The sequence below is a fragment of the Spirosoma daeguense genome (assembly GCF_054776875.1).
The window spans coordinates 346,029-403,699 of sequence record NZ_BAAHBF010000009.1 but is presented as its reverse complement, the minus strand read 5'-3'; the positions used below and the strand labels follow the sequence as shown (position 1 = coordinate 403,699).

The following is a 57,671-nucleotide window of genomic DNA, read 5'->3' as shown; positions in this document are numbered from 1 at the left end:
GTAACGTTACGTATGGCATTGGTCGAGTTATTATTCCAGCGGTACGTTCCTCCACCTGTGGCCGTTAAGTTCAGGGCGGTGGTCGTACAGGTCAACGTAGCACTGGCCGGAACAAGAATATTGGCCGTGGGCGGTGTATTATTAATAGAAATAACCTGCGAATCAACCGCCGTACACCCGTTGGCATTGGTAACGGTTACCGAATACGTACCTGAGGTGGTCACAGTCCGTATGGCATTGGTGGAGTTATTGTTCCAGCGATACGTACCGCCCCCAGTAGCCGTCAGGCTTATACTCGGGGTGCTACAGGTCAGCGTAGTGCTGGCCGGGATGAGAATGTTGGCCGTAGGCAGTGCGTTCACTGTTACGTTAACACTGTTCGTTGCCAGACAACCAATAGCGTCACTGGCCAGAACGCTAAAACTGGCTACACCTGCTGTTGTTACTGTGGCTGAAGTAGAATTGAGGTTGGGATTACTCAGAGAAGCGCCAGTTGGTGCAGTCCAGGTGTAATTGTAGGGAAGATTTAGGGAATTACTGGCAGTTGCCTGCAAACGAGTTGGGCTACTGGCGCAAACCGGATTGGGTGTAGCTAGCGCGGTAACTGCTACAGTATAGGGAGTACCATCAAACTCAGCCGCCCCAATATCAATGGTACGTGCTTTACGAGGTTTGCCCAATACGTCGGTTGTGGTTGAATTAGCGGCATTGTCACCTGCACCAATGGCCGTGGCGCAGGGGAGTAATTGAGGCCCCGAGGTATTAATAAAAGGTGTGCGGCTAATGGTCTGATTATTACCACCAGCGGTATAATTTGCCATCCCCGCCTGCAAAACCGAGTAACGGACGTTGATTATGGATGTTGGAGTGATTCTAATAAGAGCCCCTGCTCCCGCATTATCCCACAGAATACAGTTTACTAAATTGGACGTAGCACTATTATTAATTACTGCCCCTCCCGGGTTACTACGAAAAGTACAATTAGTCAGGTTGATTGTATTGCCAGATGAACCTACAGAAAACCCCGAACCACCCGTAAAATAGCAGTTAACTATATCTACATCAGCCAAAGCTGAATAAATATCCTTGCCAAAGGAAGAGCTGTTATTGATAAACTGACAGTTAATCAGCTTGGTTGGTTGTGTCTGGCCTTGCTGAAAGATGGCCCCGCCACCGTTGTTGTATTCGCTAGTCGAGTTCTGGATAAATATGCAGTTTAAAAAACTAGGAGAGGCCTGCCAATTAAATACGCCACCACCAAGGACATCATAGGCAGTTGTTCCATTATAACCATTCGCATTCCCTCCTGTTATTACGACCCCATCCAAAATGGCAGTATTATCAAGGTTATTAAGAAAATGGTTGAAAACGTGATAACAATTGTCGCTTGGATCGTTGGGAGTTCCAATATCACCAGACAATGTCGTTGAGGAGGGCATGGCTGTGCGGGCGTTTGTATTTCCCTCCGTACCATTCACGCCGGTAAAGCCGCCCAGTACGCTCACGCCATTCTTAAGCGAAAAAGAAGATGATCGCGACGTACCAGGCTTATAGGTACCGCCAGCAATCCAGACCTGATCACCGGAAGCAGACGCGTTGATCATAGCCTGCAAATTGCCCGATGCCTGACTCCAGGAAGAGCCATTGCCCGTTGCCCCTGCCTTTACGTAGCGAATGGTGGCCGCCAGCGCTCTGGCTGAGCCTGTGCTAATCTGATGTTGTTTACTAGTAATTCCGGAGGGGGTTGGGAGCAGAGACGGAAAAGTTAAAGTGCTGGCTTGATTGGACTGGGCCTGACTTGATACACTGGCCCATAGGCTCCATAAAAGAATGGTAAAACATTTTTGCATAACCTGGCGGCTGGCCAGGAGTAGTAGAAAAGGTTTCATAAAAAAGCGGTTTTGTTGAGAGAAAGAGGATAAACTGGAAAAGCAGAAGCGCCAACCCCTGAATTGTTGCTGCCAAAAGTCAGCGCTAGTCGGGAGGATGGCTGGCAGCCATGAGCAAAGTAGAATAGAGGAGAAATGCCTGGCTACAAAAAATAAGAGCTGAGCGAGATATCTGTGCGTAGGAAACGTGTTTCATACTATGAGTAATTAGTTGATTAAACAAATTCTTAATCGAACGAATTAGAATCCCCCACTGGCATGCTCCTTGCTAGTGATGGTGGTGATATAAGTGGCGGTATTAGGTAGCATCGTACATCGTATATTACTTTGAATTTGGTAACCATTGATCTGAATTTTCGACAAAATGAATTACAATAGTTTCTCTATTGAAAAAATAGAAAACATAGTATATTCAACTCATCAAAGATCTAAACTTGATATAAGAGAGACTGTCAATTCTGTCTCAAATGCTGTTAATTCTGTCTCAACAAATCCATTTTGATAAAAAAAACGTAGTATTTTTCTAACGCACCTTTTCATCAGCAACACTTTACGTAGTGAATGGCTTAATCGGCTTTGTTGGCTTTCAAAGGCTACGTAAAGAGCTAAAGCCTGTTACTTTTCCCTTTAGTTACTCAACATAATCAGACCTGCTATGGGCCTGTATACCCTGATCCGGCATTCTTTTCTCTTACTAGTAAGTTGGTCTATAAACCTGATTGGTAATTTTTCGCTGGCGCAGTCTACGGCTTTACCTGTACCAAGAGTAATTAATGATCGACAAGGGTTACCTCAGGCGTATATCACTGGCATTGTTCAGGATCGGCAAGGGTTTATGTGGATCGCTTCACGCGACGGACTTTGCCGCTATGATGGCCGCACTTTCCGAATTTTCAGGCCGTCATCTACCGGCAAACCATCGCTTTCCTACCCCGGATTAATCAGGCTTTTACTGGATCATCATGGCATGATCTGGATCGTGAGCGAACGAGGGGATCTGGATCGGTTTGACCCACGTACCGAAACGTTTACAAACGTCTCACAACTGCCTGCGTATAAGAAAGTATTTCAGCAGCCCGGAAGTATCTTACTGGACCGACGTGATCGACTCTGGCTTGGTTTCGTTGATCAGGGAATAGGCTTGTACGATACACGTACTGGGCAATGTAAGCTGTATCGTCATCAGAAAGGCCAACCCAATTCCTTGTCCGATAATGCAGGCGTCGGATTTGCCGAAGACAATCAGGGACGTTGCTGGGCCGCCACCCAAACAGGGCTTACGTATTTCGATGAAGCGAGTCGGCGCTTTACGACACCTGCTTTTCCCGTACCTAAGGACACCTTAATCGGACTCTACCGAACTCCGGATGGTCAGTTCCTGATTGGCACCAGCCAGCATTTGATCAAGCTCAATCCGCTCACTGGCCAAACGCAACGATATCCCCTTCCCCGCTTTAAGTTCCTGTGGAACCAAATGCAGTTTACAACCGATAGCAAAGGCGTAATCTATTTTCTGCGAGAAGGTCAATTGTACCAATATACCACGGAAGGCCCTCGATTGCTTAGTTCTTCTACCATAACCTCGCATGTTGAGGAAGGACGAAGTTTGTGGGTAGATCGATCTGATGTTCTTTGGGTTGGGACGAATGGAGGAGGTATTCGAACGTATGATCTGAGAGCAACTCCTTTTCAAACGGCACCTTATCAGACTTCCTTCCACGTCGATTTGTTTCGGCGCTGGTTAGGTGTTCAGCAACCGTTGCCGGCCTTATCGAACATGAATCGCAACGGCTACGACTTTCGGTATACCATAGATCAACAGCATAGGATTTGGTTTAACATAGCTAGTAAACCGTTTCAACGGCTGGATTTAGTGAGTGGTCAGGTAACGACCATTCCAGCACCTGTGCTCCCGAAATGGTCTAGCCCCTTCCCTATGGCTACCGATCCAGCCGGGCAGGTATGGGTAGGTCATGATTCGTTAGCCTGGCAGTACCAGCCAGAGACCAATAAGTGGATTCCGTTTCCGCATAAAATACGGATTCCGGGTGCGGGCGTTCAATTACAACTGGTTGTCGATCAGCGGGCACTCTGGGTAGCTAGTTTAGGCAGGGGTTTAATTCGGGTTGATCGCCGAACAGGAGCGCATCGGCCGTTTCCGCACGTTGCTGCCGACACAGCATCAATTGGTAGTAATACGTTATTTTGCCTGTCAGCCGACCCCGCCGACCCGAATCGGTTATGGATCGGTACGTTCGGGGCTGGGTTGTGCGCCTTTGACAAACGTACCGGTAAAAGTCGACGTATCACCGAAGCCGATGGGCTCCCCAATAACGTGATTTACTCAGCCATTCCCGATGAGCAAGGGTATCTCTGGATAGGCACCAACAAAGGCATCTGCCGCATGAACCGCAAAACATTTCAGATGCGAACCTATACGCATGAAGACGGATTGCTGGCCGATGAATTTAACCGGTTTCATTTTCTGTATCTACCCAGTCATGGTTCTGCTGAAGAGAAAATTTACATGGGAGGGCTGGAAGGCATCACCACTTTTTCGCCACGTCAGGTTCAGGACGATCGGTTTTCTCCGACGGTCGAAATCACTCAGGTTCAGATCAATAACAAACCTTTTTCGCTGAGTAGCCCTGCTGATTCAGCCACTGTACCCTTTCTGCCCGTTCAGGTCTTACGCGAGTTGGAGCTGCCTCATGACCAAAATTTTTTAACGGTTCAATTTGCAGTAGCACAGTATAACAAACCTGAAAAGAACCGATTCCGGTATCAGCTAGAAGGACTTACCGACCAATGGGTTGAGACCAATCAGCCACAAGCTATTTATACAAATCTAAGTCCCGGTCATTACGTTCTTAAGCTGAATGCCTCCAATACGTCAGGCCAATGGAGCACGCATATCCGCACCTTGTCAATACGTATACATCCGCCTTACTGGGCAACCTGGTGGGCTTATACACTTTATGGGCTCGTCGTTTTTGGCATGGCCTATGTATTGCTACGTTCATATACCAACCGATTACGATTACAGCAGGAACTCACTCTTCAACAACAAAATCTGGCTTTTCAGGAACGGGAAACGGAGCAATTGCGACGGGTTGATGAGATAAAAACCCGTTTTTTCTCGAACGTAACGCATGAATTCAGAACGCCGTTGACCCTGATTTTGACCCCCGCCCAGCAATTAAAACAAAAATACGCGGACGCCAACGACCAGCGACGGCTAGGCATTATTGAGCGTAACGCCTATCAGCTTCTGGAACTCATTAACCAACTGCTCGATCTATCGAAACTGGAAGCGAACGCCATGCCGGTCCAGAAGTCGGTAGGTAATTTGAGCGAGTTTATCGATGAGACAGTACGTTCGTTTCGAGAGGAAGCCGAACAGTTGCGCATTACATTAAATTATCAATCGCAGCTCACCGGCGATTTTTTATTCGACCGGGCCAAGCTGGAACGTATCATCTACAATCTGGTATCCAATGCCATCAAGTTTAGTCGGGCAGATGGTCAGGTGGTCGTTACGTTACAGCAGGCAAACAATGGGTTTGTAGAAATCGTCGTGACAGATAACGGGATAGGAATTGCTCCAGAACAGGTGCCTTTTATTTTCAATCGCTTCTATCAGGCTGACGACTCGTCAACTCGTTCGCAGGAAGGAACCGGCATTGGTCTGGCCTTAGTTAAAGAATTCGTTGAGGTACAGGGGGGTACTGTTTCGGTCAATAGTCAGTCTGGAGTTGGCACAATCTTTACCGTTCGGCTTCCTTATCAACCCGCCTTCAAGGAACAAGCAGTTCAGAAAGCAGCTATTGAGGACAATCACCGCAACCAACAACTTGCTACGTCTCCACCAACGGCCGAATCTCCCCTTATTTTACTGGTAGAAGATAACAACGATTTGGCTGAGCTTATTAGCCAAAGTTTACCAGCCGAATATCGGGTTAAGCGGGCGAGCGACGGTGCTCAAGGTCTCCAATTAGCTATTGAGTACCTGCCCGATTTAGTCCTAAGCGACGTACTGATGCCGGTCATGGATGGCTATACATTCTGTGAAAAGCTGAAGACAGATCCATACACCAGTCACATTCCCGTGATTTTACTGACGGCCAAGAGTACGTTAGAAAGCCGGGTGAAAGGATTAGGGTTTGGAGCCGATGATTACATTTCGAAGCCATTCCATTTTATTGAACTTCAGCTTCGAATTCAGAATCTGCTCGATGGTAGGCAACGGCTGCGCAACTGGATACGGGAAAGTCTGTCTGAGCCAGAAAAGATTTTATCCAATTTCGAGCTGGCCCAATCAGATCCTTTCCTGAGTCAATTTTATACTATCCTGAATGAAAATCTGGATAATTCGAACTTTGGTATCAATGAGTTATCTCGCAAAATCGGTATGAGCCGGGCTAGCCTGTACCGAAAACTCGAAGCAATATCAGATTTACCAGTTAACGAGTTGATTCAAAACTACCGGCTGAAGCGATCAATCGACTACTTACGAGATGGTCAAACCATAACAACCACCGCCTATCTGGTTGGCTTTTCCACTCCTTCGTATTTCTCCCAATGCTTCCGAAAGCTTTACCAGCTCACCCCTTCTGAATTCATTAACCAATATCCCCAACCGAATTAGTACGTTCCTTATAGATTGTCTGCAATACCTTTTTGGCGTAACCTTTATTGTTACGTTCATAAAACCGGTATTACCGTCTTTTCCTTAGGAATGGCAGCCTTTTCGTTACTTCTACAAAATTCTCGTTACTTACCCGCTAAATTTGCCGAAGATTTATCATAGATTGCCAGATATAAATAAAGTTTTGTACGATAATACGTCTCTATATGCGGTTGGGCTACCCTTTGCTTCGTTTAACTGGGGTTTGGGCCTTGTTCGCAGGCCTGCTTTGTTGGCTGTCGGGATGTGACGAAGCAGTTACGTCGGGCGTTACGTCGATCATAACAATGCCGACATCGTCAACGGTTACCAAGCCTCCATCAGTATCAGTAACTGAGCCGTTTGTCTACGTAGCCAGTTTTGATAATAATCTCTACGCTCTCGATACCGCTACGGGAACACAACGCTGGGCATTTCGGGCCGACACATCGATACAGTCAAGCCCCGTTATTGCTTATGGGATGGTTTATGTTGGTTGCAACGACAACAATCTCTACGCAGTCGATGCCACGACGGGCAAAATACGCTGGAGGTTTAAAACAGGAGGCATGGTATATTCCAGCCCGGTTGTGGCCAACGGTATCGTTTATGTGGGGAGTCAGGATGGTAGGCTATATGCTGTCGACGCTACTATCGGCGGATTAATCTGGGTATTCAAGGCTCCGTTAAGCCTTTATTCTAGCCCTGCTATAGGGAACGGAATGATTTACGTTGGTAGCCAGGACAATAAGCTATATGCTGTTGACGCAACTACTGGTGCGCTACGTTGGGTATTTAACACGCAGGCTTTCCTGCTATCCAGCCCGGTTGTGGCAAATGGTATCGTTTATATAGGTAGTCAGGATAAGCGCTTCTATGCGATTGATGCCACAACTGGTAAAACGCGCTGGGCATTTACAACTGGTGGAGGAATTGATGCCAGCCCGATGATTGCTAACGGAATTGTGTATGTAGGGAGTCAGGATGGTAAATTGTATGCATTGGATGCCACAACGGGAAGTCAACGGTGGGCCTTTAAGACGAATGGTGTACTGTATGCCAGCCCTGTTTTGGCCAACGGAATTATTTATCAGGCTAGTCGAGACCATAATCTTTATGCAATTGATGCCGCTACGGGTCAGGAGCGTTGGCGGTTTACTACCGACTATGACATTTATTCAACCCCGGTCATAACCAATGGATCGGTTTACGTAGGTAGTAATGACTTTAATTTATACGCGCTAAACGTAGCAACAGGGCGCCAACGGTGGAAATTTCGAACGGGAAACGTTGTCGTATCGAGTCCAGTCGTTGCCCAAAAAAACGCTGTAGTTGGTACGTATCCAACGATTAGTGGCGGAGGTAAATAATTCAGGTAATGCGATAACGTAGTGCCCGTGCAACATTGACTGGAAGTATCGTGTATGATTAAGAACTGGCTAGAGTTGGGCTATCATATTTTCCATAAGAAGCTCACTCAAAGCTTCTTGTACATTCTTTTGGGCATAATTTCCGTCTTGCAGGGATGCATCGAAGCTTATGATCCGTCTACGTCCTTAAATGCGAATCTGATTGTGGTGAGCGGCATTGTCACTGATCTTACCGAACCGCAAACGATCAGCTTAAGTCGTTCCCGTTCGTCGGCTGATAGTGCCAGTATAAGTACACCGATTCAGGGAGCAACCGTTGTTGTGCTTATAAATGGCACAGAGCAGATCAGACTTCTTGAAAAACAGCCCGGCCTATACAGTTTTCCGGATGGTTTTCAGGGCAAAGTAGGTAATACGTATCAGTTACGCTTCCAGACACCCGACGGTACTAATTATGAATCGTCTGTAGAAACGATGGTTTCTGTACCATCCATCACCAAAACCTACGATCAATTTAATCCAGAAGGGCCAAAGAAAACAGCCAATGGTTTAGCCGTACCGGCGAATGATATATATGTTGATTTGCAGGACCCTGCTGGTGAACGGAACTTCTATTTATGGCGATGGCGGCTTTATGAACAACAAGTCTGGTGCGCCAGTTGCCAGCAGGGTCGTTACGTAGCGGTTGATATTGGCCCTGTCGGAAGTGGGCCAATCAATGTACTAGGCTGTATTCGGGATACTACGTTAAGCACATTCAACATGTTCGACTACCCCTGCCGGGGCCTTTGCTGGGACATTTTTTACAGTACCAGCATTGATGTCTTTTCTGATATATACAGCAATGGGCAAATGCAAATTGGGCATAAAGTTGCCAGTATACCCATTTACCAGCGTGATCCGGCATTGATTGTCGTTGAGCTGTTGTCGTTATCACCAAATGCATATCGGTACTACAAACTGTTTGCCGACCAGACGCAGAATACCGGAACATTGGCCGATTCGCCACCCGCCCCGATTGTTGGAAACATCAGAAATCTGGCGAATTCATCCGAGAATGTAGTTGGCTATTTTTCTGCAGCTTCGGTATCGGTAAACCGACATAAGGTTAAGCGGCAGGATGTGACTTCTGGCATTTTTCAAGGCTTATTTTATGCTATAAACAACCGATATCCAAATCTGGAATCGTCGCTACCGGGTAATCCCAGCCCGTTTGGCGTAGCGTCGTCATCCTCCCTTTGTATACCAAGTCGTAACCGAACGGATCTGTTGCCGCCCGGTTGGAATGATTAACATCGATTAAGAAACCTGAAACTTGCCTGTGGGCCAGCTATAAATGGGAAAAAACTTTTTTTTGCTTTGGTTAAGCTTGCTTATCGGTACATCTGCTTTTTCGCAGAACACCATTCGATTGTATGAAGGTAAAGCTCCGGGCTCTGAGAATTGGCCGTTGGAAGAAACGATACGTATCGATAGCTTATCAAAAACGAAGCTGGTTTATAACGTAACCAGCCCTACGCTGACGGCCTTTCTGCCCGATGCCAGTAAAGCCACCGGAACCGCTGTTTTGATTTTTCCGGGTGGAGATTTAAAAAGTCTGGTGATTGATAGCGAGGGGATTGACATCGCAAAAAAACTCGCGGAGAAAGGTATTGCTACGTTCGTTGTGAAGCATCGACTTTTTCAACAACGTTTTCCAAATGCGTTAGAGGCCCTTTTTAGTAAGGCTGATTCTGTGAATGTGGCATCATTAGCTCTTGACGATGGTCGAAAAGCTATTGAATACCTTCGTCAGCATACCGCCGAATTGAAGATACAACCCAATCGGATTGGCTTACTCGGTTTCTCATCGGGAGGAGCACTAGCCCTACACCTGGCAAGTCAATACGTAGTTGCCCGGCGACCAGATTTTATCGCTTCCGTAAATGCTAATCCACAATCATTATCTACGGTGACCGTACTGCCCGACGCACCAGCTTTATTTGTGATTCTGGCAACGGGAGACACTCAACAATCCGCCATCCAGCATTCACAACTCTATCAGAATTGGATCAAAGCAGGTCGCTCGGCAGAATTGCACATTTACGCAGCAGAAAATGATAAAACCGCTGATCAACAAGCGGAATCTTGGGAAGTTTGGCTCGATCAGTTGACAAACTGGTTGCGTGCACAAGGGTATATGAGCAAGGCCTTGCCTTCTATTGAAAAAAGCCAGCTCAGCACCGTACCATCCGAAAAGCCAGCAACAGCAAATGAACTGGTGTCAACCGTAAAAACGTCCAGCGCCAAAGCACAAACCACGAAATCAGAGTCAGTTGTATTCCAAAAAAGCCAGTCTTCATCTAATCAGGGAAGCGGCTTTCGGGTCAGTGGTGTGGTTCGGGATTCAGCTACGGGGCAGCCGTTGGCGGGGGTCGCCATTGTGATTGATTTTCGTAAAAATATAACAGGAACCAATACCGATAGTAAAGGCTATTACTCCATCGATTTGGCGCCGGGAGAGCATTTACTAGTGGCAAGATTACTTGGCTATACGCCTGCACGAGTGGTTTTTAGAGTGAGAACCGAACCCGTAACGGTCAACGTAGCGATGGTTTCCGTAGCAAGCCAACTCGAAGAGGTCGTTGTAACCACCAAGGGATTCGACCAAACGGTTCGGCAGCCAATTCTGGGTGTCAATCAACTCAATGTTAACGCCTTAAAGAAGCTACCAGCGGTATTGGGAGAAGTTGATCTGCTACGTGGTTTACAAATGTTGCCGGGCGTATCGAGTGTTGGCGAAGCGTCGAACGGTGTCAATATTCGGGGTGGCACTACTGACCAGAATCTAATACTACTAGACGAAACACCCATCTTCAACCCAACGCATATGTTCGGGCTTTTTTCGGTGTTCCCTTCCGATGTGCTCAGCACCGTCGATTTGTACAAAGGAAACGTACCATCCCGTTTCGGTGGTCGGGCCGCTTCGGTACTGGATGTTTCGTTACGTAACCCAAATCTGGACCAATTCAGCTTATCCGGTGGTGTTAGCGTCGTGTCTACTAAGTTGACTGCTGATATTCCGATTGTGAAGGGAAAGTTAGGCGTTCTGGTGTCCGGGCGGGGGGCTTTCAATGATTTTCTCTTACCACTAATCAGTGATAAACTGGCCAATATCAAGGCTAAATTCGGCGATGTTGTCATGAAAGCGTTCTGGCGTATCGATGATCGAAATACGTTGACGGCGATGGCCTATACCAGTAAGGACGCTTTCCAAACCGATCTGTTAGCCAACCTTCCGAACGTAAACGGAACTGCCACCCGCTACGATCATCAGACACTTAACCTGATGGCTCGCTGGTTTCGCACTATTTCGCCACGACTTAATTTGCAGACAACCGGTACGTATGTTCACTACGTTCCACGAATTCTGTCGCCCGAATTAAGTGGCAACGTAGTAACGTTACATTCCTCCGTTCTGCAACGACAATTAAAATCAAGTCTCAATTATCAACTGGATAGCCAGAAACTTGAATTGGGTACCGTTGGAACCCATTATCGATTGGAGCCCGGAACGCTGTTACCTGGCCAGAGCGAAAGCGTCAACTACGTAACGACACCAACCGAAAACGCACTCGAACTGGCTCTATATGCCGATTATGAGCGGAGTCTGGGCAGTAAGCTTGCCGTTTCGGCCGGATTACGGTACTCTCATTTTCTGTCATTAGGCCCATTGTTGATCAGACGGTACAGACCCGGTGAAAGCCGCGACGAATTTTCAGTAATCGACTCGACCCGCTATGGTGCAGGGCAGGTTACGCAGCAATATGGCGGGTTCGAACCTCGATTAGGGCTTCGGTATGCATTAGGTCCTAACTCATCACTGAAATTCGGCTATAATTTAATGCGTCAGTATCTTCAGGTGGTTACCAATACAACCACCCCCCTACCCACGTCGCGCTGGAAAACTTCTGATCCGAACATAAAACCACAGGTTAGCCAGTTGCTGACTGCCGGATACTTCCTGACCTTCAAAGACAACATTTACGAACTGACGCTGGAAGGTTACTGGCGTTCTACCCAGAATATTATTGATTATCGACCCGGAGCCGATTTTTTACTACAGCCATACCCAGAAACGCAACTGCTCCAAGGCAAAAGCAAAGCGTATGGCCTTGAAACCATGATTTCGAAGAAAAAAGGCGAGCTGACTGGCTGGCTAAATTACACCTATGCCCGAACCTTTAATCAGGTATATGAAGGGGCAACTGTGGAACAAAATGTGAACAACGGTAATTGGTACCGCGCCATGTACGACCGACCGCACACCGTCAATGCCAATATGACGATTGATGTAGACCGCCATAATAGTTTCGGTTTTACATTTTCCTACAGCACCGGGCGACCTTACTCCGCCCCCACCGGTTACGTAACAATCGAAGGAACACAGTACCCTTACTACGGCATACGTAATAACGAACGTTTACCTGCCTATCACCGGCTCGATTTTACGTGGAATATATATAATCCGAGTATGCGTCATCGTCGTTGGGAAGGGCGTTGGGCATTCACCGTTTATAATTTGTACGGACGCAAAAACGTGTATTCGATTTTCTTTAAAGCGGAAAGCGGTAAAACCAATGCGTATGCGTTGCAAATCTTTGGGGCTCCCATTGCATCGTTAGCCTATAATTTCGTTTTCAAATAAGCACGCCCTCAACAATACGAGTCGAGGCTAATCACTTTTTCGGCAGATAGACATTCACTGCCGGATGCATGGTGTACAACCGATACGTAGCACCATCGGGAACGAGGATACAACTTGACGTATTATTGCCTACAATTGGATTGCCCGCGTATTTCTTCCAGTGAATCAAATCATCCGAAACCGCTACGTTGTTCGACCATTCACGCCAGTCTTTATAAGCCGATGCGTGATAATAAGCGTAGTACTTGCCTTTGTATTTGACGATCTGGTTCATGGCTACGGCGTGACTGTCATAGGCATCAGGGCCTTTTTCCAGAACAGGTTCATCTTGCACATTTGTCCAGATTTTGAGGTCTTTCGACGTAGCAAGCCAGACAGCCGCATCGTTACGTTCGTAGAACAGATACCAAACGTTGTTTTCTTTCCAGATGGCGGGAGTTCCGTACGGGCCTTTGCTCAGTGGCTTTCCGTCGACGTAGCGAATGTTTATTGGTCCCTGTTCCTGCCAGTGAATCCGATCTTTCGAGGTCATCAGATGCGCTACGTCGTCTTTCCCTTCGGCAAACATATAATATGTTTTATCTGATTTAATCACAGACATATCTTCGACCCAGGTTGTGGTATGAATCGGATTACCGGCGTAACGTGTCCAGTTCAATCCATCGGGCGACGTAGCGTAGCCTAAAAATTTCGATGTACCTTTTCCGCTTTTATAGCCCGTATACCAGAGATGATACGTATCGCCTTCGTGCAGAATATACCCCCGTTCCCGAATGTTTTCATCCCAGGCTCCAGCACCCGCTCCTTTAAAAATAGGGTTGTTTTGATAGGGCGTAAAGTTGACAAGTTCCGTAGGAAATTCAGGATCAGCAATAAAAGTTGGCGAGCTGTAATTGAATAGAAAAGCCAAAAAAGGAAACATAAATAAACTCTTCATCGGTATAAAATTTAACAATTACAGGCTAGACGATTCGCACAGAAATAGCATTTTACATAACCGGGGTGATACGTAACGTTGCTGGGTTCTTCTCGTCAAACAGACAAAGCTATACCAAAAATGCAACGCGATGATTCATTATGGAAAGCGATTCTGGAAGATGTCTTCGATGATTTTCTACGCTTTTCCTTTCCCAACGCCGACGAGCTGTTTTACCTTGATAAAGGGTTTGAATACCTCGACAAAGAACTCGAACAACCGCTCGGGCGGCCCCGTATTCCCACCCGAACAGGATAATTTCCAACCGCGCTACGTCGATAAACTGGTGAAAGTTTTTGTTCGGCAGGCGGAAAAACCTGTGGAGCAGTGGATTCTGGTTCATATTGAAGTTCAGGGTTACAAAGACCCTCATTTTGCAGAACGGATGTTTCAGTATTATTACCGCATTTTCGATAAGTACCGTCAGCCTATCACCGCGTTTGCCATTTTCACGGATAAACATAAAGGATTTACACCACGTCGGTATGTGCAGTCTTATTTGGGAACGGAGTTGAGCTATCAATATAACACGTTCAAAATTGACGAACAGAATGATGCTGCTTTGCTGGCAAATAGCAATCCGTTTGCATTGGTCGTACTGACAACTAAAGCAGCGTTGAAGGCAGGTAAATTATCGGACGAGGAATTATTATCATTGAAACTATGCATAGCTAAACAGTTGTTAATCAGCTCAATATCGAAACAAAAAGCAAGGAGTCTGCTAAATTTCTTGCGGTACTACGTCCGTTTGGAAAACCCATTGGTGAATAGTAAGTTTGAGAAAGAGATTGATTCGTTAACGCAACACAACAAGACAATGGGCATTGAAGAATTTTTGTTAGACAGAGCCAAAAAGGAAGGTATTAAAGAAGGCCTTGAGAAAGTATTAGAACAGGGTATTGAACTGGAGAAACGAATATTAATAACCCGCCTTTTATTAAAGACAAGCTTTTCCAGCGAACAGATTGCCGATCTTGCTGGTGTATCGGTCGTTTTTGTGGAACAAATCAGGAACGAATTGCCATCAGAAGAGATTTAGAAACACTCATTTACCCGCCAGATAGCGATTTCGATATTCGAGTGGCGTACAGCCTTTTACCTGCTTAAACTGACGAGCAATATTTTTGGTATCGTTCAGGCCTAAATCCATAGCGATCTCAAAAACAGCCTGATCAGTTTCGAGGAGTTTCTTCGAAAATTTTTCGATACGTAGGTTCTGAATGTATTTGTAGATCGGATAACCAACCACCTGCTGAAACCGCATTTCGAGCGACCGGCGCGATAACGGAACCTGCTTCACTACGTCCTCTACCTGTAAGTTTTTCTCAATATTCTGGTGAATGTATTTCAGCGACTGCGCAATGTATTCGTCATGCGTGGCGTAAATATCGGTCGATTGGCGGGTGATAATTTGCGTAGGTTCAACGATGATGTCGTAAAATTCGGTTATCTCCTTTCGGATGAGTTTATCGAGCAGCCGGGCGGCATCATAACCGCCTTTTTCAGCGTCCTGCACAATGCTCGACAACGGCGGATCGGAAAGTTCGCACAGCATTTCGTCATTATCGACACCCAAAACGGCCACTTCTTCAGGAATCCGAATACCAGAATGCCGACAGGTTTCCGTGATTTGCTGGCCCATCCGGTCGTCGCAGGTCAGAATAGCAATGGGTTTGGGCAGCGACAATAGCCACTTACTCAGCGAACTGGGTTTGTAATGCCACAAATCGCTCGAGCTGTACTCTTCGTGCTCAAAATAGTGCACCTGACAGCCCGACCGCGACACTCGCTCGTCGAATCCTTCGGCCCGCTCCCGCGACCAGACGATGTGTTTGAAGCCGTAAAAGGCAAAATGACGGAATCCTTTCCTGAGAAAATAATCGGCGGCCATAGCCCCTGAAGCCCGATGTGCCCCGGTGATATTCGGAATTTCGGTAAATCGTTCTTTAAAATCCTGCGCAATAACCGGAATCCCCGCCTGAACGATTTTTTCAACACTACTATCGTTATACAACTGGCCTATAATACCATCGGCTTCCCAATCGCGTGCCCAGTTCAGAATACCATCGACTCCCAGCGTTTCGCGGTGAAAAAGCGGCATCTGACAAAACACCCAGGGGCCATGTTCACGGGCATATTTCGAAATCCCTTTCAACAGGCTCCGGCTGTAATCTTCCGCAAAATCGATGAGAAGGATGATTTTGTGCATGAGAGATAATTTTGAATGATTGAGTTGTTGAATGATTGAGTTGTTGAATGATTGAATAGGAGCTCGCAGTTTTTAGTCAATCATTCAACAACTCAATCATTCAATAACTTAATCGTTGCATTATTTACCAGCGGTTTGGCCCAGACGCCGATGCTAAAAATATAGCCCAGCGTAAGCAGCATAAAGAGCATGGCCCAGCGTAAACCTACCCATTCGGCAAATCCGCCAATAATGAGTGGTACGAGTGCTCCGCCCACAATTCCGGTACACAAGATACCCGAAAAAGTGCCATGATGTTGCGGTACTGAATTGAGCGCCAGTGAAAAAATAATCGACCACATGACCGAAGCGAAAAAACCCGTGCCCGGCAATGCCAAAAGTGCCCATTCTTTTGTTCCAAATAGTCCCATCAACAATGAAATAATAGCGCCCAGCGTAAACACAATCAGCACTTTACGACTGTCAGCCACTTTCAATAAAACCAGTCCCAGTACACAGCCAACCGTCATTAATCCCCAGAAATAAGCAACGGCGGTTGCTCCTTCCGTAGCCGGATCAACGCCGTGGTAGAGTTGCAGAAACTTGGAAATCCAGTTGGCAATGCCCTGTTCGGTGCCGACATAGGCGAAGATTCCGGCAAAATATAGCAGCACCGTTTTGTTACGTAGCAAATCGGTAAAAGCACCGCCCACTTCGATACGTTCATCGTCTTTGAGCGTTACGTTCGGAAATTTGATTACGGCCACTATCACAATCATCAGCAACGTAGTGAGGGCAAAAACCCAATAAAGTGACACCCACTCGAACTGATCGGGCACCACCTGATTCAGCCATTGAATCCAGAACGACGTATTATTGGTATGGATATTCTGCACGAAATAACTGTAAAGCAGTGGACTAAAAAACGAAGCTGCGCCCGAAAAAAGCTGCGCCATTACCGAATTAAAGGCAAAATGCGCTTCGCCACCAGCCACACGTAGCAACGGATTGATAGCAACCTGCAACATAGCCATACCAACGCCGATGGAAAATAATGAACCCAATCCAATCGAAAATGTAGGCATCAGGGCAAAGGTCAGCGAACCCAGTAGAGCCAGCAAAAACGCACCGATCAGCACCGGTTTTTCACGGTATTTTTCGACCAGAATCCCCGCCGGAATCGACACGCCATACGCGACAAAAAACGCAAACGGCAGAAATCCCGCCAGCCCGATGCTCAGGTCAAAACTTTCGACCAGATCCGGAATGATTGGCCCCAGAATGTTGGTCAGAAACGAAATGACGAAGAAAATCAGCAGAATCAGGATAACAATCAGGGTGTTGCGGTTCATAGCTGCGAGTAGAGCGTGGGGCAAAAGGTCGCGTTTTATTTGATGGCTTCCTGCACGGCGTTACCGACCGTACCGCTTGGCGGCAGGATATGGAGCAACGTAGCAATAGTGGGTGCTATATCGGCAATGGTCGTATAACGTAGCGTTTCGCCTTTGGTAACCCCCCAGCCAAACAGCACAAACGGTACGTGCGTATCGTAATGGTAGGGCGAACCATGATTGGTGCCAGTGCCGCTGTTGTCGATCCAGCTTGGTTCGGTAATCAACTGAATATCACCGCTACGTTTGGCGTGCGTCATGTTTTTGTAGAGTTCCAGCAAATGACTGTTCAGGCCAGACGTACCTAAACTGCGCAGATTCACTACGTCGGCAATACCGGGTATTGGCAGTAACGCTTCACGAACGACGGCACAAACGGCATCGACAGTAATCTTTTTCTGGGCAAGTAACGGGCGGTTGAGATAAAGCTGTGCATTTTCGACCGCCACTACGTAGTCGCCACTGCCAAAGGAATCGTTCAGCGCTTTCTTCACCGTTTCCTGCGCCTTGCGGCCATTCAGCAGGCCAGCGGGTAGATTGTGTTGTTTCCAGAAACCGGGTACGTCCATAACGCCATGATCGGCCGTCAGAAACACGGTATAATTTCCTTTGCCCGTCCAGCTATCGAGAAACGAAAAAAGTTCGGCAAATTCAAGATCGAGACGCAGGTAAATATCTTCTTCTTCGACTGAATTCGGGCCAAACGCATGGCCAACCCGGTCGGGCGTAGAAAAACTGATCGCCAGAAAATCTGTTACGTCGCCTTTGCCCATGTTCTCCCCTTTCACAGCCGCAATTGCCATGTCTTTGGTCATCGTATTTCCCCACGGACTCGACAGAACCGTGCCAAATGCATCACCGGCTCGCCCAGCCAATTCATACGGAAAAACTGGTTTCTCGGCTCCCGGCAGTTTGGCTTCGTAAGGTTCATCGTCGGGTGTGCTTTCAACGTACTGGCTGATCGGCAGTAAGGTTTGCCAGCCACGTTTGATGTATTCGGAAGGGAGTTTCTTCGCGTTAAATTCGGTTAACCATTGGGGTAATTCAGGTCGGTAGAACGTACTGGTAACCCAGTTGCCAGTTTTCGAATCGTACCAATATGCGCCTGACGCAGTATGACCGGCGGGCAAGATAGAGCCCCGATCTTTAACCGCAATACCAATCGTTTTCGACCGAAACTGGGTGGCAATCCGAAGCTGATCGGTAACGGTGCTGGTCAGCAAATTTCGGGGCGACATTTTACCCACACTGACGTTTGAACTTCCCACCGTTTTCACCGTACTATCTTCGACGCAATAGACGCCTTTCTGCGCAAATGGATCATACCATTCGTTGCCAATCATACCATTGATGGCCGGTATCGATCCGGTATACACAGCCGCATGACCAGCCGCCGTTACGGTATGGGCGTAGTGATAATGGTTATTCCGGCAATTGAAGCCTTCTCTCAACATACGCTTGAAACCGCCTTCGCTGTATTTGTTATAAAAGCGATAGAGGTAATCGTAGCGCATCTGATCGACCACGATACCAACGACTAATTTGGGTTGTGGTAAAGTTGTTTTACGGGCTGTCTGCGCGCTAAGCACCAAGGGAAACGCGAGGCAGGTAATTGAAAAGAAAAGTTTTTTCATAACATTAGACGATTTCCAACCTACTTTCTCGTCATATCTTTTATACTACATATCGAATGATTGAAGCAACCTAAACCAACTGACGAACGAGCGCAGCGGCTCCTAACAACGCGATATTCTCGTTTTCGGATTGAAAAATCTTCAACCGACGTAGCGTTACGGGAAAGGCAAAATCGGCCATACTTTCAAACATGGTTGCCTTAAAAAATGGGTATGCTTTGGCAATGGAACCGCCCAGAATAATTACTTCGGGATCGTACATATACAGCACCACCTTTACTGCATTGCCAAAGTGTTTACCGAACTCCTTCCATAAATCCAGCGCGTTTTCGTCGCCCGAAAGAGCCGCCAGATTAGCTTCTCTAGCCGATGTGCCGTGTATATATTTAAAGAAATCACCAGCGGCATACGACTCAATATTTTTGTCGAGATACGGTAGTAATCCGATTTCACCGGCACCACAATTACTACCCGTATACAACTGATTATCAACAACAATACCAGAACCTAAGCCCGTACCAATCGCCATACCCACCGCCGACCGATAGCCTTGTGCCATGCCAAACTGATGCTCGCCCAGAATAAAGCAATTAACATCATTATTAACGAAAACCGGCACGTCGAACTCTTTCTCCAGAATATCACGTAGGGCCACTTCTTCCCACGACGGAATATTTGCTACGTTATAAACAATGCCCTGTTCAATATCGACCACCGACGGCACGCCGATACCAATGCTACTAACCGATGGTTCAACAAACGGCCGTATCAAGTCAATCAATTGGGTCAACGTAGCAGACAGGGAATCTTTTTGCTGAAGCACCCTGCTTTTCTGGCGGAGAATCATTCCATTCTCGACCAATCCTACCCGCACATTTGTTCCTCCTAAGTCAACCCCGATAGTCATGTTGGAAAGCGATTTTAATACGTAATTATTCATGAATAGATGCGGATTTCCGCAATCACTTATTCATGACCACCGCCGACCGGCTAGACCGACCCGCAGCATCAAAACTCTTGAGTTTCACCGTTCCCGAAACCTTTACCGGACTGGTAAATATAGTCGATTGGGCAGTTGGTTCGGAGCCGTTGGTCGTATAGCGAATCGTAAGACCCGGCAATTCGACGTTCGCTTTCAACGTACCATTTTCAATAATAGCACCGGGTAGCGGCAACCGATAGTTGTATCCGTTGTTGATACGTGCCAATCTAGGCAACTCTTTTTGCGCTAACGTATTGGCAAATACGTTCCAGCCGGTGTTCATCGATTTTTCACGAGCGTCCCGGTTTTCGATGGTTTCCCACGGACGTTCGGGTGCCCAGGCACTTTCGGCAAATCCGAGCAGTTTCGGCAAAATGTCGTATTCGGCCATCTCGCGACCTTTTACGGTTTCGCTCCATAACTGAGCTTCAACACCCCGAATATTTTTACGCGCTTCGGGCTTCATGCGTTCCAGCCCAGCAAACGAAAGCGGTTTTCCCATCGACGTTTTGTAGGTCGTTTTAAACATATCGTAGGGTGCAAACGCCCAGTTGTTGCGCGTATCGACGTAGCCTGCCCAATATAAACCCGGTTCCTGTGGGTCGTTGTTATACGCCATATCGAAATAAAAATTCGATACGTTGCACAGCACAACCGGATAGCCCGCATTGACCAGCCGATTTCCCAGATCGAGATCGAACAGGTTATTCCAGACGTAAGGCACTACGCCTTTGCCCACAAATTCAGGATTTGCTACGTATTTGCCGTCAGCCGTTTTGTTCAGAACGGCTTCTTCCCAGGCATGCACTTCCAGACCGCGTTTGGCCAGCCGCTCCCGTAATTTTCCGAAGAAATACGCCTGCAAATTCTTGGGGTCTTTGATGGCCGGATTCTCTTTCAAAACTTTCGCAGCCTCCGGCGATTTAGTCCACGCACCTTCTGCTACTTCGTCACCACCGGCATGCATAACGTCCATCGGTAAGCCAGCTTCCTTGTACATTTTCGTGATTTCATCGACCACTTTTTCGTAGAAACGATACGTCGATTCGCCCCCCACGCTCACTACGTTATCTTTATAACCCTGCGCCGACTGATAAACCGATTTATCGTCCGGGTCGATGAGCCGATATTCGCTGGCCTCCTGCTCCTTGCCTTCCTTCATCAGTCGCAGATAACGAGCTTCCATTGCTTTAATGGCCGCTCGTGCGTGACCGGGCAAATTCAATTCGGGAATCACCTTAATGTGGCGTTCTTTGGCATATTTCAGGATTTCGACAAAGTCAGCTTTCGTATAAAAACCGCTGCCATGTTTACCTTCTGCGTAGGCTTTTGGCCCAGACCCATAAGCTGGGTGCAATATCGGCGTGTCTTTCCCTGATGTATGCTCGCGCTGGGCACCCACCTGCGTCAGTTCGGGCAAACCGTCGATTTCAAGCCGCCAGCCTTCATCTTCAGTGGTGTAAAACAGGAACTGATTGATTTTGTATTGAGCCAGCAAATCCAGAATACGTAGTATGGTTTCCTTGGTCTGAAAATTTCGGCTAACATCCAGATGCAGTCCCCGAAACCCAAACCGGGGTGCGTCCTCAATCTGGGCATAACCCAACGTAGCAGGAGCCGACGCGTTCAGATACGTTTCGGTTGGCAACAGCGCCAGCAGACTCTGGACGCCATAAAAAACGCCAGCGGCATCGCTTCCCGTAATCGAAACGCCTTTCCCATCAATAGTAAGTTGATACGCTTCTTTAGCTAAGCCATTCACGCGAACAGCACCGGTTTTCAGAAAAATACCTTTCGCTGACGCCGTTCCGCTACTGACAGAAAACTCTTTCCCGGTTAACGCTTTCAACTTTTGGCTCAGAAATTTTGCTTCACTTTCAAGACCTTTATCGGCACAAATCGGCAGCGATGCATCGAGTGTCAACGTACCGGGCAGCGTGGTCATCTTGACAGGCGATGGAATGATTTTCTGCAACTGACTGGCCGGGAGCAACGTAGCATTCAGGTTGTTCTGATACGTATTTTCGGGACTCGCCAGCGCGTACAAATCGCCGGGGCCACGTAGCATTTGCTCTTTACGGGTAAACGGTTTGATGGTATAACTGGCGATTTCTGCAATCGATTCCTCTTTCCCGTCTTTGTCGTACATCACTACGTAGAGCCCCAACGGTGCGTCAGTCACTTTGGTAACGGCTTCAGTGCCTTCGTAACGGATCTCGGTCGATGCGCCCGGTTTCAGGCTAAAACCTTTAGTCGGAACCAGTTTATACCAGTCGCCATTGATGTGCTGAACGGTGGCAGGCTGGGATGTTTTTGTCGGCAGAATTGGCCGGGGCGACATATTAAAAAACAGCGCCCAATTGCTATCCGTCAGTTCTTTATCGCTCTTGTTCGTAAGCGTAAAACGGGCTTCGAAACCATCTTTGACAGCCGTAAAGTTGTTCACCAGTTCCCACGAAACGTCGAGTTGACTCGTACTTTCCGTGCTCTTGTCAGTACGTTGACAACTGTTGATACCGGCAAAAACGACCAGCCAGAGGAAAGCGTAAAAACCAGGGCGCATAAATAGTCAGGTTAAGTAGCCTTAATAGTACGGAATTCAGTACTAAAGATACTATTGCCGGAACCCCGCTTTTTTCACTTTTTTAATGGCACCACCAATCAACCGACTTATTTCGTTAGACGCACTCCGAGGCTTCACCATTGCGGCCATGATTGTGGCAAACTTTCCGGGAAGTGAGGAATATGTCTATTTCACACTACGTCACACCAGATGGAACGGATTATCGTTCACGGATTTAATTGCCCCAACGTTTCTGTTTATCGTAGGCGTTTCGATTGCCCTTGCATATAACAAAAAACGGATCGATAGTAGCCCGAAAGACGAACTTTACAAGAAGATTGTGATTCGGTCGCTGAAGATTTTTGCCGTGGGGATGTTTCTGAATCTGATGCCCGATTTCAATTTCTCAGACATCCGCTGGACCGGTACGTTGCACCGAATCGCTATCGTATTTCTGGTTTGCGGCATTCTGTTTCTGAACACAACTTGGCGGCAACAACTCTGGATTGGCCTTGCTACGTTGTTGGCCTACTGGCTGGCGATGACGCTCATTCCAACCCCCGATTTCGGCTACGTCATACTCGAACCCGGTCAGAATCTGGCGGCCTGGATTGACCAGAAATTCCTGCCGGGGCGGATGTGGCAGGGCAACTGGGACCCCGAAGGCATTCTCAGTACGTTTCCTTCCATCGTAACAACCATAACAGGTATGCTGGCCGGTCGCTTCATGCTAAGTACATTGACACCAACTGAAAAAGTATCTTATCTGATGACAGCCGGATTGTTTACAGCGGCTGCCGGTTATTTCTGGGGCCTTACTTTCCCGGTCAACGAAAATCTCTGGACGAGTTCGTTTGTGCTCGTTACGTCGGGGTTTGCCGCTATGTTGCTCGGTGCTACGTATTTTCTGGTCGATGTGCTGGGCAAAACTAATGGCACAAAACCGGGCATCATTTTCGGAGCTAACGCCATCACCGTCTACGTATTGGCCGACGTCTTCGCCTTGTTTTTTTATCGTTTAAAATTCGGTGGTCAGCAATTGAATGAACACGTAGTAAATGGCTTGATTTCGATTGGCATACAGCCCGAACTGGCGAGTCTGCTGTATGCGTTGTTTTTTATCGGCGTCAATTTCATTCCGGCCTATTTTCTGTATCAGCGTAAGATTTTTATCAAACTGTAGAGACAGGGCATGCCCTGTCTCTACGTAATTCATATGCGTTTACAACTAGTTGTCTCTGTCTGCCTCTGTTTGCTGATAACAACAGCTTTGGCATCGCCAATCGATCTATCGAAGGCACGTATCGTCAATACCGTTACCGATAAAAAAGCGCTTGGTCGAACGGTTGAAATTCTTCAGCAGGAAGTCCAGAAACGTACCGGAATCCTGTTGCCCATTACAGCCAAATTTCCGGCAGAAAAGCAGCCTGTTATTGTCTTGGCATTAGAGAACAACGTAGCGCAATGGCCGCAAGCGTTTCAGAAGGCCGTTCGTGAGTTGCCAACTACGAAAAGTGAAGGATTTAAACTCGTTACGTTATCGGCAACTAACGTAGTGCTGGTGGTTGGGCACGATGCCCGTGGATTGCTGTTTGGCGTTGGGAAACTTCTTCGCAAACTAGAGATGCGATCGGGGAAAATCGACGTAGCAGAAAATCTCTCGATAGCCAGCAGTCCTCGTTACTCCATTCGTGGCCATCAGTTGGGTTACCGGCCAAAAACCAACGCCTATGACGCATTTTCCGTAGCGCAGTTTGATCAGTACATCCGAGAACTGGCGTTGTTTGGAGCCAACAGCATCGAGATAATGCCGCCCCGCACCGACGATGATTTCACCAGTCGGCACATGAAATTACCGGCCATTAAAATGATTGGTGAGCAATCGCGGATTTGTGCCGAATACGGGCTGGATGTCTGGATGTGGTACCCGAACATGGGCGAAAATTACACCCATCCTGACTCGATTCAGAAAGAACTGGCTGAGCGGCACCAGATTTTTGCCGCCGTTCAGAAACTGGACGCCGTTTTTGTGCCCGGTGGTGATCCCGGCGAACTGGAACCCGACGTATTGTTTAGCTGGCTCGAAAAAGAAGCGCAGGTACTACGTAAGTATCATCCGAAAGCCAAAATCTGGGTTTCTCCGCAGGTTTTCCGCCCGGCGCAGGTCTGGTTCGATGCCTTTTATAAACATGTGAACAGCGGCTATGACTGGTTCGGTGGGGTTGTTTTTGGTCCGTGGGTCAAAGTACCCGTTGACGAACTTCGACGCCGTATCAATCCAAACATCCCGATTCGGCACTATCCCGATATTACGCACAATTACGCTTCTCAATATCCGGTGCCGCACTGGGATTTGGCGTGGGCCATGACATTGGGTCATGAAAGCATCAATCCGCGTCCGCACGACGAAAAAGCAATTCACAATGCCCTCGATGAATACGGTGCAGGCAGCATCAGCTACTCGGAAGGCACAAATGATGATGTTAATAAATTTGTCTGGAGCGATCAGGACTGGAACCCGGAAACGCCGGTTATTGAAACGCTACGTGAGTATGCACGGTTGTTTGTCGGCCCCGATTACACCGAATCCGTAGCGCAGGGACTGCTGGCACTTGAGCAAAACTGGCGAGGGAGTTTGCTCACAAATGATGCCGTTGACCGAACATTAGTACAATGGCAGGCAATGGAAAAAGCGGCCCCACGTAGCGTATTGCAAAATCCACGGTTTCAGATGGGACAGATTCGGGCGTATTACGACGCATTTACCCGCCATCGGCTTCAATACGAAAGCGATCTGGAACGGCAGGCGCGTGAACGACTGACGACTATCGGTGCAAATGGTTCGTTGATAGCCATTCGCGAAGCCACTACGTTGCTGGAAAAAGCCTGGAAAGCACCCACTCTGCCAACGTATCGACAAACCTGTTTTGCGCTGGCCGATTCGCTGTTCAAAAGTATTGGTGCTCAGCTAACTATCGAACGGCATGGTGCCATGTCAGGCCGGGGTAATTTTATTGATAACATCGACATTCCGCTTAACGATTCCCCCTGGCTTCTGTCGCAGTTGGAGAAAATCGGAAAACTGAACATCGAAATAGAGCGATTGGCGAAAATTCAGGAGATGCTACACCGAACCGACCCCGGCCTCGGTGGATTTTACGACCATTTTGGCGATCCGGCGAGTTGGCACCGCGTTGTTCCGGGCGATAGCTGGGAAAAAGACCCCGGCAGTTTACGTTCTCCCCGAACGGGTTTCGGTGTGGGATTGGTGGGCGTTGAATGGGTCGACGAAATCAAAGCGACTGGATTTAAAGGCCAGATTACCCCGCGTGTCTGGATGAAACAGGCCAAAACGTTGTATGACCAGCCCTTAAAAATCGCGTATTCCGAGCTTAACCCAACGGCTAGGTATCGCCTGCGGATTGCTTACACTGGCCGCTTCCGGTCACGAATGAAACTCACCACCGACGATGGTTCGGTAATACATGAATTTATCCAGACCGGCGAACAACCTATTTACGAATTCGACGTTCCGAAAGCCGCTACGTCCGACGGCAGCACTACGTTCATCTGGACCTGTGGCGAAGGTGAGCGCGGCTCGCAGGTAACCGAAATCTGGCTCATGCCAAAACCGTAAATCAAGGGATTGAGTAACACGCTACGTTAGTAAGAAAGTTACGATCACTACGTATCGTCAACAATAATTAGTAGATGGGTCTTCGGCAATTACAGTTTCTGCAAACTACTGATTGATAGACGCTCTACGCCAGCAGAAATCAACTCTTCCAATTGTTGCACTGTAGCGCCAGTGGCCGATATTTTTACGCCAACCGACTTTGGAACCTGTTTTCTGAAAGCAAGTGCCGATTCGTGTTGATACGTATCGATCATAAATCCAGTTGTATTCTTGATAAAATCGGCACCAGCATCGGCGGCTAGTTTTATGAGTTGCTGCTGTTGCTCGGTAGTGAATAGCGACGATTCCAGAACAACGGTGAAGAACTTTTCCTGCGCATGAACCGGCGTAACCAGTTTGGCCAATTCAATTTTTAACCAAACCGAAGCCGGCGAAAATAGCGCCGACGTATTCACAACTACTTCTATTTCAGTGGCGCCATCGGCCAATGCCCACTCGATTTCGGTTTGCTTGGCTTCAGTACGTTGATACCCAAATGGAAAACCGATAACGGTTGCCAACGTAGCGGGATGCATTTCGCCCATTTCCCGCCTGAATTTCTTTACCCAAAACGGCGCCACTGTTAAGCCCGCCATCCCGAGCTGCGTTACTTCATCGAGCATTTCGTACTGCTCGTTGATGGTAACACCCGGATGCAGCAACGTCCTCTCGATGTAAGGGAACAGGTGGTTCATGGATATAAAATGCTGAATGAGTGAATGATAGAATGAGTGAATATAAAGGCTTGCGTCAGCTATTCACTCATTCTATCATTCACTCATTCAGCATTAAATCAATTAAAGTATTTCAACTTAATCACTTCCTTCGGTTCGAGGAAGCGCCATTTGCCGCGCGGAAGCTCTTTCTTGGTCAGACCTGCATACGTAGTACGGTCGAGCTTGGAAACTTCATAACCTAAATGTTCGAAGATTCGACGGACAATCCGGTTCCGGCCCGAGTGAATTTCAATACCCACTACGTAGGCATCGGGCGTTACGATACTCAACGCGTCGGGTTTGATGGTGCCATCTTCCAGCTCTATACCTTGCTGAATCGCTTCAAAATGCTCGTTTGTGATCGGCTTATCCAGTTCAACCTGATAAATCTTACGAACGTTGTAAGATGGATGCGTCAATTTATCAGCCAGTTCACCATCATTGGTCAATAACAACAGACCAGTGGTGTTACGGTCGAGACGGCCAACCGGATACATCCGGTAATTACCAGCATCGGCCACCAGTTCCATTACGGTTTTACGCTCTTCCGGATCTTCGGTGGTGGTGATGTAATCCTTCGGTTTGTTCAGCAATACGTAAACGAACCGTTCAGGGCTCAGGGCTTTGGTGCCGTATTTAACGTTATCGCCTTCCTTCACTTTAAAACCCATTTCGGTAACGACTTTGCCATTTACCGAGATGTCGCCACGGGCGATGAGTTCATCCGCTTCCCGACGAGAGCACACGCCAGAGTTAGCAATGTATCGGTTCAGGCGCATTAAGCCCGCTTCCTCGGCTGATTTCCGCTTTGGTTTATCAAACTCGCGAGCTTCGGTATTACGTTTTGGTTTAAATGCGGGTTTTTCATCGGATGAAGACTGGCGATAACTGGGCGCTTTATCGAATTTACCCGCCCGGCGCTCACCAGATGCTTTACGTTGCTCGGGCGAAAAACGTGAATTTTCCGAGTCAGATGATTCGTCGTTACGGCGTCTGTTGCCACGTCGGTCATCATCACTAAAACGGCTTTTTGGACGGTTATCATCCCGTTTGAAGCTATCCGAACGCTTGAATGCCGGGCGCTCTTCGCGAGAAAAACGATCGTTACGACCTAGTGAATCGCCATCGCGCCGGAAGCTGGGACGTTCATCGTTACGTTCACGTCGAAAATCTGGACGGCTATCAGGACGTTCCCGCCGAGAATCAGGGCGGCTATCAGGACGGTCGTTGTTGCGCGGGCCCGAAAAACGGTTTGGACGATCCTGGTTCGTATTATCAGGACGGTTGCTACGTTGGCTCCAGTCCGGACGACCTTCCGACCGTTTGTCGCTACGTGGGCGCTCATCGCGGTTGAATCGTGGCTTGTCGTCACGGTCGTTCGAATTTCGTCCATCGCTTGGCCGATTGAAACGCGGACGTTCATTATCCCGGTCGTCGCGATTGAAGCGAGGTTTTTCGTCACGTTGATCATTAAATCGGCGTTCGCTGCCAAAGCGATCGGTGTTACGTTCGAAACGGGGCGATTTGCTCCGGTCGTCGTTGCGATTGCCGCCCGAAAAACGGTCATTACGTTCCCGGTTGAACTGAGGTTTTTCACTACGTTGTCCAAAATCACTACGTTCCGAACGAGGTGGACGGCCTTCAGAATCATCCCGACGGCCACGCCCTTCTGAGCGATTTTCACCGCGTGGGAAACGGTCGTTGCTACGTGGCGCTGGCCGGTCGCTACGTTCCCGGTTGAACCGTGGCTTATCGTCGCGGTCGTTTGAATTTCGTGTATCACCCGACCGATTAAATCGTGGTCGGTCAGTATCGTTATTGCGGTTAAAACGTGGGGCGTCATCCCGACGGCCAAATGAACGATCTTCCCGCCGTTGCGGGCCACCATCACGGTTGGAGCCTTTGCTCCGGTCGTTCTGTTCTGAGTCCTGATTCATGGAAAAATACAGTAAATCGTATTGTTAAAGAAGAAAATATAGCTGATTGTCAGCTTTGTTATAGAGGTAGATCTAAAATGGGGTGCAAAGTTAGCTGTTTTTCAGCAACTCAACTAGCGATGGTTTCTGGCTAACACATTTCCGGCAAAAAACAATCCACAGAACCAATGATAATACGCGATGGTGGTCAATCGTTAGTCGTACATTATGCTTTATTCCAGTTTGGTGGAAAATTCCTGCCAAACGGCCATTCTCGACTCTTGACTCTTTTCATATGCCCCGCCCAACGCTGACATCGCTCTACACCCCGTCGAGGTCTGTTATCGAACAGTCGATGATGAAACGATACATGGACTGGTTGTTTGTAAAAAAAGGATTGTATTTCCGCGATTACGACGATTTATGGGACTGGTCGGTTACTGATCTGGAAGATTTTTGGGAAAGCCTCTGGCAATTTTTCGATCTGTTGTCGCATTCACCGTATCAGCAGGTCGTGTTTCGGGCTTCGCAGCGCGATATGATTGGTACCGAATGGTTTGCGGGTGCTACGTTGAATTATGCGGAACATATTTTTCGGCACAAACCCACACAACGGCATACCGACCGACCGGCGATCCTGTTTGCTACTGAAAATCGGTCTATAACCAGCATTTCCTGGGATAAACTGGAGGAGCAGGTGGCCGCTGTTGCTACGTATCTGCGTGAACAGGGCGTTGGCGTTGGCGACCGCGTAGTGGCGGTGCTACCAAACATTCCCGAAGCGGTGATCGCATTTCTGGCAACCAACGCCATTGGAGCCGTTTGGTCGAGTTGTTCGCCCGATTTTGGTACGTCGAGCGTGGTTGAGCGATTCCGGCAAATTGAGCCTAAAGTGCTGATTGCGTCTGAAAGTTATGCCTACAACGGAAAGGTTATCGACAAAACGGAATCGATTCATGAGTTAGTTAAACGATTGCCAAGTCTAAAGCATATGGTCTGGGTTTCCCATCTGGAATCTACACAACCTGACGTATCGGAGGAGTTGGAAAACTCGACAGATGGAATCGTTGGCAAATCGAAGCGTTTTTTTAGCCGTTGGAACGATGTTTTGCAAACGCCCGCGCCCGACGGTTTAACGTTTGAACCCGTTCCGTTCGACCATCCGATCTGGGTACTGTATTCGTCGGGCACAACAGGAAAACCGAAAGCTATTACGCACAGCGTGGGCGGCTGTCTGCTCGAACATCTGAAAGCATTGGGATTACATCAGGACGTGCGGGTTGGCGAACGATATTTCTGGTATTCGACAACGGGCTGGATGATGTGGAATTATGCCGTTGGGTCAATGTTGCTTGGTGCTACGTTGGTGCTATATGACGGCTCTCCAGCTTACCCGGATTTAAATGTGCTTTGGAAACTGACCGATGAGACACGTATCAATCATTTTGGCGGAGGAGCCGCTTACTTTCTAAGTTGTGCGCGAGCCGACCTGAAACCCGGAAATACGTTCCGATTCAACCACCTACGTAGCATCGGATCAACCGGTTCGCCGTTGCCTCCCGAAGGGTTTCGGTGGATTTATGAATCCGTAAAATCGAACGTATGGCTTATTTCGCTGAGTGGTGGTACCGACGTATGCAGTGCGTTTGTGGGCGGAAATCCGCTGTTGCCCGTTTACGAAGGCGAAATCCAGTGCCGGATGCTAGGCTGCAAAGTTGAAGCCTTCGATGAAAACGCAAGTCCCGTTCGGGGTGAATTGGGTGAAATGGTTATTCTGGAGCCAATGCCGTCGATGCCAATTTATTTCTGGAACGACCCTGACAACGAACGATACCGGAAAAGTTACTTCGACGAATATCCCGGCATCTGGCGGCATGGCGATTACATACGTATCACCGAACGTAACGGGATTATTATTTATGGACGTTCCGACGCCACACTCAATCGGGATGGGATACGTATCGGCACCAGCGAAATTTACAGTGCGGTAGAAAGTCTGCCCGAAATTGCCGACAGTCTTATTGTTGGGCTTGAGCAACCCGGTGGCCGTTATTTTATGCCGTTGTTTGTGGTGCTACGTAAAGATGCTACGTTAACCGACGAGCTGATTGACCGTATTCGGCAAACGCTACGTTCGCAATTCAGTCCGCGCCACGTACCAGATGCCGTATTTGCCATTACAGACATACCGTATACGATTAGCGGGAAAAAGCTCGAAACACCAGTTAAAAAGATTCTGTCGGGAGTTGACCCATCGTTGGCAACCAGTAAAGATACGCTACGTAATCCGGCTTCGCTGGAGCAGTTTGTCAATTTTACAGGCGTGCATTAACACGTGAAGTAACCCCACCCTAAATCCCTCCCCCGTAGGGAGGGACTTTACCTTCTGACTTTTTGAAGTCCCTCCCTACGGGGGAGGGATTTAGGGTGGGGTTTAATAGTACACATAATAATATGGATCACAAAAGTACTAACAATCAGAACGTTAAATTAATACCTAGCTACGTTATTAAAACTCACTAAAAATCAACTGCCCTCTAACTGCCTGTCTTTACAGAAAGGAAGTAGAGGGCAGTTGATTTATGTACCGCTATTTTGTGTTAGTTGATGTCTCCCCGACCGAGTAATTTCTCGGCAAAATGCTCATCAGCCATCAGCTTCCGAATAAGATCCATATCGCTTTCGGTTAGCAAATCGCCCAGGGTGAGCTGATATATGTTAGCCAGATCTTCAAGCTTGTTAATAGGTGGTTGTGTTTGTCCGCTTTCCCATTTGCAATAGGCAGGCTGGGTCATACCAATATTAAAAGCAATGTATTCCTGTGAATATCCAAATAACTGACGTAATCGACGAAGCTTATCTGATAGTACTGGCATAGTTCACTAATTTAAGAAGTAAGGTTTACTACAAAGAGTAAAAGCATGTTGGCATAGGCGATATTACTATGGTAACTAGATAGGCAAACTTACGAAAGTCGGTTACGGTTTGGATTTATTTTTTTTACAATTTCTTCAATACTTACAGAACGGCCAGGTTATGAACTTATAACTGAAAGCTATTTTTTTATAAAAGCCAGTTATCAGAACGTGCCGCTCAATCCCCCAACTTTGTCCTATCCAAACGGCACTACCGCTTGTACGTTTAAACGAACAGACGAATTTGCCTTTGTGAAGCGGACGCCGAAAAGCTTAATAGAGTAGGCACAATTAATTTTATATCGTTATGAAAACGTTCGATTTTGCAAACCTGGGAGTAGAAGAATTAACCAATCAGGAACTGATCAATAACCACGGTGGTGGCGACAGCACCAGCCTGTTAAACATCGGCTCAATTACAATTGGTGATCTGATTGACGTAAGTAACAACAGCCTGTTCAACGGAAATTACGCCCTGTTCAGTGGTAACTCAACCGATGTTAGCCCAAGCACAGGTATTGGCTTCAGCTTCAATGCGAGCCGATAAAATGCGGTTGTCTCGTTGACGAAAGCAATCGTGCAGGCGTAAATCTGCTTATTTCTGATAAATAACTTGTTGATTTTTAAGCCGAATAGGCTATCTGCCTTGAGGATTAAAGTTGTTCGATTGTGACAAGTCGACCGTCTAAATAAAGAAGTTAGTGTTTTTCATCTAAATTTTTCTTGTTATGAAAACGTTCGATTTTGCAAACCTAGGAGTAGAAGAATTAACCAATCAGGAACTGGTTAACAATCACGGTGGTGGTGATAGTACCAGCATCGGCAACATCGGTGGAATCGCTTTGGTCGATTTACTTGATGTAAGTGGCAATAGCCTATTTAATGGTAGTAGCTTCCTGTTCAGTGGCAACAATACGGGTATCAGCCCTGTCACAGACCTGACGGCCATCACCAATTTTAGCCGATAATAGATTATTATCAATTAGTTAATAAAGCCGACTATTTAGTATTCGGGTCGGTATTTTTCACCTAAATTTTATATCGTTATGAAAACGTTCGATTTTGCAAACCTGGGAGTAGAAGAATTAACCAATCAGGAACTGATCAATAACCACGGTGGTGGCGATAGCACCAGCATCGGTAACATCGGCGGAATTGCCATAGGTGATTTATTCGATGTAAGTGGTAACAGTCTGTTCAACGGTGATAGTGCTTTGTTTAGCGGGAACACAACCAGTGTAAATCCTGTAACAAATCTTCTCTTTGGATTTAGCTCGAATAGCTAGGAGTTGATTGAATGGGGCTTATAAGAAGCCTTTGAGTTATATCAGTAAGCAGGGATTTGGTCCAGAGAATAGGAAACTCATTTAATGTTTCCTGCTCAGGGGTCAAATCCCTGTTTTTTAGTTATACGTATATAGCCACAACTTACTCAACGAAATCATGAACGAAACCAACAATTCTTATGGGCTGGTTACCTACCTGCCTCGTGTGAGTGTTCGGAGTCAACTAATTTACACCACCGTTTTGGGCGTTGTACTCCTAACCTTACTGGCTTTGCCCTTTATATATGTCGACGTTTCCGTGCAGGCTAACGGCCTGATTAGGCCCGTTTCAGAACGTAGCGAAGTAAAAGCAACGGCTGGTGCTGTGATTCAGAAAGTAATGGTACGTGAGTGGCAGTCAGTGAAGCAAGGCGAGCCACTTTTTCAACTTCGGTCCGATGCGCTGGAAACCCGTAAACAATCGGTCGAGAAGCAAATCGTTGAAAAAAAATCATTTGTTCGCGATTTAAATCAGCTTACCCGCAAATCGTGGAAAGAAGTGGGCGGCCTGGCGGCTCCGCTGTATCGGCAGGAATACAATCAGTTTCGGGCCGTAGTTGAAGAAAGCTGGAATTTGCAGGAAAAGAAGAAACGAGAATTCGAAACGGCTCAGTTGCTCTTCAATCAGAAAGTAATTGCCCGACTCGAATACGAAGACGCGCTCTATGCCCACAAGGCTTCATTGGCGCGTTACAATACGTTAGTTGAACAGCAACGTAGCGACTGGCAAACTGACCTTACGCAAAGCCAGCGCGATCTGGCTAATCTGGAAACCGACGCCCGGCAACTTCGCGAAGAGCAGGAACTCTACGTATTGAAAGCGCCCGTTGGCGGAACGGCTTCTCAATTGTCGGGTCGTTACGCAGGCAGCTACGTGCAACCGGGCGACGTACTAGCCGTTGTTTCGCCCGATTCTACCCTGATTGCCGAAACCTACGTATCATCGAAAGATATTGGTTTGCTAAAACCGGGGCAGTCTGTTCGTTTGCAGGTTGATGCGTTTAATTATAATCAGTGGGGCCTTTTGACCGGTAAAGTCATCGACATCGCCAATGATTTTACGTCTTCTAATGGCGAACCTGTTTTTAAAGTTCGGTGCCAGTTAGATCGCCCTTATCTGACATTACAGAATGGGTATCAGGGACGACTCAAAAAAGGCATGACCGTACAAACGCGGTTTCAGGTGGCCCGTCGCTCTATTTTTCAGTTGCTATATGATAAAACCGACGATTGGTTAAATCCGGCCATCAATACGCAGAAAACCGTTACGGCAAGCACGCAGAAGGAGGGCGGTAAAACCCTATGAGCACAACGCAGGACGGTTTAAAAGGAAAAGCTATTGACGGGCTGAAGCGAATTCGGGAATGGGTTGATGAACATAGTATTAGCAGTCGCGTAAAAATTAAACAGCGTGATATTACCGACTGTGGAGCGGCCTGTCTGGTATCGGTAGCCGCTCATTACCGTCTGTTGTTACCCGTTGCCCGTATTCGGCAACTGGCCGCTACCGACCAGAAAGGTACTACGGTGTTGGGAATGGTTGAAGCAGCCGAAAAGCTGGGTTTTCAGGCGAAAGGTGTAAAAGCTCCGTTCGAAAGCCTGTCGAAAATTCCCCAACCGACGATTGCCCACGTAACGATTCCGAACAGCCAGCTACAGCACTACGTAGTAATCTATCGTATTACGCCTGAGCATATTACGGTGATGGACCCGGCTGATGGCAAACTGCATCAGTTATCTCACGACAAATTCAAAGAAGTCTGGACAGGCCTGTTGGTATTGCTGGTGCCCGACGAAACATTTAAAGTTGGCGATGAAAAAGTATCTGTTCTACAGCGTTTCTGGCAATTGCTGCAACCACACCGCGCCGTTATGTTTCAGGCGTTATTTGGTGCGCTGATTTATACAATTCTAGGCTTATCGTCTGCCATTTATATTCAGAAAATCGTCGATAACGTACTGGTCAACGGCAATCGTAATCTGCTGAACCTGCTCAGCGTGGTGATGATCGGGTTATTGATTTTGCAGATTTTTATCGGCTCTACCAAAAGCTTTTTCAATATCAAAACCGGCCAACGTATCGATGCGGCACTAATTCTGGGGTATTACAAACACCTGATGACATTACCGCAATCGTTTTTCGATACGATGCGCGTGGGTGAGATTATCTCGCGGGTTAACGACGCGGTTAAAATCCGAACCTTCGTCAACGACATTGCGCTGAGTGTAGTCGTCAACGTACTGATCGTCATTTTCTCGTTTGCGCTCATGTTTACCTATTACTGGAAACTGGCCATAATTCTGATTTTGATTGTGCCGTTTTACGCGGGCATTTACTGGGCCATGAACCAGTTTAACCAACGCTATCAGCGGAAACTGATGGAAAACTCGGCCGACCTCGAAGCGCAACTGGTTGAGTCACTAAATGCCATGCCCACCATCAAACGGTTTGGACTGGAACAGTTTGCCAGCCAGAAAACCGAAAATCGGTTTGTGGCGTTGCTGCAAACGATTTTTCAAACCGGAAGTGCGGGAATTTACGCCGGAAATGCCTCTGAATTCATCACCCGATTATTCACAATTATTTTACTTTGGGTGGGTGCCAGCTACGTATTGCAGAACGATTTGACACCCGGCGAGCTGCTTTCGTTTTACGCACTGATTGGTTATTTCACCGGCCCGGCTGCCAGTCTGATTGGCGCGAACCGCAGCGTTCAGGAAGCCCTGATTGCCGCCGACCGCCTGTTCGAAATCATGGATCTCGACCGTGAATCGACAGAGAATAAGGTCGAGTTGAAGCCCGAAATGGTCGGTGCAATCCGTTTCCAGAACGTAACATTTCGATATGGTACACGCGCTACCATTTTCGATGATCTGGTGCTAAACATGCCAAAGGGAAAAATTACGGCGGTTGTAGGCGAAAGTGGATCGGGCAAATCAACACTAATGTCGCTTGTGCAGGGATTGTATCCGTTGCAAAGTGGCAGCATCCACATTGGCGACTACGACATCAAACATTTGCACCCCGATAGCCTCCGTCAGGTAGTGAGCGTAGTGCCACAAAAGATTGATCTGTTTGCCGGAAACGTTATTGAGAACGTAGCGATTGGCGAAGATGAGCCTGATATGCAGCGACTTCTGTCTATCTGCGATCAATTGGGTATTACCGAATTTATCGAACGAATGCCGAATGGATTTAAAACGTATCTGGGCGAAAACGGTGCTACGTTATCAGGTGGGCAACGCCAGCGACTGGCTATTGCCCGTGCATTGTATCGCCAGCCGGAAGTCTTGATTCTGGATGAAGCTACGTCGGCACTCGATACGGTTTCGGAGCAGTTCGTGCAACGTACCGTACAACAGCTACGTAAGGACGGGAAAACGATTATCATTATTGCGCACCGACTCAGCACCGTTCGCAAGGCCGATAAGATTGTGGTGCTGGAACAGGGCAAGGTTATTGAAGAAGGAAAACATGTGGATTTATTGAAAAATGGGAAGGCATATTCGCAGTTTTGGCAGCAACAAACCGAGGTAGTCTGAGCATTTAGGAAATTTTAACAGTATGTTAAGTTTCTGGCAAACATTTCGCTATATTCCATACGTTAAACAGGCATAGAGACTACTCAGCTCACAACATCCAGATGGATATAGAAAATAAAGTTAATAATGACCCCATGCGTGAAGGCGCAGGTGGGTCTCCTAATCAGATTCGGAACGATAAAGCAACGGTTCGGCTACCGATGCTGATGGGAATTACGCTGGCCGGAGGAATGCTCATCGGTGCTACGTTCTTTGGCGGCACCAAAAGTATCAACAGCATTGGCAAAGGCTACACGAAATACCGGGAAATTCTGCAACTGATTGAAAATAACTACGTTGATACGGTTAACACCGACGAATTGGTTGATTTTTCAATTCAGAAAATGCTCGAAAAACTCGACCCGCATACGGCTTACATGAATCCGCAGGACGCCGTTGCCGCTCGCTCACAACTCGAAGGTGGGTTCGATGGCATTGGCGTTGAATTCAACATCTACAAAGACACCGTATACGTAGTAACGCCACTAGCAGGTGGTCCATCGGAAGCCGCAGGAATTCTGAGTGGTGATAAAATCATCAAAGTCGATGATAAAACGATGGTGGGGCCGAAAGTTGAAAACGGGTCTGTTTTCAAGGCGCTACGTGGTAAAAAAGGGTCGGAAGTGAAACTGACCATCCTACGCAAAGGCGATAAAGCTCCCAAAGAGTACGCTATCACCCGCGACCGGATTCCGACGTATTCGGTAGATGCGGCTTATATGATCGATGCGAAAACGGGTTACCTCAAAATCAATCGCTTCTCCGAAACGACCTACGACGAGTTCAAAACGGCGCTGACTTCGCTGAAATCGCAAGGCATGACGCAGCTTATGCTCGACCTACGTAACAATCCCGGCGGCTACATGGATCGGGCCACCAGCATTGCCGACGAATTTATTTCGGGAAATAAACTACTGGTTTACACCGACGGAAAAGACAACCGATACGACCGAAAAACCCATGCTCGTTTCACCGGCCAGTTTGAAGAAGGCGCTCTTGTAGTATTAGTCGATGAAGGTAGCGCGTCAGCATCTGAAATTGTAGCAGGTGCCCTGCAGGATCATGACCGAGCGTTAATTGCGGGTCGTCGGTCGTTCGGGAAAGGACTGGTGCAAATGCCTGTTACGTTGACAGATGGTTCTGAACTTCGCCTGACCATCTCTCGCTATTACACGCCGAGCGGACGTAGCATCCAGAAACCTTATGTTCCCGGTCACGAAGGTGATTACGAGAAAGACCTCGAACTACGTTCGAAACGGGGCGAATATTACATTGCCGATTCGATCAAAAATGATCCTAAGCTTAAGTTCAAAACCGATGGCGGACGGGTTGTGTATGGAGGTGGTGGTATTACTCCCGATTACTTCATTCCACGCGATTCGAGCTGGCAAACGCCGTATCTGATTCAGCTTTACAGCAAAAATCTCATCCGTGAGTTTGCGATGGAGTATACGAGCGATAACAAAAAGAAGCTTGAAAAACTGTCGTTTGCCGAGTTCGACAAAGCCGTTACGATCAACGACGAGCAGATGAATCGACTGACGAAAATGGCTACCGCTGAAGGTGTTAAGTTCAACGAGAAAGAATACAATCGCTCGAAAACCTATATCCGTAACCAGATTAAAGCGTTGGTAGCGCGGTCGGTTTATCAGAAGAATAACAAAGGCGGACAGAACAATGAATTCTTTCGCGTGATTACGCAAACCGACGATACGTATCAGAAAGCTCTCAAGCTGTTCGATCAGGCCGACAAACTCGAACACGGCATGTTTACGTATAATCAGAAGGAAAAGAAAGAGTAAAGGCTTAGTATTCAGGTAATAAAAAATGGACAGGTGATCGAATTCACCTGTCCATTTTTTATTACTTCTTGTTCGTTGTGGCCTCGACAGGCTCCGGCTGTCGATTATATGACAACTATTCCGTTAATCGACAGCCAGAGCCTGTCTGAGACAATTAATCTCGTTTTTTGAACTGATAAGCAAATCCCAGAAAGGATTGAAGGTTGCCGGTTTTGAAATCTTTACGGGCGTAAGGCGCTATTTCGAAGGCGATACGTAGATTCGGCATAAACGTGAGTGGCTTAATCCGAACGCCTACGTGCAGCGAATACCCTTCCATTACGTCGCGATTGTCGATACCGTTGAGTGCGTTGAACCGAACGCCCAGTCCCGTATAATAATTTACCTGCGCCTTCCTTGATACGTTGATCATTGGGCAAATAGTGGTGCTGAGCGACCCAAATAACGTATTGGTTTGCATACGGGCATCGAGCCAAAAAGCCCTATCGGCGTTTGTACTGACCGACACTACGTTGTTAAATGGATAGTAGGCTACAGAAGCCTGACCAAAGGCCGAGACAGCTCCTGCCAGTAGTAAAGCGGTTAGTATATGTTTCATAGCCGCAAAACAACAACTTTCTACCTGTTTTCTTCGTACCTTTATGGCTCTTTTTTCGATAATCACCTACTGGAAATGTCTTGGTTCGTCCGAAAAGATAAAGGGATTCAGACCCCAACTGAACTGAAGCGGGAGGCTCCCGACGGATTGTGGTATCAGTGTCCCAACTGTAAAAAAGCCATGCATTCGCGTGAGCATAAGCTCAATGCGTATACCTGTGTTCACTGCAACTACCACGAAAAAATCGGCTCGGAAGCCTATTTTTCCGTCCTGTTCGATGAAAATGAGTTCACCGAGCTGGATGCCGACATGCGGTCGGGCGACCCACTTAAGTTCGTGGATACCAAACCGTATCCGTTGCGAATCAAGTCTACGATTGAGAAAACCGGCCTGAAAGATGCCGTTCGGACAGCACACGGCCCGATGAATGGCCTGACCGTTACCATTGCCGTGATGGATTTTAATTTCATCGGTGGTTCCATGGGTTCGGTTGTGGGTGAAAAGATTGCGCGTGCAATTGATCACGCCATTGCCAATAAGACGCCCTTTCTGATGATATCGCGTTCGGGTGGTGCCCGGATGATGGAAGCGGGTTTCTCGCTGATGCAGATGGCGAAAACATCGGCCAAGCTGGCGTTGCTCGACAAAGCGAAGTTGCCTTACATTTCGCTGCTGACTGACCCAACTACGGGTGGCGTAACGGCTTCGTATGCCATGCTTGGCGATTTCAACATTGCTGAACCCGAAGCCCTGATTGGCTTTGCCGGTCCGCGTGTTATCCGCGAAACCATCGGTAAGGACCTACCTAAAGGTTTTCAAAGTGCCGAATTCGTCCTAGAACACGGCTTCCTCGACTTCATCATCGACCGCAAAGATTTGAAAGAACGAGTCGTGACGTTGTTTAAAATGTTGCAATAAGTATTAGGAGTGAGGAGTGAGAATGGCTGACGACGTATTGATTGTTTCCAGAAGAATTCTCACTCCTCGCTCCTCACTCCTTTCACGGAAAAATGCGTCTCGTCTCCCATCCGGTTTTGTGCAATTACTACGTGACGTATCGCTGCAATGCGAGCTGTAGTTTTTGCGATATCTGGGAGCGTCCGTCACCTTATGTTACGTTAGAAAATGCCCGCCAGAACTTCCGCGATCTCAAAAAGCTAGGGGTTCGGGTTATTGACTTTACCGGGGGCGAACCGCTGCTGCACCGACAACTTCCCGAATTGTTGCAGGAAGCCAAGAAGTTAGGCTTTATTACGACCGTTACAACCAACGCCCTACTCTACCCGAAACAGGCTGAGCGACTCCGCGGACTGGTCGATATGCTTCATTTTTCGCTCGATTCGCCCATTGCCGAAGAACACGACCGTTCGCGTGGTGTTACGTGTTTCGATAAGGTGATGGAGTCGATTGCTATTGCCCGTCGGTTGGGCGAACGACCTGACATTCTGTTTACGGTTTTTGAACACAACGTTCCTCAGATCAGGCAAATGCACGAAGAGATTTGTCTACCGAATAATCTGGTGCTGATCCTTAACCCTGTGTTTGAATACAACACAGTCGAAACTGGTGATCGATTTTCTGACGCTACGTTACGGGAATTATCGGCTTGGGGAAAGCAGAAAAATGTATATCTGAACGACGGATTTATTCAGCTTCGACGCGACGGTGGTAATCATGTCGAAGATCCTATTTGCCGTGCGGCCAGCACTACCATCGTTATTTCGCCTGAAAATAAAATCGTACTCCCCTGCTATCACCTCGGCCTGAAAGATTTCCCGATTGAGAATAATCTGTATGAACTTTATCGCTCGGAAGAAGTGCAGAAATTAGTGGCGCTGGAAGGCCGGTTGCCCGCTTGCGAAGGTTGTGCCATCAACTGCTATATGCAACCTTCGTTTGCGGTTGAAGTAAACAAATATTTCTGGCAGGCTCTGCCGAGTACGCTCAAATACAATTGGGTAAAAGGCACCTGGAAACAACTTTTCTAGCAAGTTCCTGTTATTAAAAAACGGCGGACATTCTGTCCGCCGTTTTTTAATGGCTTCTCCCACGCCACGTACTAACAGGTTTATAACGGCTACTAAATTTCGTACTTTGCGGCTATGTTATACACTGCCCAACAAGTTGCTCAACTGCCTGCTGATGGCTTTCGTTATCTGCTTATAACCCTTCGTAATCACGTATTGACCATTACGTTGAATCGGCCGGAAAAGAAAAACGCGCTTCATCCCCCGATGCTGGCCGAGTTGGCGTTTGCGCTGGCTCATGCGCACTACGTGCCTGATATTTGGGTGGTGGTGCTGGAAGCTGCGGGAGATACGTTCTGTGCGGGGATGGATCTGAAAAGTTTATCATCGGGCGATACCGAAACGGCTTCAGTTCCTTCTCCATCGGGGCCAGTTCGATTGGGGGAGTTGATGGTAAATTTACATAAGCCCTGCATTGCCAAAGTACAGGGGTCGGTGTATGCTGGTGGATTTTTGCTGGTTGGCGGGAGCACCTATGTAGTGGCTGCGGGGACCGCTACGTTCTCGCTACCTGAGGTTAAACGGGGTTTGTTTCCGTTTCAGGTGCTGGCCGTGTTGCTCAATTGTATGCCTGCGCGCACTGCGCTCGATCTCTGTTTGAGGGCACGCACACTTGCCGCGTCAGAAGCACAACGTATTGGATTGGTCAACAACGTAGTATCGGCTAATGAACTGAATAAGGTTGTTACGTCGCTGGCTGAAGAACTGACGCAATTTTCACCAACGGCACTTCAGTTTGGCCTGCGCGCTTTTCAGCAATTAAAAAACCTGCCACCAGATGAGCAGCAGGCTTATTTATACGACCAGTTTCAGCAACTTCAGCAAACGCCAGACGCTCAGGAAGGCATGGCTGCTTTTCTGGAAAAACGCTCGCCAAACTGGACGAATCAGTAGTTATTTCTTGGGTAAATCAGGGCAATTCTCTTTCCGGCGCGTATCGATAATGGTCTGTATTTTCCAGTTTCCACCCATTTTTACCAGCGTGAACGCATTCACTCCGCAGTGGCTTTTCTTGTCCTGAAAATAAAAAACGTACGGCGTCCAGGCCGTAGCCAGATCCGCATCGATTTTGATTTCCATGCCCGAAAGTCGCTCATCGAGCGTACCCGCTTTGGCTTTCCCAATTGAGTTGATGAATCCCGAAATAGCTTCGTCACGTACCGATACGTCTCCTTGCTTGTTGATAACGGTTTGTAGACGCGCACTTGCCGTAAATAAAGGCTTCAATGCCGTTGAATCGGCTTTCTGCATGCCCTCGAATAACTGGTTGATAGTCGTTTTAACGGCAGCTTCGTCGGTCGATTGGGCGAATAATGGACAGGAAATCGTTAGGCTGATGAAGAGTAATGCTGTTTTCACGGGCGTATGTTGTTTAATAAAAAAGCCCTAAAAAGTTTTCAAAACCTTTTAGGGCTGATCTAGTCTAAAAAGCGACTAAATATACTGATTTACAATCATCTCGTACAACTCTTGCTTGCCGCTAATTTGTTTCGGCTCGCCGTTTTGCAGAGCGTATTCACGCAGATCTTTGAGCGAAAGTTCACCTTTTTCAAAACGCGCTCCTTCACCCGAATTATAGCTGGCGTAGCGTTCCGAACGTAGCGATTTGTATTTCGACTTCTCCAGAATGGCTTCGGCAGCAATAGCAGCGCGGGCAAATGTGTCCATACCGCCAATGTGCGCAATGAAAATATCTTCGAGATCGGTTGAGTTTCGGCGAGTTTTAGCGTCGAAGTTTACCCCGCCCGATTTCAAGCCACCCGCTTCCAGAATCACCAGCATGGCTTCGGTAAGTTCGTAAACATCTACCGGGAACTGGTCCGTATCCCAGCCATTCTGGTAATCACCCCGGTTCGCATCGATGCTGCCGAGCATATTGTTGTCGGCTGCTACCTGCAATTCGTGCGCAAACGTATGACTCGCCAACGTAGCGTGGTTGGTTTCGATGTTGAGTTCGAAATCATCCTGTAAACCAAAGCGATTTAGGAAGCCAACCACCGTAGCTGCGTCGAAATCATACTGATGTTTGGTTGGCTCCATTGGCTTCGGCTCGATGTAGAACGATCCTGTAAAGCCTTGTTTGCGCGCATAATCACGGCTGATTTGCAGGAATTTGCCCAGATGCTCCTGCTCACGTTTCATGTTCGTGTTCAACAGCGACATATAGCCTTCGCGACCTCCCCAGAACGTGTAGCCACGTCCACCCAGCTCGATGGTAGCGTCGATGGCGTTTTTCACCTGCCAGCCTCCATGAGCCAGTACGTGAAAATCGGGGTTGGTGCTAGCGCCGTTCATGTAACGTTCGTGTGAGAACAGATTAGCTGTACCCCACAGCAGTTTTACACCACTGGCAGCCTGTTTCTGTTTCGCATAATCGACAATCTTGCGGAAGTTACTCTCGAAATCAGCGTTGGAATTACCTTCGGGTGCTACGTCAACATCGTGGAAGCAGTAATATTCCATGCCGATTTTGGTAATAAATTCGAAAGCGGCATCCATCTTATCGTGAGCAGCCGCGAGCGCATCCTTGTTGGCATCCCAGGGAAAATGCTTTACACCCGGACCAAACGGATCGGCACCCGTACCACAGAAGGTATGCCAGTAAGCTGTAGCAAACCGGAATAAATCTTTCATGGGAGTTCCCAGAATGTGGCGGTTGGCGTCGTAGAATTTAAAGGCCAGCGGGTTATCAGATTCGCGCCCTTCGTATTGAACCGGTTTATCCAGAAACGGGAAATACGTTTTTTCGCCGAGAGTTAATTTCGTACCAGACATGAGAAAAAAGTTGAGGTAATAGATGCTCTTTTAAAGTCAAAGGTAGTAAGTCCTTACTTAGATTTTATACTTGAACCGAATAATTAGTGTCAAAAAGACACGAATATTTTTATGGACTTATGATAACATAAGAACTGACTTTATTAACTGAGCATTAACTAAATGGCACTACGTTGGTTTATTACATATCAGTTAATTACTTATAACCACTTATTCGTGTGGTCAACGTTATGAAAGGACTACTTGCCATGCTGTTGCTGATTACGTTATCGGCATCGGCGCAAACTAAACCCGCTGTTGCGGTTCCGCCCGGCGTTGTTGCGGCTGTGGAAGGGGTATCCGGCAAACATTTTGTGCCCGATACTACGTTTGCCAGCTTCTCGGATGAAGATAAACAGGACCTGACTAAACAGCCTGTTGCTAACTGGAGTCTACTTCAGGATGCCAACAATCAAATGGCCTATTCCAACCTTGTTGTCGGTACGAAATCGTATCAATTGGTGATTACACGGCCACCGAAATCGTCGTATCCAACGGCAACGGTGCTACGTTACACAACGCCCCAATCGAAGCCCGAACCGCTTGTACGTGGTATACTTCAATCGAAAGAAGAAGCTGCAAAAGCGAAGGAGTAATTCAAAAAGTGTAAAATGAAAGAACCCGAAGGCTCGATGCTTCCGGGTTCTTTCATTTTACACTTTTTGTCATTTCGACCGTAGGGAGAAATCTCAACTTACTTACGGCGAGACTTGAGATTTCCCCCTACGGTCGAAATGATAATATTTCGCCAATCGATTATTTCAAAAACACTTCGTCGTTGTCAGTCATGAACATGCGGGTGCTTTCAGTATACGTACCACCTGTGGGCGATTTGTATTTGAGGTCGACGTAAAACGCCCGATAGCCCGATGCGGGAAAGGCATCGCTAACCGAAACTTTTGCCTGATTCTTAATGCCTAAACTTTTGCCTTCCCACTTTTCATCCTGAAAAATTGGGTCCGTCGAATTAGCCGACCAGACCGTTACGTCTTCCAGCTTGTCTGAGGTTGTTTTAATAGTCAGGTCCACACCTTTTTTCGTTGACGACACAGTCCATTGGCAGGCTGGGTAAGCCTGTTTAGTCAACGTAGTACCGAAGAACGCGTTCAACGCTTCGAGTGCCTGCCGTTTATCGCCCAAGTCATGCCCTACGTTCGGAACGTAGTGAATATAGTTCTCGCCCGGAATCTGACCGATGTAATGCTTGACGGCATCTACCGTCCAATAAGGGTCATTGGTGCCCATAAACAGCATCTTGGGCATGGTCAATTTCTTCCGATATGAATAGGGGTCAATCATTTCGGTGATCGCCATTCCTTCCTTACTATGCGTAGTCTGCGGAATACCAAGCTTTACGTAATCGTCGATTTCAACGCTGTATTTATTCCAGAGTTTCATCTGGTAATCGAGGTTAACCGGCATATTCAGAATGTCGATTACCATTGGCGCAATAGCCACGGCACGTTTGTCGCTGGCGCCGGTCAGCCAGGTTGTCCAGCCACGTTTCGAAGCACCTGATATCACAAAATTTTTAACTTCTTTATGCAATGTCTGTTGAGCCAGCTCCTGCACCGCGTCCATCGCCCGAACCGCACTTTTTACCATCGGGAACAACAACGGCCACGTAAAGTCGCCATCTTTTTTGAACTGATGTAATGTGTACGAAATCAGGGCATCTTCCTTCAGATTATCGTAAAGCGGCTGATTTGGCGTTTGCCGAAGAACGGCAACAATCGCTTTATTGGCCGTTGCTAGCGAACTGATGGCCCGGTTAAATTTATCGTCGTGGCCGTTCCAGTTGGGTTCACCATCTTTCACTGAACCGCCCGTGATGAACAACAACGCGCCATCATGTTTAATCTCTTTCGGAACCATCACTGTCAACTGATGTTTCCAGGTATGCTCCCGCCATTTTTGCGAGGTCAACAGCACTTCATAGGCAGTAATATCGCCGAAGGTATACGTATCTTTCGTTTCCCATTTGAACGATTTATCGTCGTTATGAAGATAACTTTCGAGAGCTGTTGATGGGGTTACGCCGTCGGTTTTTTCGGGTAAGTCGAATGCGAATAAAGCACTGAGAAAACCGGCAATCGCTACTGTTTTTAAAAGGTACTTTTTCATTGGGAATAAAGAGCGAAAGAGTGAATGAGCGATAGAGCGAATCTGATACACTCGCAAATAATTTGTTAGCCTATTTATAACCGTCGGCTTTGGGTGAATCATTTATTAGTTTGAGGGCTTCGTCCATGTAAATTTCGGCAGTGTTTTCGCCCAGGCTGGTTCGGCTGATGTAGTCATAACGCTTGAAACTACTGAAATCTACTTTGGTGAGCATATAGCCAAAGGCATCATTGGTCAGACCAAACAGCATCGGTACGTTGGTGTGCATGTGGCGTTTAACGTAGTAACCAACATTGGGTAACGCTTCGCCCGGAATGGTCAGTACCTGTGCCGTGCCGATATTCAGCAGGTTGACTTGCGCTACTACGTTGTCGCCCGGTGCTACGTCGTATTTCAGCGGAGATTTCTTGACGATGTATTTCATTACGTCCGACTCAATCGGAAACGTAACCTTGCGGACTTTGCAGAAAAGTGATGGGTTTGTCTGCGTTTCGGCGGGGCCAATGATACGTAGCGCTTCATCGGCCAGCAGTTCACCAATTCGGATGCATTCTTCCCACGTATTGGCTTCTTTACCACCTTCCCGCCGATTGTCGGCCGTTACCATACCGCCCTGCGCGCCATTTACAAACAATGCAATTCCACCCGCTTTCGACTCGATACGTTCATAGAGTGGGCCACATAAATCGGGACTTAAGATACCTTGCCCTGAACCAATTATTTCGGGGTGAATGGCGTAATTGACTAACGTAACAATTGGTTTACCAGCGTTCTTCCCCGACGTAGCGATGGCTTGAATCACTCCACAACGCGGGTCGAACAAATCGGGAGCGTAGTAATTGTAAGCAATCTTCCCTTTCGCTTCGCCAACTGCTGTTTTTAGTGAAGCCGGACCGAGGTTTGTTGTTGCTTCGTTAACCGCATCGGCAATCGCCTGTATGCACTTATCCAGATACGTCAGATCGGCAAATGCTTCGCCTTTTTCGTTCGGGAAACCATAGGCATCGGGGCCGCTGTGTGTGTGCGTACAGCCAATCAATACGTTCTCAGGCGGAATCCCTTTGATGAGCGCTCTGGATTTGTTGCCCAGCACCGACGGCCACCCCAGATTATCGACACTGACGATAGCGATCCGCGTTCCTGCTTTCTCAAATACACAGGCTCTTACATACAAATCTCCTTTCTTCTCAACCGCTTTTTTGGGCGTACCAATTCCTCCCGAAACAGGTAAAAGTGGATTCGGCGTTATAATCCGAACGGCAGCTCCTGCTTTAAAACCCTGTGTGAAAGCCGACAAAGTAAGCCCCAGATAGGCCAGTGAAAGAAGGAGGATTTGTTTCATAAAATGGCTGTTAACGAACTTCCCGAAAGAGTTGAGCGCAGATGTCTCGTCTTTCGGGAAGTTAGATTTACGCGGTGGTTATATGAACGATTCTTACCAGGGTTTACCAGTTCCCTGCACCAGCCACTGTTTCGACCAGGCGCTGTTTTTACCGTCCGACTGCGTGTTGACTGTGGTTTCGAGTTTTTCGAGGGCTACTCCCGAATTGGTTTTGTTCAGGTTCAGTTCATCCCGCATGTAGTAAAAGCGGAGTGGAAGTGCTCTCCGTTTAGCAACTGGGCCAGCTTGCAGTGCAGGCAGGCCAGTCCGACGGTAATCGAACCAAGCTTCGGTGGCACTGGTCCAGGAGGCAATCCATTTCTGACCGATAATCTGAGCCAGTGTACCCTCGTAGGCAACACCTTTTTGTGCGATGAAGGCTGTGTAGCTGCTCGTTAAGCCCCAGGCTGTTAGTGAAGCTTTCACCCCGTTTTCATAGCGTGTTTTTGCGTCACCTGCCGCCCAGCCTTTCAGCGCGGCTTCGGCCAGAATAAACTGTACTTCAGCAGCCGATACCAGACGAGCTTTCAGTAACGTACCTTTGGCTTGTGTGTAACTCTCATTCAGGTACGATACGTGCGGGTTCACTGATGTCTGGCCAGGTGTTGGGTTGAAGTTATAGCCCGATGGCAATTGGGATACGCTTGGCGGTAAACCAACGTAGTTTGGGTCAGTGTCGATAGGGGTTGTACCTACTTTATCGGGCGAAAGGAAACGAACACCGTTGGTAATTTTGTCTGTTCCAGCAGGCAACGTAGCATCCACTTTCAGCGGAATCTCTACCTTTTTCGCCCAAATCGCCAGACGAGGATCGCTGGTTGGCTGCATGGCTTTCAGCAACGTGGAACACATTTTGATACGTCGGTAGTTGCTGCCACTGATGTCATAAACCGAATTTGACGGCCATGAATCGCCCGAGTTATTCCCTACATACGCCATCGTTGCATCAAGAGATGCGTCGTCGATAATCGGGTACTGAGTCGGGTTAGAAACAATTTTTTCGATACCCGCTTTGGCAACATCTGGTTTCTTGGACGAAATCCGCATCAGATACCGAAGCTGAAGCGAGTTAGCAAGCCGACGCCATTTGGTAGGATCGCCAGCGTAGTACAAATCAGCCGCATCAACAATACTGGAATAACCTGTTTTTGGTTTCGACAGTAACGTACTGGCTTTTTCCAGATCGGCCAGAATGCCCGTGTAAATCACTTCCTGACTGTCGTAACTGGGAGCAATATCATCAACACTTCCTTTCTCGCCTTTCAGCGCGTTCGTATAAGGTGCATCGCCCCACAGATCGGTGATTAAGCCAAACAGAATCGATTTCATAACGAGGGCTACACCCTGTTGAAACTCCATATTCAACGCAACAGAACGCTGGTAAACCAGATCATTGTTACGTAGCTGATTGTAATAATCAGCCCAACTTTGATCGCCACCCCAATCGTAGTCGTTGTGGCCGCTAAACCACGCATCTTTCTGGGTGTGCTGTACTACGCCAGCAATGTCCTGAAAACCCAGATTTGTATAGAGCTTGGCTGTTTCAGACAATACCGTAGGCATAATCAGGTTTGGGTTCGCCGTTTCGGGTTGAACACCGTTGGGATTCACATTCAGCTTTGTCAGATCCTTACAGGAAAAGAGAAAAGACAAAAGCAGTGCGAAAACGATTGTATACTTTATAGTTTTCATGACTGTATATTTTTTACAAAGGGGTTTGGGGCTGGGAAGGCTGGGAGATAAGGGAATTGTCGTCTGGCTAACTTCCCTGCCCTTTGCCCGTGCCTTTAATTAAAACGTGAGACCAAGTCTGAAACCAACCGGAATAACCCAGGGAGTTACGTTATATCGTTCGATACCCTGTTTGAACTGCGTACCGGCCTGAGCACCAGCTTGTGGCTGGAAAGCCATTTCGGGATCGATGTTGATTTTGGCGGCTGTCCAGAGAATGATGTTGCGGCTGTAAACCGAGAACGTAGCATTCTGCAAACCAATCGACTTCACAAAACGAGCAGGTAGATCGTAGCCCAGCGAGACCTCACGAAGTTTAACAAAATCTGCGTCGAACGTAGCAGCACGGGTGAAATCCCAGGGATAGTTATCGCCGTAAGGAATAATCTTGGTACCGGCTGCACCCAGATTTTCGGTATAGCCAGTGATGTTACCCTGTGCATCGTACTGTGCAATTACACCTGGATTGAATACACCATACGCATACGTTTTGCCACCAAACTCGAATGGAAATCCGCCGTATTCAGCCGTTGGTCCACCCACAATCGGGAAGCGGTTACCCTGAATTTTAATGTTCTGATCCGCATTTTCAACCAGCCAGTTACGTAGCGCGTCGCCCGTACGACCGCCTGGATTGATCAGGTTGTCGAGGAAACGCTGCGAACGTAAATCAGACTCGGAATAGCGGTACGTCTGCGATACAAATTGGCCACCTGAACGCCAGTCGAGCGAGAAATTCAGCGAGAATCCTTTATATGAGATTGTGCTTTGCGCGCCCAGATTGAAGTTCGGGTTGAAGTTTCCGATTTTGTTCTTCACCGTGCTTGCGCTACGTGCCTGCCACGAACCGTCGTTGTCCAGAATCGGATAGCCGAAATATTTTGAGTTCTGGTCAGTTACCGTGATGATTTCAGCATCGTAGATATCGCCAACTTTATCACCTACGTAGGTCCAGGCACCACCTTTCGCATCAGTCCAGAGCGTATAGAACGGAATGCCCGGTGCCAGCTCCTTAATACGGGTTACGTTGCGGGTGAAGTTGGTTGTCAGATCCCAGCGAAGACCACCTTTGTCGATGAGTGTACCGCCAAGCGAGAGTTCAACACCCCGGCTTTCGAGCAAGCCAGCGTTGATGTTTTTGGTTCTAAAGCCAGACGAAGGAGCAATTTGCGATGGCAGAATCTGGTTACGGTTTTCCGATACGTAGTACGTTCCTGAGAACCGGAGCCGGTTGCGGAACATATTGTAATCGATACCCACTTCATACGATGTAGCGATTTCCGGTTTCAACTCTGGCAACAGAATGCTTTCTGGTTTTGACAGCCGTGTTACGCCATTCCAGGCACCAGCATCGCCCAACGTTGGATAAAGGCTATACGGGTTGGCATCGTTACCAACCTGCGCTACACCCGCCCGAACCTTGAACATATCGACAGAGGCTGGCATACGGAACATTTCATTCACCAATAAACTCAACGAAGCAGATGGATAGAAGTATGAACGGTTGTTCACTGGTAATGTACTAGACCAGTCGTTGCGGGCGGTCAAGTCCAGATAAATCATGTCCTTGTATCCTAAGTTCGCCGTTGCGTAAGCGCTATAAATCGCCTTTTTATACAGGTAATTGCTGTATTGCAGGTTATTTGGCGCAATGTTCTGAATCGTGTACAGACCCGGAATAATCAAACCGGCTTTGTCGCGGCTGCTGGTACTGATATCCGACGATTGCGAATACCGGTCGTTACCACCCGCCGATACCACCAGACTCAGGTCGTTGAACCGTTTGGTATACGTAGCCAGGAAGTCGATGTTACGTTCGTAGCGTTTCAGGTTAATCAGACCGTAAGCCCCGTTGGGTTCACCAGTGTAGCTTTTGCCAATTTTGGTTTCCCGCTGTTCCTGATACGTATCGAGCGAGTAACGACCCATCAGTTTAATTTCGGGAGTAAGCTGCCACTCGGCCTTCATGTTGCCAAACATCCGGTCACGAACAAAACCATTATTCACTTCGTATGCCAGAAACCACGGGTTGTTGTAGTTACCTCTGCTTTGTGATAACTGTTGAATTCCTTCCTGACCAGGCACCCAGTAATTGCGCAGGGCGTTGATATCGATGTGTGAACCAACGGCATATGCCCACTGCAATGGGTTTGTACCACGTTCGCCAGCAGGGCGGTTGTTCGAGTTGCTGCGGCTGAAATCGAGGTTGGTGCTCAGGCTCAGTTTGTTACTAACACGTACTATTGTGTTCAACGCCAACGTGTTTTTAAAAAGATCCGAATTCGGAACAATACCCCGGCTGCTCATATTTGAATACGAAAGCCGATACGTTACTTTTTCCGAATTATTTGAAATCGATACGCCGTTAGTGCTCGTTACACCCGTGCGAACAAAATCCTTAATGTTGTTAGGGTGCGAAACCAGTGGCAGCGGTACTTTATTGCCACTGGCATCAGTTGGGCTGTTCCACTGAATGGCGCTATATCCTCTGTCGAGCTGGGGACCAATACCTCCGGCAGAACCTTCATCAACCTGTAGAATACCACCTGGATACGGGTTTGCATCGGGCGTGAACGGAAGCACACCAGTTGCATAATTTTTTGTCATCTTCAGGAATTTGAACGGCATATCAAAAACCGTATTCGACGTAACCGAAACGGTCATTTTTTGCGCTCTTGAACCACTTTTGGTCGTGATCAGAACAACGCCGTTACCTGCCCGCGAACCATACAGAGCGGCAGCACTGGGTCCTTTCAGAATCGAAATATTCTCTACGTCATCGGGGTTAATATCCGAAATGGCATTACCATAATCGACGCGGTTATCACTACCAACCTGACTTACGTTATTTAGGGTGTTCGCTATAGGTACACCATCAACAACAAATAAAGGCTGGTTATCGGTGTTGAGCGATTTGGCCCCGCGAATGATCATGCTCACCGACGAACCCGATGGTCCGGTTGAGCTGATCTGAACGCCCGGCACCCGGCCAGCCAATGAGTTCAGTACGTTTTCCTGAGCAACCCGGCTCAGGTCTTTGCCCTGTACTTCGCCCACAGCATAACCCAGCGAACGGGCTTCGCGTTTGATACCCAGAGCCGTTACCACTACTTCGCCAAGAACTTCGTTGTTTTCGGCTAATGCTACGTCGATAACGGTCTTGTTGCCAACGGGAATTTCCTGCGTTTTGTGGCCGATAAACGAGAAGACAAGCACCGCTTTGTCATTATTGACCGTAATCGAATATTTACCCGACTGATCGGTAACGGTTCCGAGTTGCGTGCCTTTGATCAGGATGTTAGCACCGGCAATCGGCTGGTTATTTGTAGCTAACGTAACAGTTCCGGTAACGGTTTTTGTCGGTTTATCTTTTGCCAGTGCATGGACGAAGCAACTACTTATCAGCAACGTGATTGTTAGTATTTGCCTCAGAATCAAGTGAAGAGGAAAAATTGAGTTCATACGTATTCAGTGATAATAGGTTAAATGAAATTCATAGGATAGAGGTGGGAAATGAGTAATGAATAATGCATAATAAAAATATAGCCAGCTAACTAATTGCCTTACAGACTATTTATCTAAACATTATACAAGTTCACTCATCATTTTTCATTGTACATTTTTCATTGTACATTAAAGATGGTTCGTCGGTTTCCAACAATGGACCGTGTTCGTTCAGCAGTTCGTTAAAGTGAGTTTCCAGTGCATCTGAGTAGGTCTGCACACTGGTTTCGTGGTGCAGGCCCGCTAAAAATTCATCAAGTTCTGCTCGCGACAGTTTATTGTTTAATAGCTGTTCGATTAGGTAGCGGCTGCCATGATCTGACATTATCTCTCATCCGTTAGACAGTTTTCCTATAGTACTTTCAGAAACAGCTAAAGGACTATCAGCTAGTACGTTAATTTTTTGTGAAGCCGCTGATAGAATTAGCCCCAGAAAGAAAGACAAAAGAGGAAGGAAGTAGGCTGTCTTTCTTCTGGAGCAAACTTTTTGGTTAAAGAACCGCAAAGTCAACTTTTTCGCGTAGTAGCTGTTTGGCTTTGACGAGTTGGTTCTTTACCGTGTTTTTAGAGATACGTAGCAGTTCGGCAATTTCCTGATACGATTTCCCGTCTTCAACATTCATGCGTAGAATCAGCTTACGCTTTTCGGAAAGCGAGCTGATGGCTGTCTGGAGCAACTGAATCTGGGCTTCCTGATCTTCGGGTATTTCGTCGTGAAAGGTTTGCATCCGCTCCATGTAGCGTTGCTTAAGAAGCTGACTTTTCTCGATCTGCTTCAGGTGGTCGAAGGCTAGATTTCGCAGACAGGTGAATAAATAAGCATTGAAATTCAGACTTGGGTTAATGGTTGCCCGGCGCTCCCAGATTTTTATGAAAACATCATGCACCATATTTTCGGCGTCTTCGGCGTCTTTCAGGAGCGATGTGCAAAACTTCAGTGCTGGTGTGCGGTAATGCCGATATAATCGGGCAAACGCAGCCTGATCGCCTTGAATAACCTTGCCAAGAATGGTTTCGATGGTATAGTTACTAGTCATAAAATAGGTAGCGTAAGATCGTAGTACAAGTTAGGGAGTGCGGTTAAGTACATGGGTAATCAGACATCAAACAGACATAGAAATCGTCTCAATCTGGCCGGTATTAAAAACTAGTCAATCAATCACGTTTTAATAAAATTGACTAGTTTTTGGAAATTTTATTACTTATTCAAGTTGAATCTCCAAATAATATTTGGATAACATAGGCAAAAGGATTTATCGGCTATTCTTAATAAATCCTTCATAATTGCTTAACACAGCCTTTATGGCAAAATTATATTTGGCTTTTCTACTGACTTTGAACAAATATAGGCGGCTGTTTTTTAAATGAATTTCGCACTTTGCGTAAAATAACCTTCGATTTGCGCAAATCCGTTTTATTTCATTTTCAGGATTTATTCCCTGTACCGAATTAGGGTTAAGAGCTTGTTATCAGCATTTTGTTTCGTAAATCAGAAGTCAGAAATACCGTTATAAACACGCTACGTGGCAACGACACACATTGAAATTTACCAATTACAAATAGCCCGATGCTTTGCGTGTGCCGTATAACAGGGAAACAGACCGATTCCTACCTGTTTCCTGCTTCTTATGAATGAATCACGTTCTTATCGACAATTATTGAGCGTAGCAGCTATCTGGCTGCTTTGTGCCGCTTGTCGATGGGGCGATACGGGCGTTGACGATGAAGCAGGTGCCAGTCAACTGTATCAGGACAAATCGTTTGAACAGGAATACCACGAAGCGCATCCAGTTCTTGTAAACGGTCAGGCAGTTGAGATACGTAGTATAACGGTCGATAATCAATCGACAATCTGGGCTGCTACGTCGGTAGGTGTGTTTAAGAAGGAAACGAATCAGCCGAATTGGGTAAACGTACTGTCTGCTACTGAAAATGGGCCTGCCTTTTCGGTAGCCGCTGATGCAAAAACAGGCGTTTGGTTTGCTACGTGGAATGGCCTTTATCAGTATAAAAACAACAAAGCTGAACGTATTGAAGGCCCGGAATCTCCTATTTCAGTTATTTGCCCGGCCAAAGAAGGAATTTATGCGTTAGGTCCCAAAGGTGTATGGTTACTTACCAGTCATGGAAGCCAGAAAAAGACGTATAAACTGCCTCGTTCAATACGTAGTGCGATTTCTGATGGCGCGAATGGGCTTTGGCTGGCAACCGATGTAGGACTTTACCACGTAGCAAATGGTAACGTAAAGGCTTTTCAAAAGAACGATGAATTGCTGAGTGCATCGGTGAAAGGAGTCGCTATCGACAAACGTCAGAATCTTTGGGCGGCTGGCCTTGGTGGCGTTACGTTGCTGAATCAGGAAAAGAAAATCCAGACAATTACGCCCAAAAAAGGAATACCATCTGTTTACACCAATTGCGTTGAACGAGCGCCCGATGGTACGATGTGGGTAGGCACGGATGTGGGCGTAGTACGTTATCGGCCTGATGGAAGCCATACGTTACGTTTCACTCGTAGATGGCTGCTGGATGATTGGGTAAACGACATCGCGTTCGATGCGCAGGGAACGGCCTGGATTGCAACGGCCAAAGGCGTTAGTGCCATTCGAAAACGTAGCATGACACTGGCGCAAAAGCAGGACTATTTCTACGACGTTATGATGAAACGGCATATTCGCGATCCGTGGATTGCCGGACAGTGCCGCCTAAACGTACCGGGCGATACGACGACTTGGGCGCCCGACGATGATGATAACGATGGCGAGTATACGGCCAATTACCTCGCGATGGAGTGTTTCCGTTATGCCGCCACAAAAAGCCCGGATGCCAAAGAGAAAGCCCGAAAAGCGTTTCAATTTTTAAAATTGCTTCAGGACGTAACGGGTACCGATGGCTTTTTTGCGCGCACTATTGTTCCTGCCAACTGGACTCGCGTTGACGATACCAACCGAACATTTACGCCCAAAGAACGGGCCGATGAATTGGTAAAAGAGCCTCGATTTAAACCCGTAGAAATCCGTTGGCGATTGTCGAAAGATGGCAAATGGCGTTGGAAAGGAGATACCAGCAGCGACGAACTTTGTGGCCACATGATGGGCTATTATTTCTATTACGAACTCGTAGCCGAAGAACCCGAAAAAGCGGTAATCGGTAAACTCGTATCACGAATTGTGGACCATCTGATTGCCAATAAATTCAATCTGACTGACATCGATGGTACGCATACGCGCTGGGGAGTCTGGTCGCCGGATAAACTAAACCGCGATCTGGATTGGGCTCCCGACCGGAGCCAGAATTCGATGGAGTTGCTGGCATTTTTAAAGCTGGCCTATCATGTAACGGGGCAGCCAAAATACGAACAGCACTATCGGCATCTGATTGACAAAGAAGGCTATCTGAATAATATGGCCAACATAAAAAATCAGAATCCAGCCTGGTTTATCTATTTCGACGTGATGCTGGCAGCTTATGTATACCCAATTCTGCTACGTTGTGAAAAAGATCCAAAGCTGCTGGCATTCTACGAAAACCACATCGATCAATGGCTGGAACAACGTAGTGGCGACAAAAATCCGCTGATAAATTTCCTCTACTGTTATTCACGAAATAAACGAGTGGAATTAGCCGAATCGGTTGATTTTCTGGTCGATACACCGCTTGATCTGGTCAACTGGACAGTCGATCATACCAAACGGGAAGATGTACAGATCGTTCGAACACCCGTACTCGATGAACTTCAGGTAAATGAACTGCCACCGGCTAGCATCCGAACGGTAATACGTTGGGATAAAAACCCCTGGGCGGCCGTCAATGGTACGCCCGACATTGAGCGCGAACCTGTATTCTGGCTGCTACCTTACTGGATGGGTCGCTACCTGAAAATGATTCAATAACCTATTGAAAAACAACCCACTTTATGCGATTACCAATGGTTTACAGAACAGTTAATTTACTGACGTTAACGCTTCTCTCAACGGTGATTTCCTGGGCACAATCCGTCTACCAGGACAAACCGTATGCGCAGGAATACAGCATCAAATACTACGCTAATAAACCCGATGCAAGCCTTACCGGACTAGCCTACGACCGAAATGGTGTAATTCAGATGCTTTCGAGCGACGGTTTACTACGTCCTTCGGGCGGGCAGTTTCTTGTTCCCGGTACGTTGCTGGCCGACCAGACGTATCGCCCAATTACTGATATGAAACTGGCCGCAATTGGCGTGTATGACCAGCAACTCGTGTACCTCGACAACCGGGCGGTGTTAAGCAATGCGTGGGCCGGAAAATTATTTGCCACACACCAACTGCCACAAGCGAAACTGTTTGCTGGTGGTGCTGATTTCACATTTCTGGTTTCGGACGGTAAAGCCTTGCATCTGGTAAAAGGAGCCGACGTTACGTGGAAAGGGAATATGACTGATGACGAAGCAATTCAGATTCGCTACCAGCCCGCAAAAGATCTTTTCTGGATTTTAGGAAAGAGGTCGCTGCAAACGCTTTCGGGCAAAGAACATAAACTGACAAAGGTTTTCGAAGGGAGCAATTTCACGTCGTTCGACGTAGCGACAAAGGGCCAGAAAATTATCATCGGTACGTCGGATGGCTATCTGGAAGTTGATCCACTGACGAAAAAACAGATTGGCGCTATTCACCGGAAATTACCTGTAACAGCTATTACCGCCGTTGCTGATGTGAACGGTAAACTCTGGTTTGGGTCGAAAGAAGGCGCATTTTCGCTACGTCCCGATGGCAAATTTGATTACTACAACGGCGAACGCTGGCTACCGGGCAACCACGTAACGGAAATCATGGCCGGTCCAGAACGTAGCGTTTTATTGCTAACAACCGCCGGTTTAACCAGACTCGAAACCAAGCTACTCACCTTACACGATAAAGCGAAATTATACGACGCCCAGGTCCGCCAGCGACACATCCGAAACGGTTTCAACGCTACGTTGGTACGTATGGAAAAAGGGAATCTGACGTCGGGTTATTTGGAAGATTCGGACAATGATGGCTTGTGGACATCGATGTATCTGGCGGGCGAAATTTTCCGGTACGCTGTTACAAAAGATAAAGACGCCCTGCAAAACTGTCGTGAATCGCTGGATGCGATGGAGCGATTGTATACCGTTACGCCCGTTCCCGGTTTCCCGGCGCGGTCGTTTGAGCGGGCGGGTTACATTGCTAAACTGCACGATACCGAACGCTG

40 protein-coding genes (2 of these 40 cut by a window edge) are annotated in these 57,671 nt (G+C 47.5%); 21 read left to right on the top strand and 19 right to left on the bottom strand.

Features of this window, described 5'->3' with window-relative positions; genetic code table 11:
* On the bottom strand, positions 1–1,889 hold part of the coding region annotated (locus tag ACYVD4_RS27580; protein WP_460951149.1) for a putative Ig domain-containing protein (this coding region is incomplete at its 3' end). 3,341 nt of the annotated region lie to the left of the window's left edge; 1,889 of 5,230 annotated nt are visible.
* Positions 1,890–2,544: 655 nt separating this feature from the next.
* Here ACYVD4_RS27580 and ACYVD4_RS27575 point away from each other — a divergent pair.
* From ACYVD4_RS27575 to ACYVD4_RS27560, 4 genes are all read left to right on the top strand, one after another.
* Positions 2,545–6,537 carry a hybrid sensor histidine kinase/response regulator transcription factor gene (locus ACYVD4_RS27575; protein ID WP_460951148.1) on the top strand — a complete coding sequence of 1,331 codons (3,993 nt, stop codon included), beginning with the start codon at positions 2,545–2,547 and terminating at the stop codon, positions 6,535–6,537.
* Between the two features lie 224 nt (positions 6,538–6,761).
* Positions 6,762–7,925, top strand: a complete 1,164-nt coding sequence (locus ACYVD4_RS27570; RefSeq protein ID WP_460951146.1) for a beta-alanine-activating enzyme beta-propeller domain-containing protein — start codon at positions 6,762–6,764, stop codon at positions 7,923–7,925.
* Positions 7,926–7,979: 54 nt separating this feature from the next.
* Positions 7,980–9,218 (top strand): DUF4249 domain-containing protein, encoded by a 1,239-nt coding sequence (locus tag ACYVD4_RS27565; protein ID WP_460951144.1) that lies wholly within the window; start codon positions 7,980–7,982, stop codon positions 9,216–9,218.
* Between the two features lie 61 nt (positions 9,219–9,279).
* Positions 9,280–12,612 (top strand): carboxypeptidase-like regulatory domain-containing protein, encoded by a 3,333-nt coding sequence (locus ACYVD4_RS27560; RefSeq protein ID WP_460951143.1) that lies wholly within the window; start codon positions 9,280–9,282, stop codon positions 12,610–12,612.
* Between the two features lie 31 nt (positions 12,613–12,643).
* Here ACYVD4_RS27560 and ACYVD4_RS27555 read toward each other — a convergent pair whose 3' ends face one another.
* Complete coding sequence (locus ACYVD4_RS27555) at positions 12,644–13,549, bottom strand: glycoside hydrolase family protein (protein WP_460951142.1); 906 nt, start codon at positions 13,547–13,549, stop codon at positions 12,644–12,646.
* A 120-nt stretch (positions 13,550–13,669) separates the two neighbouring features.
* On the opposite strand from ACYVD4_RS27555, the gene ACYVD4_RS27550 reads away from it, so the two are divergent.
* Both ACYVD4_RS27550 and ACYVD4_RS27545 read left to right on the top strand, forming a co-directional pair.
* Complete coding sequence (locus tag ACYVD4_RS27550; protein WP_460951141.1) at positions 13,670–13,846, top strand: hypothetical protein; 177 nt, start codon at positions 13,670–13,672, stop codon at positions 13,844–13,846.
* On the top strand, positions 13,779–14,627 hold the full coding sequence (locus tag ACYVD4_RS27545; RefSeq protein WP_460951139.1) for an RpnC/YadD family protein: 849 nt from the start codon (positions 13,779–13,781) through the stop codon (positions 14,625–14,627). Before ACYVD4_RS27550 ends, ACYVD4_RS27545 begins: the two co-directional genes overlap by 68 nt.
* Before the next feature lie 6 nt (positions 14,628–14,633).
* On the opposite strand, the gene ACYVD4_RS27540 is transcribed toward ACYVD4_RS27545, so the two are convergent.
* From ACYVD4_RS27540 to ACYVD4_RS27520, 5 genes are all read right to left on the bottom strand, one after another.
* Complete coding sequence (locus ACYVD4_RS27540; protein ID WP_460951138.1) at positions 14,634–15,797, bottom strand: XylR family transcriptional regulator; 1,164 nt, start codon at positions 15,795–15,797, stop codon at positions 14,634–14,636.
* A 92-nt stretch (positions 15,798–15,889) separates the two neighbouring features.
* Positions 15,890–17,128 carry an MFS transporter gene (locus tag ACYVD4_RS27535; protein ID WP_460951137.1) on the bottom strand — a complete coding sequence of 413 codons (1,239 nt, stop codon included), beginning with the start codon at positions 17,126–17,128 and terminating at the stop codon, positions 15,890–15,892.
* A gap of 35 nt (positions 17,129–17,163) precedes the next feature.
* Positions 17,164–18,801, bottom strand: a complete 1,638-nt coding sequence (gene pafA, locus ACYVD4_RS27530; protein ID WP_460951135.1) for an alkaline phosphatase PafA — start codon at positions 18,799–18,801, stop codon at positions 17,164–17,166.
* 70 nt (positions 18,802–18,871) lie between these two features.
* Positions 18,872–19,708: an ROK family protein gene (locus ACYVD4_RS27525; protein ID WP_460951157.1), complete on the bottom strand. Its 837-nt coding sequence runs from the start codon at positions 19,706–19,708 to the stop codon at positions 18,872–18,874.
* Positions 19,709–19,763: 55 nt separating this feature from the next.
* A complete protein-coding gene (locus ACYVD4_RS27520; protein WP_460951134.1) occupies positions 19,764–22,346 on the bottom strand; it encodes a family 20 glycosylhydrolase in 2,583 nt (860 codons plus the stop codon).
* An 85-nt stretch (positions 22,347–22,431) separates the two neighbouring features.
* Between ACYVD4_RS27520 and ACYVD4_RS27515 the strand changes: the two genes are divergently transcribed.
* Together ACYVD4_RS27515 and ACYVD4_RS27510 are read left to right on the top strand one after the other, a co-directional pair.
* A complete protein-coding gene (locus ACYVD4_RS27515) occupies positions 22,432–23,529 on the top strand; it encodes an acyltransferase family protein (RefSeq protein ID WP_460951132.1) in 1,098 nt (365 codons plus the stop codon).
* 33 nt (positions 23,530–23,562) lie between these two features.
* Positions 23,563–25,983 (top strand): hypothetical protein, encoded by a 2,421-nt coding sequence (locus ACYVD4_RS27510; protein ID WP_460951130.1) that lies wholly within the window; start codon positions 23,563–23,565, stop codon positions 25,981–25,983.
* 89 nt (positions 25,984–26,072) lie between these two features.
* On the opposite strand, the gene ACYVD4_RS27505 is transcribed toward ACYVD4_RS27510, so the two are convergent.
* A complete protein-coding gene (locus ACYVD4_RS27505) occupies positions 26,073–26,717 on the bottom strand; it encodes a deoxyribose-phosphate aldolase (RefSeq protein WP_460951129.1) in 645 nt (214 codons plus the stop codon).
* A 98-nt stretch (positions 26,718–26,815) separates the two neighbouring features.
* Positions 26,816–28,675, bottom strand: a complete 1,860-nt coding sequence (locus ACYVD4_RS27500; protein WP_460951127.1) for a pseudouridine synthase — start codon at positions 28,673–28,675, stop codon at positions 26,816–26,818.
* Between the two features lie 274 nt (positions 28,676–28,949).
* On the opposite strand from ACYVD4_RS27500, the gene ACYVD4_RS27495 reads away from it, so the two are divergent.
* The gene (locus ACYVD4_RS27495) at positions 28,950–30,986 is read left to right on the top strand and encodes an acetoacetate--CoA ligase (RefSeq protein ID WP_460951126.1); all 2,037 of its coding nucleotides are present in this window, start codon (positions 28,950–28,952) and stop codon (positions 30,984–30,986) included.
* 268 nt (positions 30,987–31,254) lie between these two features.
* Here the strand turns inward: ACYVD4_RS27495 and ACYVD4_RS27490 are convergent, their stop codons facing one another.
* Positions 31,255–31,530 (bottom strand): helix-turn-helix domain-containing protein, encoded by a 276-nt coding sequence (locus ACYVD4_RS27490; protein ID WP_460951125.1) that lies wholly within the window; start codon positions 31,528–31,530, stop codon positions 31,255–31,257.
* 346 nt (positions 31,531–31,876) lie between these two features.
* Here ACYVD4_RS27490 and ACYVD4_RS27485 point away from each other — a divergent pair, with 346 nt between their 5' ends.
* The 6 genes from ACYVD4_RS27485 to ACYVD4_RS27460 all read left to right on the top strand — a co-directional run bounded on the left by ACYVD4_RS27485 (position 31,877) and on the right by ACYVD4_RS27460 (position 38,278).
* Positions 31,877–32,116, top strand: a complete 240-nt coding sequence (locus tag ACYVD4_RS27485; protein WP_460951123.1) for a hypothetical protein — start codon at positions 31,877–31,879, stop codon at positions 32,114–32,116.
* A gap of 181 nt (positions 32,117–32,297) precedes the next feature.
* A complete protein-coding gene (locus ACYVD4_RS27480; RefSeq protein ID WP_460951122.1) occupies positions 32,298–32,537 on the top strand; it encodes a hypothetical protein in 240 nt (79 codons plus the stop codon).
* Positions 32,538–32,615: 78 nt separating this feature from the next.
* Positions 32,616–32,855 (top strand): hypothetical protein, encoded by a 240-nt coding sequence (locus ACYVD4_RS27475; RefSeq protein WP_460951121.1) that lies wholly within the window; start codon positions 32,616–32,618, stop codon positions 32,853–32,855.
* A gap of 157 nt (positions 32,856–33,012) precedes the next feature.
* The gene (locus tag ACYVD4_RS27470; RefSeq protein ID WP_460951119.1) at positions 33,013–34,200 is read left to right on the top strand and encodes an HlyD family secretion protein; all 1,188 of its coding nucleotides are present in this window, start codon (positions 33,013–33,015) and stop codon (positions 34,198–34,200) included.
* Positions 34,197–36,437: a peptidase domain-containing ABC transporter gene (locus ACYVD4_RS27465; RefSeq protein ID WP_460951117.1), complete on the top strand. Its 2,241-nt coding sequence runs from the start codon at positions 34,197–34,199 to the stop codon at positions 36,435–36,437. The genes ACYVD4_RS27470 and ACYVD4_RS27465 overlap by 4 nt, the downstream gene beginning before the upstream one ends.
* A gap of 134 nt (positions 36,438–36,571) precedes the next feature.
* The gene (locus ACYVD4_RS27460; RefSeq protein ID WP_460951155.1) at positions 36,572–38,278 is read left to right on the top strand and encodes a S41 family peptidase; all 1,707 of its coding nucleotides are present in this window, start codon (positions 36,572–36,574) and stop codon (positions 38,276–38,278) included.
* A 154-nt stretch (positions 38,279–38,432) separates the two neighbouring features.
* Here the strand turns inward: ACYVD4_RS27460 and ACYVD4_RS27455 are convergent, their stop codons facing one another.
* Positions 38,433–38,876, bottom strand: coding sequence for a hypothetical protein (locus ACYVD4_RS27455; protein ID WP_460951115.1), 444 nt, complete (start codon positions 38,874–38,876; stop codon positions 38,433–38,435).
* A 75-nt stretch (positions 38,877–38,951) separates the two neighbouring features.
* On the opposite strand from ACYVD4_RS27455, the gene accD reads away from it, so the two are divergent.
* From accD to ACYVD4_RS27440, 3 genes are all read left to right on the top strand, one after another.
* Complete coding sequence (accD, locus tag ACYVD4_RS27450; RefSeq protein WP_460951114.1) at positions 38,952–39,794, top strand: acetyl-CoA carboxylase, carboxyltransferase subunit beta; 843 nt, start codon at positions 38,952–38,954, stop codon at positions 39,792–39,794.
* 92 nt (positions 39,795–39,886) lie between these two features.
* Positions 39,887–40,864, top strand: coding sequence for a radical SAM protein (locus ACYVD4_RS27445; RefSeq protein WP_460951113.1), 978 nt, complete (start codon positions 39,887–39,889; stop codon positions 40,862–40,864).
* A gap of 114 nt (positions 40,865–40,978) precedes the next feature.
* Positions 40,979–41,797: an enoyl-CoA hydratase/isomerase family protein gene (locus ACYVD4_RS27440; RefSeq protein WP_460951111.1), complete on the top strand. Its 819-nt coding sequence runs from the start codon at positions 40,979–40,981 to the stop codon at positions 41,795–41,797.
* On the opposite strand, the gene ACYVD4_RS27435 is transcribed toward ACYVD4_RS27440, so the two are convergent.
* Both ACYVD4_RS27435 and xylA read right to left on the bottom strand, forming a co-directional pair.
* A complete protein-coding gene (locus ACYVD4_RS27435; RefSeq protein ID WP_460951110.1) occupies positions 41,798–42,262 on the bottom strand; it encodes a nuclear transport factor 2 family protein in 465 nt (154 codons plus the stop codon).
* A 75-nt stretch (positions 42,263–42,337) separates the two neighbouring features.
* Positions 42,338–43,678: a xylose isomerase gene (gene xylA / locus ACYVD4_RS27430; protein WP_460951109.1), complete on the bottom strand. Its 1,341-nt coding sequence runs from the start codon at positions 43,676–43,678 to the stop codon at positions 42,338–42,340.
* Positions 43,679–43,908: 230 nt separating this feature from the next.
* Here xylA and ACYVD4_RS27425 point away from each other — a divergent pair, with 230 nt between their 5' ends.
* Positions 43,909–44,313 (top strand): hypothetical protein, encoded by a 405-nt coding sequence (locus ACYVD4_RS27425; RefSeq protein WP_460951107.1) that lies wholly within the window; start codon positions 43,909–43,911, stop codon positions 44,311–44,313.
* Positions 44,314–44,473: 160 nt separating this feature from the next.
* Here the strand turns inward: ACYVD4_RS27425 and ACYVD4_RS27420 are convergent, their stop codons facing one another.
* From ACYVD4_RS27420 to ACYVD4_RS27395, 6 genes are all read right to left on the bottom strand, one after another.
* On the bottom strand, positions 44,474–45,841 hold the full coding sequence (locus ACYVD4_RS27420) for a PhoPQ-activated pathogenicity-related family protein (RefSeq protein WP_460951106.1): 1,368 nt from the start codon (positions 45,839–45,841) through the stop codon (positions 44,474–44,476).
* Positions 45,842–45,911: 70 nt separating this feature from the next.
* Positions 45,912–47,183 (bottom strand): hypothetical protein, encoded by a 1,272-nt coding sequence (locus tag ACYVD4_RS27415; protein ID WP_460951105.1) that lies wholly within the window; start codon positions 47,181–47,183, stop codon positions 45,912–45,914.
* Positions 47,184–47,276: 93 nt separating this feature from the next.
* Entirely contained in the window at positions 47,277–48,914 is a 1,638-nt protein-coding gene (locus ACYVD4_RS27410; RefSeq protein WP_460951103.1) for a SusD/RagB family nutrient-binding outer membrane lipoprotein, read from the bottom strand.
* 99 nt (positions 48,915–49,013) lie between these two features.
* The gene (locus tag ACYVD4_RS27405) at positions 49,014–52,415 is read right to left on the bottom strand and encodes a SusC/RagA family TonB-linked outer membrane protein (protein WP_460951101.1); all 3,402 of its coding nucleotides are present in this window, start codon (positions 52,413–52,415) and stop codon (positions 49,014–49,016) included.
* 133 nt (positions 52,416–52,548) lie between these two features.
* The gene (locus ACYVD4_RS27400; protein ID WP_460951100.1) at positions 52,549–52,782 is read right to left on the bottom strand and encodes a hypothetical protein; all 234 of its coding nucleotides are present in this window, start codon (positions 52,780–52,782) and stop codon (positions 52,549–52,551) included.
* A 166-nt stretch (positions 52,783–52,948) separates the two neighbouring features.
* Positions 52,949–53,494, bottom strand: a complete 546-nt coding sequence (locus ACYVD4_RS27395) for an RNA polymerase sigma factor (RefSeq protein ID WP_460951099.1) — start codon at positions 53,492–53,494, stop codon at positions 52,949–52,951.
* A gap of 591 nt (positions 53,495–54,085) precedes the next feature.
* Between ACYVD4_RS27395 and ACYVD4_RS27390 the strand changes: the two genes are divergently transcribed.
* Both ACYVD4_RS27390 and ACYVD4_RS27385 read left to right on the top strand, forming a co-directional pair.
* On the top strand, positions 54,086–56,350 hold the full coding sequence (locus ACYVD4_RS27390; RefSeq protein WP_460951098.1) for a ligand-binding sensor domain-containing protein: 2,265 nt from the start codon (positions 54,086–54,088) through the stop codon (positions 56,348–56,350).
* A gap of 35 nt (positions 56,351–56,385) precedes the next feature.
* Positions 56,386–57,671, top strand: partial view of a hypothetical protein gene (locus ACYVD4_RS27385; RefSeq protein ID WP_460951097.1) — the 5' portion only. It continues 931 nt past the right edge of the window; 1,286 of the gene's 2,217 nt are visible here — the first part of the coding sequence; it begins with the start codon at positions 56,386–56,388; its stop codon lies beyond the right edge, outside the window.

Coding starts and splice junctions, on each gene's coding strand:
- ACYVD4_RS27420 (WP_460951106.1), bottom strand. CDS start 45,841: ATGAAAAAGTACCTTTTAAAAACAGTAGCGATTGCCGGTTTTCTCAGT.
- ACYVD4_RS27540 (WP_460951138.1), bottom strand. CDS start 15,797: ATGCACAAAATCATCCTTCTCATCGATTTTGCGGAAGATTACAGCCGG.
- ACYVD4_RS27515 (WP_460951132.1), top strand. CDS start 22,432: ATGGCACCACCAATCAACCGACTTATTTCGTTAGACGCACTCCGAGGC.
- ACYVD4_RS27575 (WP_460951148.1), top strand. CDS start 2,545: ATGGGCCTGTATACCCTGATCCGGCATTCTTTTCTCTTACTAGTAAGT.
- ACYVD4_RS27485 (WP_460951123.1), top strand. CDS start 31,877: ATGAAAACGTTCGATTTTGCAAACCTGGGAGTAGAAGAATTAACCAAT.
- ACYVD4_RS27415 (WP_460951105.1), bottom strand. CDS start 47,183: ATGAAACAAATCCTCCTTCTTTCACTGGCCTATCTGGGGCTTACTTTG.
- ACYVD4_RS27460 (WP_460951155.1), top strand. CDS start 36,572: ATGCGTGAAGGCGCAGGTGGGTCTCCTAATCAGATTCGGAACGATAAA.
- ACYVD4_RS27390 (WP_460951098.1), top strand. CDS start 54,086: ATGAATGAATCACGTTCTTATCGACAATTATTGAGCGTAGCAGCTATC.
- ACYVD4_RS27520 (WP_460951134.1), bottom strand. CDS start 22,346: ATGCGCCCTGGTTTTTACGCTTTCCTCTGGCTGGTCGTTTTTGCCGGT.
- ACYVD4_RS27425 (WP_460951107.1), top strand. CDS start 43,909: ATGAAAGGACTACTTGCCATGCTGTTGCTGATTACGTTATCGGCATCG.
- pafA (WP_460951135.1), bottom strand. CDS start 18,801: ATGAAAAAACTTTTCTTTTCAATTACCTGCCTCGCGTTTCCCTTGGTG.
- ACYVD4_RS27405 (WP_460951101.1), bottom strand. CDS start 52,415: ATGAACTCAATTTTTCCTCTTCACTTGATTCTGAGGCAAATACTAACA.
- ACYVD4_RS27410 (WP_460951103.1), bottom strand. CDS start 48,914: ATGAAAACTATAAAGTATACAATCGTTTTCGCACTGCTTTTGTCTTTT.
- ACYVD4_RS27490 (WP_460951125.1), bottom strand. CDS start 31,530: ATGCCAGTACTATCAGATAAGCTTCGTCGATTACGTCAGTTATTTGGA.
- ACYVD4_RS27395 (WP_460951099.1), bottom strand. CDS start 53,494: ATGACTAGTAACTATACCATCGAAACCATTCTTGGCAAGGTTATTCAA.
- ACYVD4_RS27550 (WP_460951141.1), top strand. CDS start 13,670: ATGCAACGCGATGATTCATTATGGAAAGCGATTCTGGAAGATGTCTTC.
- ACYVD4_RS27455 (WP_460951115.1), bottom strand. CDS start 38,876: ATGAAACATATACTAACCGCTTTACTACTGGCAGGAGCTGTCTCGGCC.
- ACYVD4_RS27525 (WP_460951157.1), bottom strand. CDS start 19,708: ATGACTATCGGGGTTGACTTAGGAGGAACAAATGTGCGGGTAGGATTG.
- xylA (WP_460951109.1), bottom strand. CDS start 43,678: ATGTCTGGTACGAAATTAACTCTCGGCGAAAAAACGTATTTCCCGTTT.
- ACYVD4_RS27400 (WP_460951100.1), bottom strand. CDS start 52,782: ATGTCAGATCATGGCAGCCGCTACCTAATCGAACAGCTATTAAACAAT.
- ACYVD4_RS27475 (WP_460951121.1), top strand. CDS start 32,616: ATGAAAACGTTCGATTTTGCAAACCTGGGAGTAGAAGAATTAACCAAT.
- accD (WP_460951114.1), top strand. CDS start 38,952: ATGTCTTGGTTCGTCCGAAAAGATAAAGGGATTCAGACCCCAACTGAA.
- ACYVD4_RS27495 (WP_460951126.1), top strand. CDS start 28,950: ATGCCCCGCCCAACGCTGACATCGCTCTACACCCCGTCGAGGTCTGTT.
- ACYVD4_RS27510 (WP_460951130.1), top strand. CDS start 23,563: ATGCGTTTACAACTAGTTGTCTCTGTCTGCCTCTGTTTGCTGATAACA.
- ACYVD4_RS27555 (WP_460951142.1), bottom strand. CDS start 13,549: ATGAAGAGTTTATTTATGTTTCCTTTTTTGGCTTTTCTATTCAATTAC.
- ACYVD4_RS27440 (WP_460951111.1), top strand. CDS start 40,979: ATGTTATACACTGCCCAACAAGTTGCTCAACTGCCTGCTGATGGCTTT.
- ACYVD4_RS27505 (WP_460951129.1), bottom strand. CDS start 26,717: ATGAACCACCTGTTCCCTTACATCGAGAGGACGTTGCTGCATCCGGGT.
- ACYVD4_RS27565 (WP_460951144.1), top strand. CDS start 7,980: ATGATTAAGAACTGGCTAGAGTTGGGCTATCATATTTTCCATAAGAAG.
- ACYVD4_RS27535 (WP_460951137.1), bottom strand. CDS start 17,128: ATGAACCGCAACACCCTGATTGTTATCCTGATTCTGCTGATTTTCTTC.
- ACYVD4_RS27470 (WP_460951119.1), top strand. CDS start 33,013: ATGAACGAAACCAACAATTCTTATGGGCTGGTTACCTACCTGCCTCGT.
- ACYVD4_RS27480 (WP_460951122.1), top strand. CDS start 32,298: ATGAAAACGTTCGATTTTGCAAACCTAGGAGTAGAAGAATTAACCAAT.
- ACYVD4_RS27445 (WP_460951113.1), top strand. CDS start 39,887: ATGCGTCTCGTCTCCCATCCGGTTTTGTGCAATTACTACGTGACGTAT.
- ACYVD4_RS27465 (WP_460951117.1), top strand. CDS start 34,197: ATGAGCACAACGCAGGACGGTTTAAAAGGAAAAGCTATTGACGGGCTG.
- ACYVD4_RS27500 (WP_460951127.1), bottom strand. CDS start 28,675: ATGAATCAGGACTCAGAACAGAACGACCGGAGCAAAGGCTCCAACCGT.